The sequence below is a fragment of the Arthrobacter sp. LAPM80 genome, from assembly GCF_046736435.1.
Classification (GTDB): Bacteria; Actinomycetota; Actinomycetes; order Actinomycetales; family Micrococcaceae; genus Specibacter.
On record NZ_JBCHVD010000009.1, the window covers coordinates 111,052 to 168,722 of the forward strand.

At 62.8% G+C, this 57,671-nt stretch carries 50 protein-coding genes and 1 riboswitch (2 of these 51 only partly in view); of the genes, 24 read left to right on the top strand and 26 right to left on the bottom strand.

All coding sequences use genetic code 11. The features are described from left to right. The 3 genes from AAGW05_RS11230 to AAGW05_RS11240 all read left to right on the top strand — a co-directional run. Positions 1-1,409: the 3' portion of a glycoside hydrolase family 15 protein gene (locus AAGW05_RS11230; RefSeq protein WP_411804607.1), read on the top strand. The gene continues 343 nt to the left of window position 1, outside the view; the window shows 1,409 of its 1,752 coding nt (coding positions 344-1,752); its start codon lies off the left edge, out of view; the stop codon is at positions 1,407-1,409. Between the two features lie 78 nt (positions 1,410-1,487). Next, positions 1,488-2,510, top strand: coding sequence for an SDR family oxidoreductase (locus AAGW05_RS11235; protein WP_411804608.1), 1,023 nt, complete (start codon positions 1,488-1,490; stop codon positions 2,508-2,510). After that, the gene (locus tag AAGW05_RS11240) at positions 2,507-2,896 is read left to right on the top strand and encodes a hypothetical protein (RefSeq protein ID WP_411804609.1); all 390 of its coding nucleotides are present in this window, start codon (positions 2,507-2,509) and stop codon (positions 2,894-2,896) included. Before AAGW05_RS11235 ends, AAGW05_RS11240 begins: the two co-directional genes overlap by 4 nt. A gap of 13 nt (positions 2,897-2,909) precedes the next feature. Here AAGW05_RS11240 and AAGW05_RS11245 read toward each other — a convergent pair whose 3' ends face one another. Beyond that, positions 2,910-3,425 carry a MarR family winged helix-turn-helix transcriptional regulator gene (locus AAGW05_RS11245; RefSeq protein WP_411804610.1) on the bottom strand — a complete coding sequence of 172 codons (516 nt, stop codon included), beginning with the start codon at positions 3,423-3,425 and terminating at the stop codon, positions 2,910-2,912. A 75-nt stretch (positions 3,426-3,500) separates the two neighbouring features. On the opposite strand from AAGW05_RS11245, the gene AAGW05_RS11250 reads away from it, so the two are divergent. From AAGW05_RS11250 to AAGW05_RS11265, 4 genes are all read left to right on the top strand, one after another. Further along, on the top strand, positions 3,501-3,959 hold the full coding sequence (locus AAGW05_RS11250) for a hypothetical protein (RefSeq protein ID WP_411804611.1): 459 nt from the start codon (positions 3,501-3,503) through the stop codon (positions 3,957-3,959). Beyond that, positions 3,956-4,612 carry a gluconate 2-dehydrogenase subunit 3 family protein gene (locus AAGW05_RS11255; protein ID WP_411804612.1) on the top strand — a complete coding sequence of 219 codons (657 nt, stop codon included), beginning with the start codon at positions 3,956-3,958 and terminating at the stop codon, positions 4,610-4,612. The genes AAGW05_RS11250 and AAGW05_RS11255 overlap by 4 nt, the downstream gene beginning before the upstream one ends. 68 nt (positions 4,613-4,680) lie before the next feature. Then, a complete protein-coding gene (locus AAGW05_RS11260; RefSeq protein WP_411804613.1) occupies positions 4,681-6,249 on the top strand; it encodes a GMC family oxidoreductase in 1,569 nt (522 codons plus the stop codon). Between the two features lie 54 nt (positions 6,250-6,303). Beyond that, complete coding sequence (locus tag AAGW05_RS11265; RefSeq protein WP_411804614.1) at positions 6,304-6,693, top strand: hypothetical protein; 390 nt, start codon at positions 6,304-6,306, stop codon at positions 6,691-6,693. Here AAGW05_RS11265 and AAGW05_RS11270 read toward each other — a convergent pair. Then, entirely contained in the window at positions 6,690-7,331 is a 642-nt protein-coding gene (locus AAGW05_RS11270; RefSeq protein WP_411804676.1) for a nucleotidyl transferase AbiEii/AbiGii toxin family protein, read from the bottom strand. The genes AAGW05_RS11265 and AAGW05_RS11270 overlap by 4 nt on opposite strands. Before the next feature lie 1,044 nt (positions 7,332-8,375). Beyond that, complete coding sequence (gene ychF, locus AAGW05_RS11275) at positions 8,376-9,461, bottom strand: redox-regulated ATPase YchF (RefSeq protein WP_411804615.1); 1,086 nt, start codon at positions 9,459-9,461, stop codon at positions 8,376-8,378. 84 nt (positions 9,462-9,545) lie between these two features. Between ychF and AAGW05_RS11280 the strand changes: the two genes are divergently transcribed. Continuing rightward, complete coding sequence (locus tag AAGW05_RS11280; RefSeq protein WP_411804616.1) at positions 9,546-10,742, top strand: DNA recombination protein RmuC; 1,197 nt, start codon at positions 9,546-9,548, stop codon at positions 10,740-10,742. A gap of 67 nt (positions 10,743-10,809) precedes the next feature. On the opposite strand, the gene AAGW05_RS11285 is transcribed toward AAGW05_RS11280, so the two are convergent. Beyond that, on the bottom strand, positions 10,810-11,889 hold the full coding sequence (locus AAGW05_RS11285; protein WP_411804618.1) for a 4-hydroxy-3-methylbut-2-enyl diphosphate reductase: 1,080 nt from the start codon (positions 11,887-11,889) through the stop codon (positions 10,810-10,812). Between the two features lie 10 nt (positions 11,890-11,899). Beyond that, positions 11,900-12,733, bottom strand: coding sequence for a hypothetical protein (locus tag AAGW05_RS11290; RefSeq protein WP_411804619.1), 834 nt, complete (start codon positions 12,731-12,733; stop codon positions 11,900-11,902). A 219-nt stretch (positions 12,734-12,952) separates the two neighbouring features. Here AAGW05_RS11290 and xseA point away from each other — a divergent pair, with 219 nt between their 5' ends. Genes xseA through AAGW05_RS11305 form a run of 3 tightly spaced genes read left to right on the top strand, consistent with a single transcriptional unit; the run spans position 12,953 to position 15,323 of the window. Next, the gene (gene xseA / locus AAGW05_RS11295) at positions 12,953-14,239 is read left to right on the top strand and encodes an exodeoxyribonuclease VII large subunit (RefSeq protein WP_411804620.1); all 1,287 of its coding nucleotides are present in this window, start codon (positions 12,953-12,955) and stop codon (positions 14,237-14,239) included. Continuing rightward, positions 14,236-14,481, top strand: coding sequence for an exodeoxyribonuclease VII small subunit (locus AAGW05_RS11300; RefSeq protein ID WP_411804621.1), 246 nt, complete (start codon positions 14,236-14,238; stop codon positions 14,479-14,481). The genes xseA and AAGW05_RS11300 overlap by 4 nt, the downstream gene beginning before the upstream one ends. 8 nt (positions 14,482-14,489) lie before the next feature. Then, a complete protein-coding gene (locus tag AAGW05_RS11305; protein WP_411804622.1) occupies positions 14,490-15,323 on the top strand; it encodes an alpha/beta hydrolase family esterase in 834 nt (277 codons plus the stop codon). 4 nt (positions 15,324-15,327) lie between these two features. Here AAGW05_RS11305 and AAGW05_RS11310 read toward each other — a convergent pair whose 3' ends face one another. From AAGW05_RS11310 to AAGW05_RS11325, 4 genes are all read right to left on the bottom strand, one after another. Beyond that, positions 15,328-16,182 (bottom strand): PPK2 family polyphosphate kinase, encoded by an 855-nt coding sequence (locus tag AAGW05_RS11310; protein ID WP_411804623.1) that lies wholly within the window; start codon positions 16,180-16,182, stop codon positions 15,328-15,330. Between the two features lie 14 nt (positions 16,183-16,196). Further along, positions 16,197-17,414 carry a pyridoxal phosphate-dependent aminotransferase gene (locus AAGW05_RS11315; protein ID WP_411804624.1) on the bottom strand — a complete coding sequence of 406 codons (1,218 nt, stop codon included), beginning with the start codon at positions 17,412-17,414 and terminating at the stop codon, positions 16,197-16,199. Between the two features lie 66 nt (positions 17,415-17,480). Continuing rightward, positions 17,481-18,443, bottom strand: coding sequence for a glycine betaine ABC transporter substrate-binding protein (locus AAGW05_RS11320; protein ID WP_411804626.1), 963 nt, complete (start codon positions 18,441-18,443; stop codon positions 17,481-17,483). 29 nt (positions 18,444-18,472) lie between these two features. Next, the gene (locus AAGW05_RS11325) at positions 18,473-20,338 is read right to left on the bottom strand and encodes a glycoside hydrolase family 35 protein (RefSeq protein WP_411804627.1); all 1,866 of its coding nucleotides are present in this window, start codon (positions 20,336-20,338) and stop codon (positions 18,473-18,475) included. A 208-nt stretch (positions 20,339-20,546) separates the two neighbouring features. Between AAGW05_RS11325 and AAGW05_RS11330 the strand changes: the two genes are divergently transcribed. Next, the gene (locus AAGW05_RS11330) at positions 20,547-21,569 is read left to right on the top strand and encodes a LacI family DNA-binding transcriptional regulator (RefSeq protein ID WP_411804628.1); all 1,023 of its coding nucleotides are present in this window, start codon (positions 20,547-20,549) and stop codon (positions 21,567-21,569) included. Positions 21,570-21,756: 187 nt separating this feature from the next. On the opposite strand, the gene AAGW05_RS11335 is transcribed toward AAGW05_RS11330, so the two are convergent. Continuing rightward, positions 21,757-22,686, bottom strand: a complete 930-nt coding sequence (locus AAGW05_RS11335) for an N-acetylglucosamine kinase (RefSeq protein ID WP_411804629.1) — start codon at positions 22,684-22,686, stop codon at positions 21,757-21,759. Positions 22,687-22,703: 17 nt separating this feature from the next. Between AAGW05_RS11335 and AAGW05_RS11340 the strand changes: the two genes are divergently transcribed. The 3 genes from AAGW05_RS11340 (at position 22,704) to corA (ending at position 25,490) form a co-directional block, all read left to right on the top strand. Beyond that, on the top strand, positions 22,704-23,783 hold the full coding sequence (locus tag AAGW05_RS11340) for a nitronate monooxygenase (protein WP_411804630.1): 1,080 nt from the start codon (positions 22,704-22,706) through the stop codon (positions 23,781-23,783). Positions 23,784-23,936: 153 nt separating this feature from the next. Further along, the gene (locus AAGW05_RS11345; protein WP_411804631.1) at positions 23,937-24,452 is read left to right on the top strand and encodes an Lrp/AsnC family transcriptional regulator; all 516 of its coding nucleotides are present in this window, start codon (positions 23,937-23,939) and stop codon (positions 24,450-24,452) included. A 42-nt stretch (positions 24,453-24,494) separates the two neighbouring features. After that, positions 24,495-25,490, top strand: a complete 996-nt coding sequence (corA, locus tag AAGW05_RS11350) for a magnesium/cobalt transporter CorA (RefSeq protein ID WP_411804632.1) — start codon at positions 24,495-24,497, stop codon at positions 25,488-25,490. Between the two features lie 42 nt (positions 25,491-25,532). Here the strand turns inward: corA and bioD are convergent, their stop codons facing one another. The 5 genes from bioD to bioB are packed head-to-tail and all read right to left on the bottom strand — an operon-like array spanning position 25,533 to position 30,927. After that, positions 25,533-26,219: a dethiobiotin synthase gene (gene bioD / locus AAGW05_RS11355; protein WP_411804633.1), complete on the bottom strand. Its 687-nt coding sequence runs from the start codon at positions 26,217-26,219 to the stop codon at positions 25,533-25,535. After that, positions 26,216-27,298 carry a cytochrome P450 gene (locus AAGW05_RS11360; RefSeq protein ID WP_411804634.1) on the bottom strand — a complete coding sequence of 361 codons (1,083 nt, stop codon included), beginning with the start codon at positions 27,296-27,298 and terminating at the stop codon, positions 26,216-26,218. Before AAGW05_RS11360 ends, bioD begins: the two co-directional genes overlap by 4 nt. Beyond that, positions 27,295-28,482: an aminotransferase class I/II-fold pyridoxal phosphate-dependent enzyme gene (locus AAGW05_RS11365; RefSeq protein ID WP_411804635.1), complete on the bottom strand. Its 1,188-nt coding sequence runs from the start codon at positions 28,480-28,482 to the stop codon at positions 27,295-27,297. Before AAGW05_RS11365 ends, AAGW05_RS11360 begins: the two co-directional genes overlap by 4 nt. Beyond that, on the bottom strand, positions 28,482-29,843 hold the full coding sequence (locus AAGW05_RS11370; RefSeq protein WP_411804636.1) for an adenosylmethionine--8-amino-7-oxononanoate transaminase: 1,362 nt from the start codon (positions 29,841-29,843) through the stop codon (positions 28,482-28,484). Before AAGW05_RS11370 ends, AAGW05_RS11365 begins: the two co-directional genes overlap by 1 nt. Then, positions 29,836-30,927, bottom strand: a complete 1,092-nt coding sequence (bioB, locus tag AAGW05_RS11375) for a biotin synthase BioB (protein WP_411804637.1) — start codon at positions 30,925-30,927, stop codon at positions 29,836-29,838. Before bioB ends, AAGW05_RS11370 begins: the two co-directional genes overlap by 8 nt. Before the next feature lie 135 nt (positions 30,928-31,062). Here bioB and AAGW05_RS11380 point away from each other — a divergent pair, with 135 nt between their 5' ends. Then, positions 31,063-31,599, top strand: a complete 537-nt coding sequence (locus tag AAGW05_RS11380) for a TetR/AcrR family transcriptional regulator C-terminal domain-containing protein (RefSeq protein ID WP_411804638.1) — start codon at positions 31,063-31,065, stop codon at positions 31,597-31,599. Here AAGW05_RS11380 and AAGW05_RS11385 read toward each other — a convergent pair. The 3 genes from AAGW05_RS11385 to AAGW05_RS11395 form a co-directional block, all read right to left on the bottom strand. Next, on the bottom strand, positions 31,596-32,939 hold the full coding sequence (locus AAGW05_RS11385) for an LLM class flavin-dependent oxidoreductase (protein WP_411804639.1): 1,344 nt from the start codon (positions 32,937-32,939) through the stop codon (positions 31,596-31,598). The two genes, AAGW05_RS11380 and AAGW05_RS11385, sit on opposite strands and share 4 nt — an antisense overlap. Then, positions 32,939-33,703 carry a 3-oxoacyl-ACP reductase gene (locus AAGW05_RS11390; RefSeq protein ID WP_411804640.1) on the bottom strand — a complete coding sequence of 255 codons (765 nt, stop codon included), beginning with the start codon at positions 33,701-33,703 and terminating at the stop codon, positions 32,939-32,941. Before AAGW05_RS11390 ends, AAGW05_RS11385 begins: the two co-directional genes overlap by 1 nt. A gap of 56 nt (positions 33,704-33,759) precedes the next feature. Then, positions 33,760-33,853: riboswitch (TPP riboswitch) on the bottom strand. 52 nt (positions 33,854-33,905) lie between these two features. Next, a complete protein-coding gene (locus tag AAGW05_RS11395; protein ID WP_411804641.1) occupies positions 33,906-35,207 on the bottom strand; it encodes an ATP-binding protein in 1,302 nt (433 codons plus the stop codon). Positions 35,208-35,364: 157 nt separating this feature from the next. On the opposite strand from AAGW05_RS11395, the gene AAGW05_RS11400 reads away from it, so the two are divergent. The 3 genes from AAGW05_RS11400 to AAGW05_RS11410 all read left to right on the top strand — a co-directional run bounded on the left by AAGW05_RS11400 (position 35,365) and on the right by AAGW05_RS11410 (position 41,493). Beyond that, positions 35,365-35,994 carry a malonic semialdehyde reductase gene (locus AAGW05_RS11400; RefSeq protein ID WP_411804642.1) on the top strand — a complete coding sequence of 210 codons (630 nt, stop codon included), beginning with the start codon at positions 35,365-35,367 and terminating at the stop codon, positions 35,992-35,994. A 321-nt stretch (positions 35,995-36,315) separates the two neighbouring features. Continuing rightward, on the top strand, positions 36,316-40,815 hold the full coding sequence (locus AAGW05_RS11405; RefSeq protein WP_411804643.1) for a family 20 glycosylhydrolase: 4,500 nt from the start codon (positions 36,316-36,318) through the stop codon (positions 40,813-40,815). 282 nt (positions 40,816-41,097) lie between these two features. Then, positions 41,098-41,493: a hypothetical protein gene (locus tag AAGW05_RS11410; RefSeq protein WP_411804644.1), complete on the top strand. Its 396-nt coding sequence runs from the start codon at positions 41,098-41,100 to the stop codon at positions 41,491-41,493. 112 nt (positions 41,494-41,605) lie between these two features. Here AAGW05_RS11410 and AAGW05_RS11415 read toward each other — a convergent pair whose 3' ends face one another. The 5 genes from AAGW05_RS11415 to dgoD form a co-directional block, all read right to left on the bottom strand. Further along, positions 41,606-42,691, bottom strand: coding sequence for an ROK family protein (locus AAGW05_RS11415; RefSeq protein ID WP_411804645.1), 1,086 nt, complete (start codon positions 42,689-42,691; stop codon positions 41,606-41,608). Between the two features lie 142 nt (positions 42,692-42,833). Next, positions 42,834-43,418 carry a bifunctional 4-hydroxy-2-oxoglutarate aldolase/2-dehydro-3-deoxy-phosphogluconate aldolase gene (locus AAGW05_RS11420; protein ID WP_411804646.1) on the bottom strand — a complete coding sequence of 195 codons (585 nt, stop codon included), beginning with the start codon at positions 43,416-43,418 and terminating at the stop codon, positions 42,834-42,836. Between the two features lie 16 nt (positions 43,419-43,434). Next, on the bottom strand, positions 43,435-44,346 hold the full coding sequence (locus AAGW05_RS11425; protein WP_411804647.1) for a sugar kinase: 912 nt from the start codon (positions 44,344-44,346) through the stop codon (positions 43,435-43,437). After that, positions 44,343-45,263, bottom strand: a complete 921-nt coding sequence (locus AAGW05_RS11430) for an SMP-30/gluconolactonase/LRE family protein (protein ID WP_411804648.1) — start codon at positions 45,261-45,263, stop codon at positions 44,343-44,345. The genes AAGW05_RS11425 and AAGW05_RS11430 overlap by 4 nt, the downstream gene beginning before the upstream one ends. Before the next feature lie 5 nt (positions 45,264-45,268). Further along, positions 45,269-46,414, bottom strand: coding sequence for a galactonate dehydratase (gene dgoD / locus AAGW05_RS11435; RefSeq protein ID WP_411804649.1), 1,146 nt, complete (start codon positions 46,412-46,414; stop codon positions 45,269-45,271). A 295-nt stretch (positions 46,415-46,709) separates the two neighbouring features. Between dgoD and AAGW05_RS11440 the strand changes: the two genes are divergently transcribed. The 5 genes from AAGW05_RS11440 to AAGW05_RS11460 all read left to right on the top strand — a co-directional run bounded on the left by AAGW05_RS11440 (position 46,710) and on the right by AAGW05_RS11460 (position 52,931). Next, the gene (locus tag AAGW05_RS11440) at positions 46,710-48,023 is read left to right on the top strand and encodes an ABC transporter substrate-binding protein (protein WP_411804650.1); all 1,314 of its coding nucleotides are present in this window, start codon (positions 46,710-46,712) and stop codon (positions 48,021-48,023) included. Positions 48,024-48,029: 6 nt separating this feature from the next. Continuing rightward, positions 48,030-48,980, top strand: coding sequence for a carbohydrate ABC transporter permease (locus AAGW05_RS11445; protein WP_411804651.1), 951 nt, complete (start codon positions 48,030-48,032; stop codon positions 48,978-48,980). Positions 48,981-48,997: 17 nt separating this feature from the next. Continuing rightward, positions 48,998-49,942, top strand: a complete 945-nt coding sequence (locus AAGW05_RS11450) for a carbohydrate ABC transporter permease (RefSeq protein ID WP_411804652.1) — start codon at positions 48,998-49,000, stop codon at positions 49,940-49,942. 19 nt (positions 49,943-49,961) lie between these two features. Beyond that, positions 49,962-50,729: an NAD-dependent epimerase/dehydratase family protein gene (locus AAGW05_RS11455; RefSeq protein ID WP_411804653.1), complete on the top strand. Its 768-nt coding sequence runs from the start codon at positions 49,962-49,964 to the stop codon at positions 50,727-50,729. A 78-nt stretch (positions 50,730-50,807) separates the two neighbouring features. Continuing rightward, complete coding sequence (locus AAGW05_RS11460) at positions 50,808-52,931, top strand: DUF4832 domain-containing protein (protein ID WP_411804654.1); 2,124 nt, start codon at positions 50,808-50,810, stop codon at positions 52,929-52,931. A 1,171-nt stretch (positions 52,932-54,102) separates the two neighbouring features. Here AAGW05_RS11460 and AAGW05_RS11465 read toward each other — a convergent pair. From AAGW05_RS11465 to AAGW05_RS11475, 3 genes are all read right to left on the bottom strand, one after another. Further along, positions 54,103-56,028, bottom strand: a complete 1,926-nt coding sequence (locus tag AAGW05_RS11465) for a heavy metal translocating P-type ATPase (RefSeq protein WP_411804655.1) — start codon at positions 56,026-56,028, stop codon at positions 54,103-54,105. Positions 56,029-56,165: 137 nt separating this feature from the next. Further along, positions 56,166-56,525, bottom strand: a complete 360-nt coding sequence (gene cmtR / locus AAGW05_RS11470) for a Cd(II)/Pb(II)-sensing metalloregulatory transcriptional regulator CmtR (protein WP_411804656.1) — start codon at positions 56,523-56,525, stop codon at positions 56,166-56,168. Positions 56,526-56,789: 264 nt separating this feature from the next. Then, positions 56,790-57,671, bottom strand: partial view of an endo-alpha-N-acetylgalactosaminidase family protein gene (locus AAGW05_RS11475; protein WP_411804657.1) — the 3' portion only. Its footprint extends 3,549 nt past the window's final position; 882 of the gene's 4,431 nt are visible here — the last part of the coding sequence; its start codon lies off the right edge, out of view; its stop codon occupies positions 56,790-56,792.

The window sequence follows — 57,671 nt, forward strand, 5'->3', positions numbered from 1 at the left end:
CTGTGCGGGGCCCGGCAAGTGTGCGGGTGACGCTGGACGCCCGAGCGAACTTCGGCAAGCACAAGATGGCCAAGCTTTCCTGTGACGACGGTCTGTGGACCGCGAGGTCCGGAGACCTCAGAATCCGCCTCGGCGGCGCGGCGTGGGCAAAGGCGGGAGCGGGCGGACTCGAAGCGGTGCTCGAACTTGCCCAAGGCGAACACCACGATCTGGTTTTGGAAATCTCCAACCGCGAACTGCCCGCTGAGCCGGTGCAGGCCGTTCCTGCGTGGAGCGCGACAGAAAATGCGTGGCACTCGGCAGTTCCCCGCTTCGACAACACAGTATCCGCGGATGACTGCCGGCAGTCCTACGCCGTTCTTCGCGGAATGACCGGGGAGGGAGGAGCCATGGTCGCCGCTTCGACCATGGGCATGCCCGAACGGGCCGGGCAGAAAAGAAATTACGATTACCGCTACGCGTGGATCCGGGATCAGTGCTTTGTCGGCCAGTCGGTGGCGGCCTGCAAGACGTTTCCGCTGCTGGACGACGCGGTCAGTTTTGTGGCGGCCAGGCTGCTCACGGACGGGCCCGAAATGAAGCCCGCCTACACCACCGAGGGCGGCCGCGTCCCGGACGAACGGGATGTTGGGCTGCCCGGTTACCCCGGCGGGTCCGGCAAGGCCGGCAACTGGGTCAATGACCAGTTCCAGCTGGACGCGTTCGGGGAGTCGCTGTTGCTGTTCGCAGCCGCTGCGGAGAATGATCGGCTGAGCCTGGAGCACTGGAGGGCCGCTGAGATCTGCGCGGATGCCATCATGGCGCGGTGGCAGGAACCTGACGCGGGCATGTGGGAACTGGAGAACAGGAGGTGGGCCCACTCGCGCCTCATCTGCGCCGCCGGTTTGCGGGCCATCGGCCGCAATGCCCCTGCAGCCCAGGGCGCCAAGTGGACCTCGCAGGCAGACGCCCTGATTTCCGACGTGGCCAGCGACTGCCTGCATCCCAGCGGGCGGTGGCAGCGGGCACCGGACGACGAGCGCGTCGACGCGTCCCTGCTGCTCCCGGTAATCCGCGGAGCCCTTCCGCCCGAGGACCCCCGGTCCGTCGCAACCCTCAGGGCGGTCCGCGATGACCTGGCCCGGGACGGGTACCTGTACCGCTTCCGCCAGGACGGACGGCCCTTGGACGAGTCCGAGGGCGCCTTCCTGCTGTGCGGCTTCGATATGGCCATGGCCCTGCACCAAAGCGGGGAGACCACCGAAGCGGCGCGCTGGTTCGAAAGAAACCGTGCGGCCTGCGGCTCACCCGGACTCTTTACGGAGGAGTACGACATTAATCAACGCCAACTCCGGGGCAATTTCCCCCAGGCCTTCGTGCACGCAGCCCTGCTGGAAACTTCCCGACGGCTCGCAGATCCGCCGCCATAGGGCGGCCTGAACTCCCGGCAGTGCGCACCATCCAACCAACTTCCGGGCCAACTGCACGGACCAGGACGAGGAGCACGCATGAACACCTTCAAAGACAAGATAATCGTCGTCACGGGAGCCAGCGGCGGTATCGGGCGGGCGACCGCCATTGCCTTCGGCCGGCAGGGGGCCGCGGTCGCCCTGCTGGCCCGCGGCGAAGCAGGACTGGCAGGAGCGGCGAAGGAAGTTGAAGCTTCCGGCGGCCGGGCCCTGACCATCGCTGTGGACACATCCGACCACGACGCCCTCGACGCGGCAGCCAGCCGCATTGAGCAGGAGCTGGGACCCATTGACGTCTGGGTCAACGTTGCCTTCACGTCCGTGTTCGCCCCCTTCGCCGAGATTAAACCGGAGGAGTACAAACGCGTCACCGACGTCAGCTACCTGGGATACGTCTACGGAACAATGATCGCGCTGGACCGCATGAAGAAACACAACCGTGGCACCATCGTCCAGGTCGGCTCGGCCCTGGCCTACCGGGGCATCCCGCTCCAGTCCGCCTACTGCGGTGCCAAGCACGCCATCCAGGGCTTCAACGAATCACTCCGCTGCGAATTGCTCCACGACGGGAGTCCGATCAAAACGACAATGGTGCAAATGCCCGCGGTCAACACGCCACAGTTCAGCTGGGTGCTTTCTCGGCTGCCGAACAAGGCCCAGCCGGTTCCGCCGATTTACCAGCCGGAAGTCGCGGCACGCGGCGTGCTCTTTGCCGCCGCCCATCCGCAACGCCGGGAGTACTGGGTAGGGGCCAGTACCGCTGCCACCCTGGTGGCGAACGCCGTGGCCCCGGGGCTGCTGGACAGGTATCTGGCCCGGACAGGGTTCGCATCCCAGCAAAGGCCCCAGCCGCGCGACCCGGAACAGCCCGTCAACCTCTGGGAACCAGCCGACGAGGACCGGGATTTCGGCACCCACGGCGCGTTTGATGCCCGTTCGGCTGCGCGGAGCCCTCAACTGTGGGCCTCCCACCACCACGGCGCCGTCCTTGCGGCTGCCGGTGCCACCGCGCTGGGTCTGTTGGCTTTCGGCGGTTCGCTGCTCGGAAGGACGGGGCGGTGAGGGTGATGGAGGCCACCCGGGCAGCGTACGGACTCTGCCAGCTGGCCTTTCCAAACATGATCTTCCGTGTGGCGCTTGGACACCAGCCGGACCGGCGCGTGCGCGCAGTGGTCCGCATTCTTGGCGCCAGGCACCTCCTGCAGGCGCTGGTCATTGGTGCGGCACCTGCCTCCTGGGCTCTGCACCTAGGCTCCGGTGTGGTGGACTCGTTGCACTCGGCCAGCATGGTGGGCTTGGCGGTCGCGGATCGTCGGCATCGCAGGGCCGCCGCTCTGGACGCTGTGGTTGCCGGCCTGTTCGCGGGTGCGGAATTTGGCTTGGGCAGCCGGATCAGGCCGCGCCAGCCCGCAGCGCTCCCTCCGGCGGGCCACAGCCAGGGGCGGTGAAACTATGCCTGCTTCAGCGATGGAGGGCCAAGGCGAAGCGACCGTCTTCGGTTTCAGTTTCCCCGGAGGCTTTCGCGAACGCGTTCATGGCCTCGGCCAGGGACTTCCGGGTCTGTGCCGGCAGGTGTTCCAGGACCGCTGCTATCGCTTCACGGCGGTGTGACATGACCTGCTCCACCAGTTTCGTGCCTTTGGCGGTGAGGACCAGCCTGGACAGGCGGCGGTCCTGCGGATCCTCTCCGCGTCCCATCAGCCCGGCCTGGACGAGCCTGTCGCACGTTCGTGTGGCGTTGGAGGGATGGACCCCCAGTTCGACAGCCACAGCACCGAGGTTTTGCGGGCCGCGGTTCGCGATGAGCACCAGCACCCGCAGTTGCGGCGTTGTCACTACGTCTTCTACCTCTGCCACTGACTGTGCAGCGACCCGGAGGAGAACGTTGGCCGCCCGGACCACCGAATCCACCTCGCTGCCACCCAAGGACACCGTCCGCGCACCGGCGGCTTGCTCTGCATTTTCTGAATGTGCCACACCACGAGTATCCATCCATCTGTTGCGCAAATGAAATATTTGCGTCGCGGCAGCACCAGGACGACAAGGAGCGCCATGAAGGCACCAGTTACACCCGCGGAAACCGTTCACGGGATAGACCGGATGATCCGCAACGTGGAAACCGGCCGCTTCGAGCGGTCCCTTTCCGGGCTGACGGCGATCGGCGCCCTCGTGACCGCCGCAGAAATCTACTTTGAGCATGACAAGGCAAGCTTCGGCAACAAACTGATGTGGCTCCCTGTTGCCCTCGGCCCGGTCGGCGCAGCCGCCGGCATCGCCGGAGTGTTCAGTAAGCGGATGGCCAAAACGGCGCTCCCCCTGGCTTCCGCTGCGATTGTGGCAAACGGTCTGCAGGGAACGTATTTGCACGCCAGAGGCATTGCGCAGAAGCCCGGCGGATTTTCCAACCTGAAGTACAACATGGAAATGGGGCCACCGCTGCTGGCACCGCTTTTGGTGACCCTCGTGGGCGGCATGGGTCTGCTCGCCGCGGTGCTGAGGAGGGAAAAGTGACGGCCCTGCCGCTGGACCCGAAAGACGGAGGTGGCCGCTTTCCTGGCTTCGATGCCCAGTCGCAGTCCGGCCACTGGGACCAGGTGACGCAAGGTGTCGTGCTGGCACGCCTCGGCCGGCCGGCAGATCTGCGGTTTTTCAGCCCTGCGGAGGAGGCCGCAGCGAGGGCGTTGTTCGATCAACTGCTGAACCAGCGCCATGAGCCCCGGGTCCCGGTGGTCAATCTGGTCGACTCACGTTTGGCCGAGGACCAGACCGACGGCTGGCACTACGAGGGCATGGAACCGGACCCGGAGGCCTGGCGCAGTACTCTCGCGGACCTGGACGCTGAGGCCCGGGCACGGAGCGCCGTCCCGTTCGTCGAGCTGTCCTGGGGTGATCAGGAAGCCCTCCTGACGGACATTCACGACGCCGAACAGTGGCGGGGGCGGCAGTCATCGCAGGTATGGAGCCTCTGGACCCGGTATGCGTGTACTGCCTTCTACTCCCACCCAATGAGCTGGAATGAGATTGGATTTGCCGGGCCTGCCTATCCCCGCGGATACAAGAACCTTGGGCTGGAGGCCCGTGAGCCTTTTGAGGTGGCCGACGCCCGCCCCGAACAGGACCCGGCCAGCCCCAGGACGAAATCCGGGAAAGGGCGGCGGCACTGATGGCCTCAGTAAAAGATCGGAACGCCTCGGCATGGCTTCTGCCCCCCGTGCCAGGAACAAATCATGCCATGCGTACCGACATGGCCCGCTTCCGGGACGAAGACGAGGTCGACATAGTTATCATCGGGTGTGGCGCGGGCGGCTCTACCCTCCTGCAGCGCTTGGCCCGCGCCGGCTGGAAAGCCGTCGCCCTGGACGCGGGCCCATTCTGGGACCCGGAGCGCGACTGGGTCAGCGACGAGGCGGCCTCGCACCACCTGTACTGGACCGAACCCCGGGTAATCTCCGGGGACGATCCGGTACCCCTGGGCTCCAACAACTCGGGCCGTGGCGTGGGCGGCTCCATGGTGCACTACGCGGGCTACACGCCCCGGTTCCATCCCAGCGACTTCCATACCTACAGTGCCGACGGGGTGGGCGCCGACTGGCCCCTCGAATACGCAGACCTCAGGTCCTACTACGAGGACATCGAAGGGGAACTTCCGGTGGCCGGGGAACACTGGCCGTGGGGCGATCCACACTCCTATCCGCACAGTCCGCACCCCGTCTCCGGGAACGGTGAGCTCTTCCTGCGCGGTGCGCTAGCCAGCGGGATCACGGCGAAGGTCGGCCCAGTCGCGATTTCCAACGGCCGCTTCGGCAACCGGCCGCACTGCATCTACCGTGGCTTCTGCCTGCAGGGGTGCAAAGTAAACGCAAAGGCCTCCCCGCTGATCACCCACATCCCGGACGCCCTGCACCACGGCGCAGAAGTACGAGCCGACTCGATGGTGACCCGGATCGAAGTTGACGATACGACAGGCAAGGCTACGGGCGTGCACTATGTCCGCCACGGCCGCACGCGCTTCCAGCGCGCCCGTGTGGTCGCCGTCGCCGGCTATTCCATCGAGACCCCGCGGTTGCTGCTCAACTCCACCTCCAAGCGTTTCCCGGATGGGCTGTGCAATGACTTCGACCAAGTGGGGCGGTACCTGATGGTGCAGGGAGCGCCGCAGACGGGCGGCAGGTTCGACTCCGAAGTGCGGATGTGGAAGGGGCCGCCGCCGGAAGTGAGCTCAGAAGACTTCTACGAAACAGACCCGTCCAAACCGTACAAGCGCGGCTTCTCGATACAGACAGTGTCACCGCTACCTATCACCTGGGCCGAGCACGTTGCGGCGCAGGGTCATTGGGGGGCGAAGCTGCGCGAGTACATGAGCGATTACGTGCACTGGGCCTGTCTGGGGGCACTATGTGAATTCCTGCCGCAGGCGGACAACCGGGTGACCTTGGCGCAGGAAAAGGACCGGAACTCGATGCCGGTCGCGCACTTCCGCTACTCTCAGTGCGAAAACGACCGCCAACTCATGGGCGCCGCGCAGAAAGTCATGGAAAAGATCCTGAAAGGCGCAGGCGCCGACGAAGTTATCACCATCAAGCGCTTTGCCCACCTGGTGGGGGGAGCCCGGATGGCCGCCGATGAACAGCACGGCGTCGTCGACGCCGATTGCCGCAGCTTCGCCGTCCCCAACCTCTACATCACTGACGGCAGCGTGCTGCCCACCCAGGGAAGCGCCAACCCGGCCCTGACCATCATGGCCGTCGCGGCGCGCGCCGCAAAACGGCTGATCGCAAGTGGTGCCAACAATGCCGCCTGAAGCAGACGGCACGTTCGCCTGGGATTCGGGCTGGCGGGCTACGCCATCTCTGCGGTGGACTGCGCCTTGTGGGACCTGAAGGCACGCCTCCTTGACCTACCCCTGTACCCCCTCCTGGGCGCAGTGCGCGACGAGGCAGATATATGGAAGCATGGAAGCGGCCGTTCCACCGCCTACTCCCATCGCCAGCTGGAGGACCAGCTCGCCGGCTGGATCCACTGCCAGTACATCCCACGCGTGAAAATGAAGATCGGGCAAGACCGAGGGGCAAACGTGCGAATCGAACAGACGTTCTTCGACGGGTCTCTGGAACCCACCGGCGGGGCTATCGCACCGGATGCCCGGTCCCCGGCAACGGACTCGCGTTCCGCCAAGCCGACGTCGAAAAGTACCGGGTGGGTTAGACCAGCTGCTGCGATGGGTTGCACGAAATCGTTGTCCTAGGCGACGGCCTCTTCGACGGTAGGCAAGAGGTCGAGGCCTTCTACTGCTTCTGCGTATAGAATGTCCCAATTCTCACCCACGACAACAGCCGGCGGCCAGGCCTGTCGCTGCCGGTAGCCAAAGAGCCGAACGCATGTCGCGGCGACTTGTTCGAGGTCTTCACCCTTGTCCAGGAGTTGAAGGTCTACGAGGTCGTGAGCGCGTTCACTGCCCTCACCGGAACTGGCGTTCAGCTTCTGAGCGACCAGATGGTCTGCACGCAATACCGGCACCGGCTTCGGCGCTTCGAGACCGACGTCGGTGAAGAGGTCCGTCAAGTCGACAGAGCGTTGAAACTCGGGCTCGTCAGCGTCGCCAATCTCGAGATGACCAAGCTCGAACTTTACTGTGCACCACGGCCTGCATCGATAGTCTAGGTTCGCGTCAAAGGGCTGCATGATGTACGCCGTCGGAACAGCCGGCGATCGGGGTGCGGTCCTCTCCACCAATCGGCCGGTAAATCCAGCCCACCCTTCCTCCAAGGCCGTCTCGAAGTCGTTGCGGAATCGGGCCAGTGACTGGTTCCATGCGGCGTCCAGGTCCTGAGTAAACCGCGTCCCCTGCCCGTAACGCAGCGCCATAACGCTGCCACCCTTGATTACTGCTCCCGGGAACGCACATTTGTCGGTGTGTTCGTGTACGTCATGTCCGGATTCCCTTTTTCACTCTCAGCCATTCGGTGGTAGTCAACAACCCTTCCGCCCGCGCCTGTTTGGTGGCATCCATGAGCCGCCCAGTCTCGATACGCCCACGACATTCAAGAAAAGCATCGGCAACGGGTTGCGCAGCAAGTCCCTCGTAGAAGGTCGTACGCACGCCATCTCTCCCCTGTGTCAGTTCAACGAATGGGGGCAGCTTCGGCCGCGCGCGTCGAGGAACGGCCACTTTGATTCGGCGAGGGTTGGCATCGGCGAGCCCAAAGAGGGCCAGCACTGACTCGCCATGGAGGTAAGCGCCTTCACCAACGCGCAGCAGGGCCTCAGGGAACTGGTCATACCGGTAGGCGGGATGTCGGGCACGCGGTACAGTCCGTAAGCGACGTTCTCCAAGCCGCCCCAGCGGCCATTTTGGGGAGCTCCACGGCGGGAACGCCTGCCTCGACGGCTTCCCTTGTGGCGACATACCCGTAATGATCGAGCGCTATTTCACGCACGGTGTCCCGGTACTTCGCGCGTGCAACCATGTCACAGCTATACCGAAAACGGTAGTGTTGTGACGAGTCAGCTGTTTGACGTGCAGTGGCTCAGCCAATTCCAGCTGTTGCGGGCTCTGCCACCTCACCAATGCGCCTTGTTGAACTTCGCCCCGTCCACGTCAACGCTTCTGGGACCGTCTCAATTCATCTCTACTCCCCGGCCAGCGCATAACAGCGTCGTCAAGTACAAGTGCCACAGACAGAAGTTCTTTGACGGCGATGAAAACATTTGGGACGAAGTCGTGGAATCGTTGAGTGCTGATGATCCGATCATGCGTGATTGGCTTAAGCAATCCCTATGAGCTCAGCATCAGCAGGATGCACCATTTCGAGGTCACATGAGGTCAGGTCAACCAAGGATTTGTCACCCATCGTGGACCACCCTAGAGGACGAAGACGCCCGGGATGTTTGAAGCATCCCGGGCGTCTGACAAGCAGTACAGCGGTTCTAGACGTTAAACCGGAACTCCACCACGTCGCCGTCGTGCATGACGTATTCCTTGCCTTCAATGCGCACCTTGCCCTTGGCCTTGGCCTCGTGCATGGAACCGGCCTCGATCAGGTCATCGAAGTGAACAACTTCGGCCTTGATGAACCCGCGCTGGAAGTCAGTGTGGATGACGCCGGCTGCCTGAGGTGCGGTGTCGCCCTGGTGAATGGTCCAGGCGCGGGTTTCCTTCGGACCAGCCGTCAGATAGGTCTGCAGGCCGAGGGTGTGGAAGCCAACGCGGGCCAGCTTGTCCAGACCGGACTCTTCCTGGCCGCTCATCTCCAGCATTTCGCGGGCTTCTTCTTCGTCAAGTTCAACGAGGTCGGACTCGAGCTTGGCGTCCAGGAAGATGGCGTCGGCGGGGGCCACGAGTCCGCGCAGCTCTTCCTGACGCTCCGGGTTGCCCAGCACTGCGTCGTCAACGTTGAAAACGTAGATGAAGGGCTTGGCCGTAAGCAGGCTCAGTTCCTTCAGGTGTTCCATCTCAAGCTTGTCGCTCTTGATGGAGGAGAAAATGGTGTCTCCGCGTTCCAGTACCTTCTGGGCCTCCAGAATGGCGCTCAGCTCGGCGGCGGGACGCTGCTTGAGCTTGACGGCCTTTTCGATGCGCGGGATGGCCTTCTCGATGGTCTGCATGTCAGCGAGGATCAGCTCCGTGTTGATGGTCTCCATGTCGGAGCGGGGATCAACCTTGCCATCGACGTGGATGACATCGGGGTCATCAAAGACGCGGATGACCTGGGCGATGGCCTCAGCTTCACGAATGTTGGCGAGGAACTTGTTACCCAAGCCTTCACCTTCCGAGGCACCCTTGACGATGCCTGCGATGTCCACGAAAGACACCACCGCGGGGAGCAGGCGCTGGGATCCGAAGATCTCGGCGAGCTGTGCCAAGCGCGGATCGGGCAGGCTGACAATGCCAACGTTGGGCTCAATCGTTGCGAACGGGTAGTTCGCTGCGAGCACGTTGTTGCGTGTCAGTGCGTTGAAAAGGGTTGATTTGCCGACGTTGGGCAGTCCGACGATGCCAATAGTAAGAGCCACGGGCACAAGCTTACCGGCAGGGCCCCAATTTTGCCGCTTGCGCAATGCACCAAGAATGTCAGTGCCTTGTGCGAAGGTGGGTTCATGAATGGAATTGGATGGCTTGTAGCGGTTTTGATGTTGTTGGTGGGTCTCGTTGTGGGTGCCGCAGCGGTGGCGTGGGTGCTGCTGGCCAGGCTGCGCGACGCTACGGAAGAAGCCGACGCCGCCCATGAGCGTGCCGCGTCGCTCAATGCCAACTTCGCCGCGGCCGACGCCGAACGCCGGCTACTTGCCTCCCAAAACCACGCCCTCTCGGCACAGCAGGGCTCCGATTCACATGTTCTGCAGGCACTGGGGCCTGTCGCCGAGAAGCTCAATGCAGTGCAGCGGCAGGTCGCCTTACTGGAGCGCGACCGCGTGGAACAGTACGGCCAGCTCGCCGAACAGCTCCGCGAGGCCAAGGATGCGGACGCCAAACTGCTGGCGACCACCTCCTCGTTGGCTTCGGCACTGCGCTCCAACAGCGCCCGCGGCAAGTGGGGCGAGGTCCAACTGCGACGCGTAGTGGAAGCCGCCGGCTTGCTCGCCCACGTCGATTTTGAGGAGCAGGTCCATACCAACACCGACGACGGCGCGCACCGTCCCGACATGATTGTGCGGCTTCCCGGCGGCAAGGAATTGGTCCTTGACGCCAAGGTTCCGCTGACGTCCTTCCTTGATGCGCACGACGCCGGCACACCAGAGAGCGCCGAATCGCAGCAACACTTGGCTCGTCATGCCAAGGCAGTCAAGGCCCACATCGATGCCCTAGCCGGCAAGCAGTATTGGACGTCGGCGAAGAACTCCCCCGAACTTGTCATTTGTTTTGTCCCAGTGGAGTCCATCCTGTCCGCGGCCCTGATGTCCGATCCGGGGCTTTTGGACTATGCGATGTCCAAGAACGTTGTGCTGGCCTCCCCCATTTCCCTGTTGGCCATCCTGAAATCCGTGGCGTTCACCTGGCGACAGGACGTACTGACAGAAAGCGCCAAGGAACTCTTTGAACTTTCTGCCCAGCTGTACACCCGCCTGGGCACCATGGGTGAGGCGGTGTCGGCAGTCGGCGTCTCCTTGAAGACAAGCGTTGACCGCTACAACAAGCTGGTCGGAACGCTGGAGGCGCGGGTCCTGCCCACGGCCCGCAAGCTCAATGCACTGGACCCGAAGTCCTTCGAATCCCCCGCCCAGGTGGAGAGCACCCCTCGAATCCTGACGGCACCCGAGTTCAACGAAATGACGCAATTGGATGCGGCCAGCTAACGGGCAGCCGGGGATGCAAATGGCCCGGACATAACCGTCCGGGCCAACGCACTAGGGCAAGGAGGAATCACATCAGGTTTGAACTTTTGACGCCCTTGTAGTCGGGATCGCCGGCAGCCTTGAGCGTTGCACGCAGTTCCTTGGGCAGGGAGAACAGGATGTCTTCCTGGGCCGTGACCACTTCTTCCACGGATGCGTAGCCGTACTCAGACAGCAGGCGGAGCACGTCCTGGACCAGGACCTCGGGCACCGAGGCACCGCTGGTGACGCCCACACTGGCCACGCCTTCAAACCATGTCTCGTCGATTTCGTTGGCAAAGTCCACACGGTAGGAGGCCTTTGCGCCATATTCCAGGGCAACCTCAACCAGACGGACGGAGTTGGAGGAGTTGGCCGAACCAACAACGATCACCAGGTCAGCCCGCGGGGCAATCTCCTTGATGGCCGATTGGCGGTTGGTGGTGGCGTAACAAATATCGTCGCTGGGAGGGTTCTGCAACTTGGGGAAACGCCCGCGCAGGATTTCGACAATCTCCATGGTCTCGTCGACAGACAGCGTGGTCTGGGAAAGCCAGATGAGATTGTCGGGGTCGGCAACCTGGACGGTACGGGCCTCGTCGGGGTTGTTGATGATCGTGGTGCTCTCGGGCGCTTCACCGTAGGTGCCTTCCACCTCCTCGTGGCCTTCGTGGCCGATCAGGAGAATGTGGTTCTTTTCCTTGGCGAAGCGGACGGCTTCCTTGTGGACCTTGGTCACCAAGGGGCACGTGGCGTCGATGGTGCGCAGGCCGCGATCGGCGGCAGAGTTCACGACGGCGGGTGAGACACCGTGGGCGGAAAAGACCACCAGTTCACCTTCGGGGACTTCCTCGTTTTCCTCGACGAAAATGGCACCCCTGGCCTCAAGCGATGAGACGACGTGGACGTTGTGCACGATCTGCTTGCGCACATAGACGGGTGCGCCGTAGTGATCAAGGGCCTTTTCCACGGCGATGACGGCGCGGTCAACGCCGGCGCAATAGCCTCGGGGCGCGGCGAGAAGGACCCGCTTTTCCCCGGTAACAGGGGCCGCTGCGGCCACCTCTTGGGGAGACCTGCGACGACGCGGAACGGCGGGCATGGATAAGGAAACGGCAGTGGTGCTCATACCCACCATCCTACGTGGTGCGCCTGCGTCCAACCACGAGAGCTCCAACACCGGCCACGGCCACCACGCCGGCAATCACAAATGTTGCGGTGATGCCGCCCTGCCAGCTCTGGCGCGCCAAGGTTCCCAGCGTCACACCAATTTGCTGGGCCGCCTGGTTGCCCTCGACCAGGCAGCCCAGGAACTTCTCCAAGTAGCTTGAGCCAAGCAGCCACACCAGCGCCACCACAGCCAGTCCGGCACCGGTAAGGATGGCTGTCAGCGAACGCCGTCGTGCCGCAACAACGCCCAGCGCCGCAAGGACGACGGCAATGCCGGCCAGCCAGATTCCCCACCCTCCCAGCGTGGTGGCCAGCGGCAGCACCTGGGCAACCTTCGGCTGTTCAACCGACACCACGACGTCGGCCGGGGTGGGCAGGCTCACGCCAAGATCGTTGCCGATCTTGGTGGCAACGAGGGCGGCCAACGGGGCAATATCAACCTTGAGGTCACCTTTGATGTCGGCGTTGCCGGCAGCTGAAAAAGTCAGGTCGTGACTGTGCTTCAGGGTCTCGGTCCACGCCTGCTCATAGCCGGGCTCCGTGTATATGCTCCGCACCGCGCCCTTGATGATGGTTGAGGCCAGCGCCTGAAGCTGGGGCGGCACGTCCAGGGACGCCGCCCCCTGCGTGGCAACGAGGGTCGACAAGCCCTCTTGGAACGACGCGTCGCTGCCCAGGGGTCCGGCCAGTTTCGTGAAGCCTGCCGAATCGACAATATTCTGCTGCATCCACAGGGCTGGTCCGGCAACAGTTGCAAGCAACAGGGCAAGAATGACAAGAAGAGCAGAAGCGGCGGTGCGCATAAACCATCCCAAACCACAGAAAGACGCTGACAATGGCTCCCCACACTAATGCATGCCTGTGGATTGCTGTGCGCCGGTGTCAGTGGGTGAAGCTAGAGTTATTTCAACAAGCGGCCCGCAGCCCGACCGGCACCTTGGACTGCCACGGCGGTTGAAAACCGGCAGCAGCTAGGCTAGCAGTGCAATTGAACGAGCAGAACAAAGGACGGCGAAACGCCCATGGCGGAAACCCCGGAGCGGACGGTCATTGCACCAACGGCCGCCGAGACCTCCCCTGAGAACCCCTGGCCGCTGCAATTGCTGAGCCAGAAACTCAAGGCACACATTGAAAAGGCCCCGCCAGCCTGGGTTGAGGCGCAGGTGATCGAGCTGAACAAGCGGGCCAATGTCAGCTACCTGACCTTGCGCGACATCGACGCCGAGGTATCCCTGAGCGTCACGGTGTGGGGTTCGGTGCTGAGTCGGCTGGAGGCGCCGATCGAGCGCGGCTCGCGGGTTGTGGCACAACTGAAACCCGATTTTTGGCTCAAGACCGGGCGCCTTTCCATGCAGGGACAGGACATCCGGCCGGTTGGCCTGGGTGACCTGCTGGCCCGCATTGAACAGTTGCGCCAGGCGCTGGCCGCCGAAGGGCTCTTTGATCCGAGGCGCAAAAAACCCCTGCCCCTGCTGCCGCACAGGATCGGGCTGATCACCGGCCGCAATTCAGATGCCATGAAGGACGTGCTGCAAAATGCCGCCCTGCGCTGGCCGGCCGTTGAATTTGAGGTCCGCGAGGTGGCCGTGCAGGGCGTCAATGCAGTGACGGCAGTCATCGGCGCCCTGGCTGAACTGGACGCCGATCCCCGTGTGGACGTCATCGTCATTGCCCGCGGCGGCGGCTCATTGGAGGACCTTTTGCCCTTCAGCCACGAGTCGCTGGTCCGTGCGGTGGCCGCCGCCCAGACCCCCGTCGTCAGCGCCATCGGCCACGAGGCAGACCGCCCGCTCCTTGACGAGGTGGCCGACCTCCGCGCCTCGACCCCCACCGACGCCGCCAAACGCATAGTCCCCGACGTCGGGGAGGAATTGCGCCGCGTGAATCAGGCCCGCGCCCAGCTCAATCGCCGGATCGAGGACCTCCTTGACCGCGAGACCGAGCGGCTTGCCTACCTGCGCACGCGCCCCGTGCTCGCCAATCCCCAGCTGATGCTGACCACCAAGTACGAGGACGTCACCGCCTTGGGCGGCCGGGCCCTGACAGCTGTGCGAACCCAGGTCGGCAGGCACTACGACCAGTTGGCCCACCTGCGCGCCCAGGTTCGGGCCCTGTCCCCCCAAAAGACCCTCGACAGGGGGTACGCGGTGGTCCAGCTGAATGACCGGGCCATCGTCAGGCATCCTGACCAGGCCCCCGCCGGAACCAGTCTGCGTATTCGCGTGGCCGGAGGCGACTTCACGGCCGCCGCGACGTCGCCCGCGCCCAAAACCAACTTCAACCAGACAGCCGCAAAGGATCCATCATGAGCCCCGCCAATGCCACCACTGCCCCGTCAAACATCGCAGACCTCAGCTACGAACAGGCCCGCGAACAACTCATGAACGTGGTCAACCAGCTCGAAGCCGGCAGTTCAAGCCTTGAAGACTCCCTCGCGTTGTGGGAGCGCGGCGAGGCCCTGGCCAAGCGCTGCGAGGAATGGCTGGAGGGTGCAAAGGCGCGCCTTGACGCCGCCCGCGCAACCAGCGCTCCGGCCGGCACGGAACAGTAGCAGGCACCATGCGGCAGGAAATCCTGGTTGGCGGGCGAGACCGCTCCTTCCATGTTGTTTCGGCCGGTACCGCCGCCGTTACCCCCGGTGCCGTCGTGCTCGTCCTGCATGGTTCAAGCCAAACGGGCCGGACCATCAGGAGGTTCAGCGGGAACAGTTTCGACCAGCTAGCAACCGGCGGCAGGGTCGCCGTCGTCTACCCGGATGGGCTGAAGAAGGCGTGGAACCACAACAAGCCCTCGGTCGAGAGCACCGACGATGTGGCCTTCATCGAGGCGCTGGCGGACCATTTTCACGCACTGCACGGCCCCATCCCGGTGATTGTCGTAGGCTTCTCCAACGGTGGACAGCTGGCTATCCGGCTGATCCATGAAATTCCGGACAAGCTGCACGGCGCCGCTATTGTGGGCGCAACGCTCCCCCGCCCTGGTGGGCTGGCTTTTGCCGACAAGCTCCAACCGTTCCCCGTGATGCTGGTCCATGGCACTCACGACATGGTGGTGACTTATGGCGGCGAAGGCTGGTTCGGCAGCCTTTTTGGCCGGCCGCGCGGCCCCTCAGCCCCCGAAACCGCACAGTACTTTGCTGCTCGAAACAACATCACTGCGGCGCCTGCCCACACCATTCTGCCGCACCGCAGGGAAAGCGGCCGGACGTCCGTCACCCTCACGCGCTATGAGCAGAAGGGCCGCCTGCCTGTGGTTCTCTACACCGTGGCAGGGGGCGGGCATGTGGTGCCCAACCGCCAACGCAAAGCCTTCTTCTTCTTCGCCGGCAGGACAACCCAGGACATGGACACGGTTGAGGCCCTGGCGGAATTCTTCCCCGCCCTGTCCCCGTGACCGGTCATGCCCCCTGCAGCCGTGACCTTTCATGGGCAAGATCGTAATCACCGGCTGGCCACTGCAGATTCAAGCCACCCAATGCGTTGATGAGAATTTCCTGCACCGCCATGCGGGCGTACCACTTCTTGTCGGCGGGAACCACATACCAAGGCGCCCCTTCGCTGCTGGTTTTCTCAAAGGCGTGCTGGTAGGCGTCCATGTACTCAGGCCAGAACTTGCGTTCATCCAGGTCGGTGGGGCTGTACTTCCAGTACTTGGTGGGGTCGTGCAGGCGTGCCGTCAGCCGTTTCAACTGCTCCGCCGGACTGATGTTCAACATGACCTTCACGATCGTGGTGCCCGAGTCAATGAGCTCAGCCTCAAATGCGTTAATCGCGTCGTAGCGCCGTTCCAATTCGGCCCCGTCGGCCCAGCCGTGCACCCGGTGGATCAGGACGTCCTCATAGTGGGAGCGGTCAAACACGCCAAACATGCCCGGCCCTGGCGCGCCGGGGCGCACCCGCCACAGGAAGTCATGTGCCTTTTCCTCGTCGGTGGGGGCCTTGAACGTTGTCAGCTTCACACCTTGCGGGTCCACAGCACCCACCACATTGCCCACCACACCGCCCTTGCCGGCCGTGTCCATGGCCTGCAGGATCAGCAGCAGCGATTTCTTTCCACCAAAACGGCTTTCCGCAAACAGCTGCTCCTGGAGTTGGGCAAGCACCGGCGCCCGCGCCGCCAACGTATCGACGCCGTCGAGCTTCTTGCCTGAAAATCCGGGAGCGGCTTTGCTCGGCTGCTCAGCAAGGGAGAACCCAGGCCCAACCCTCAGCAGCTGGGCCGGGTGATCGGAAAAACCAAATGGCAGTGACATGGTGGAGCCTTTCCCTAGGGTTTATACGTGCTCAGGAACTCTGCTATCCGGCCAATGGCTTCTTCCAGGTCAAGAAGGTTGGGCAAGGTGACCAGGCGGAAGTGGTCGGGGCGGACCCAATTGAAGGCCGTTCCGTGCGAGATCAGGATCTTTTGCTGTTCCAACAGGTCAAGGGCAAACTTTTCGTCGCTCTTGATCGGGTAGGCCTCGGGGTCGAGCTTGGGGAACAGGTACAACGCCCCCTTGGCCTGGTTGGTGCTGACACCCGGGATGTCATTGAGCAAGCGGTAGGCGAGGTCGCGCTGGTCACGCAGGCGGCCGCCGGGCAGGATCAGGTCCTCGATGCTCTGGTGTCCGCCCAGCGCGGTTTGGATGGCATGCTGCCCGGGAGCATTGGCGCACAGGCGCATGCTGGCCAGCAGGTTGATGCCCTCCAGGTAATCAGCCGCGGCAGCCTTGGGTCCGGAGATGGCAAGCCAGCCCGAACGGTAGCCGCAGATCCGGTATGCCTTGGACAGGCCGCTGAACGTCATGCACAGGACATCCTCGCCCGTGAGGGTTGCGGTGTTGATGTGCACGGCGTCGTCGTAGAGGATCTTTTCGTAGATCTCATCGGAGAACACCACAAGGTTGTGCTTGCGCGCCAGATCGACCATGCCCTGGACAATGTGTGCGGGGTAGACGGCACCCGTGGGGTTGTTCGGGTTGATGATCACGATGCCCTTGGTCCTGGGCGTGATCTTCGCCGCCAGGTCCTCAAGGTCGGGCCACCATTCGTTGTCCTCGTCGCACAAGTAGTGCACGGGACGGCCGCCGGCCAGGCTCACAGATGCCGTCCACAGCGGGTAGTCCGGTGTGGGGATCAGGACTTCATCGCCGTTATTGAGCAGCGCCATCAGGGAAAGGGTGATCAATTCGCTGACTCCGTTGCCCAGGTAGACGTCGTCAACATGGATGTTCTGGATGCCGCGTGTCTGGTAGTACTGCACCACGGCAGTGCGGGCCGAGAAGATGCCGCGCGAGTCGGTGTAGCCCTGGGCGTGGGGCAGGTGGCGGATCATGTCCACCAGAATCGCGTCGGGGGCTTCAAAGCCAAACGGGGCCGGGTTGCCGATGTTGAGCTTCAGGATCCGGTGCCCCTCGGACTCCATCTGCTGCGCTCTTTGCAACAGCGGGCCGCGGATGTCATAGAGGACGTTGTGAAGCTTGGTGGACTGGGTGAATTCTGCCATTTACCAAATATTGCACAACGTGCCGGAAGTTTGAGGCTGAAACGTGCACGACGCCGGGGCCAATGGTTAAGAACTGGCCTTGACGAGCCCCATCTGGACCAGCCAGGCCGTGGCGACATCGGACAGGCTTCCGAAATGGAGGTCCCGGGAGAGCCGGTTGAGGTTGGCAAGTTCGTCGGTGTTCAGGGCCGCGCTGACCTTGTTTATGACGTCCTGAACGGCCGCGGGCACTTTGTCAGTTGCCACCAGGGGGACGATGTTCTGGCTCGGGAAAAGCTGCTTGGGGTCGTTCAGCACAACCAGGGCGTTGTCCTCGATGCCGGGCGAGGAGCTGTGGACGTCGGCGACTTGGATGTCGTCCTGCAGCAACGCCCACAAGGTGCTCGTCGGGCTGTAGTCAAGGGTTGGTTCAAGCGCGACATATTTCTTGGGCACGCAGTTGTAGTCGCTGCCCAATCCGGCCAGTCCGCTCGTGCCGGTCTGGAATCCCGCCGGTCCGCCCATGGCCAGCTTGTTGCAAACCTTGCCCAGGTCGGCGAGGCTCTTGAGCTGGTATTTCTCCGCCGTCACGGCCGTCACCACGATGGCGGCGCGGTCTTCAGCCTTGGTAGGGTCCAACAACTGCAGGCCGGCGGGCAGTGCGGCTTTCAGTGCAGCAAGGGTGTCGGAGGCATTGCTCGCAGTGTCCTTGCCCGTCACCTCGGACAGGGCAAGGCCGGAATAGACGGGAACAATGTCAGCGTCGCCGGATTCGACGTCGGACAAAAGTTTGCCCGGTGCGGACGGCGTTGCGGTGACTAAGGCCTTGGCGCCTGCCGCATTGAGCGCTGCAGCGTAAACGTTTGCCAGCAGGGCTCCATACCGGGGGTCGACACCGTCGGGCACCTGTGGCGTTCCCACTTCGAACACGGTTGCCCCCGGCGCGTGTGAAGCGCTGGGAATGGTGGCGATGGGTGTGGGGGTGCAGGCGGTGGCAGTGCCCATCAACAGCACTGCCACTGCCAGTGCGGCAACGACTCTTCGACGCACTCCGGCCCTTCCCAAAAATGTCCTTGCGGTTAATCCAAATCCTCTACATAGGTTACCCCGACGGCGCCCAGGTCGGGTTCCTCGCGGAGCTGGGCATACGTTCCGCCGTGCTCCAGTTCCAGCACCGTGATCGTGTTGGCACCGGCCTTCAGTAGCGGACCGGGCAGGTAGAGCGTGACCTGCGGGCCGATCTCCCAAAAGCGTCCCAGGAGAAAGTCGTTGACCCACACCACGCCCTTGCCAAAGCCGGGAACAGCCAGGTAGGTGTCAGCGGGCTCGTCCACCTGCAGTTCGCCATGGAAGAATCCGGCACCCAGGGGATCCCGGTCGGCTGGGTTTTTCGATGCTCCAAGGGTGAGCAGTTCAGTCAGCGGGCGCTCAAGGTCGATGGCGCGCTGCTCCCAATGGAATACGTAGCGCTGGTTGATCAGGACGCCGTCGAGGATGCCCTTGCCCTGGCCAAAGTACGGCCCGTAGTTGATGCGACCCTGGTTTTCAACGAGGATTTCTAGCTCGGCCACGCCGCCGTCGGTTGTCACTGTCAGGCCGACATCGCCGTCGGCGTCGGTCAGGACCCCCGAATAGATGCCGTTGACCCAGATGGAGGCTCTGTCATGCAGGCCTCGGATCTTGATGGTTCCCTCGCCCTCGGGCAGGACAGCCTTGGCGCTGTAGTGGACAAGTCCGCGGTCAAGGCCCAGCTTTTCAAACGGCAGGGGCTTGACGCTGGGCACGGGCTCGACACCCCTGACGAAGTCCAGCAGGGCCGTGCCGTGCGTCAGGGAAAAAGTGGCGGCGGCAAGCACCCGCGCCGGGCGTTGCATATGTTCGGGAACGGGTGTCAGTTCCCGCCCCGATGCCTCGAAGAAGGCAGCGCGCATTGAGTGGAACTTCTCCGTCAGGCGGCCGTCCTCGGCGATGGGTGCATCTGAGTCATAACTTGTGATGGTGGGCTGGATCTTGCCGTCGTGGTTGGCGCCGGAGCCGAGCCCAAAGTTGGTGCCGCCATGGGCCATGTAGAGGCAGATTGAGCCGCCGACGTCCAGGATCTTTTTTGCCTCAGCCGCGGCATCGGCGCCGCTACGGACGTGGTGCTCTTCGCCCCAGTGGTCAAACCAGCCATTCCAAAATTCGACGTTGAAGAACGCTTCACCGGGACGCCTGCGCTCCCACACGGCATCCGCTTCGGGGCCGCGGGAGCCAAGTGTTGCCGTTGCCCAGGTGTCAGGCAGGGCGCCGCCGTCAAGGAAATAGTCCGTACCGCCGTCGGCCGTGAAAAGGATCTCGGTCATGCCGCGGTCAAGCAGTGCCTTGCGGTTCCAGCGCAGGTACTCCTTGTCGTCGCCGTAGCTGCCGTATTCATTCTCGATCTGGACGGCGATGACGGGGCCGCCATGGCAGGCCTGAAGCGGTTCGATGACGGGCAGCAGGAGGTCCAACCATTCCTCGACAACACCTGTGAACAGGGGATCCGAGGAGCGCAGGACCATGTCCGGGTTGGAGATAGCCCACGACGGGAAGCCGCCGTTGTCCCACTCCGCGCAGATGTACGGGCCGGGGCGGACAATGACGTCCAGTCCGGCGGCGCCCGCCATGGTGATGAAACGGCCAAGGTCTTTCCACCCCGTGAAGTCGGGGGCAACATCCTTGTACGGCTGGTGGAAGTTCCACGCTACGTAGGTGTCAAGGGTGTTCACTCCCATCTCCACCAGGCGCTCGATCCTGTCCTGCCACTGGTCCGGATGGATCCTGAAGTAGTGGATCGCGCCGGCGATGATGCGGTGTTCCTCGCCGTTCCTGAACAACTTGCGGTCGGCATATGTCAACGCCGGGGCAGATGACACTGGGAACGCGTCGGGGGCAGCCTTATCCGGCAAGGTCACGAACGTTGACAACTTTTAACTCCTGGCATTAATTTTCACGCGGAAAATACTCTGTTATGGATAACAACATTAGCCGGAACCTACCGGCTTTTGGAAGGTGACGCACCCGGCTGAAGCGAATTCACAGTATGTTACAAGTAAACAATTAGACTTGGCCCAACAAAGTCATCCATAGTCGGAATGACGAAATTTCAATCTTACCCCAGCCTTAAGGACATCGATGAGTGCCCAACAATTCACCCGAGGCCCGGCCATGCGCGACGTTGCGGCAGCCGCCGGTGTCTCCGCACAGACAGTCTCCAGGGTGCTCAATGAGCATCCAAATGTGCAGGACAGCACGCGCAAGCGCGTCTTGGCGGTGATCGAGGACCTGGGCTACCGCCGCAACAACACCGCCCGCGCCCTGGTGACGGGGCGGTCAAAAACCATTGGTGTCCTGACCCTGGCCACCAACAACTACTCCAGGTCCTCACTGGCTCTCGGCGTGGAGCTGGGCGCCCGCGAGGCCGGCTATACGGTGAACTCCGTAACGTCCGACCTGAGCGTGAAGGGCCTGACAGACGCCGTCAGCCGACTGGTATTCCAGGGCGTGGACGGCATCATCATTGCCGCCCCACTGCAGGAAGCCGCCGAAAAGATTGACAAGATCACCTCACGCATCCCCACGATCAACACCGACGGCTCATCCGACATGGGCGACCGCAAGGTGGGCGTGGACCAGGACATCGCCGCTGTCCTTGCCACCAAGCACTTGCTTGAACTCGGGCACAAGACCGTCTGGCACGTATCCGGACCCAACGAATGGTCGGACGCCGCAAGCCGCTTGACCAGCTGGCGGCGGACCCTTCAGGAAGCCGGCCGCGACGTGCCGCCTGTGCTTCACGGCGACTGGAGCCCCGAGTCCGGCTACCAAAACGGGCTGATCCTTGGCCGCATGCCCGAAGTCACAGCGATCTTTGTGGCCAGCGATGAAATGGCGTTCGGCGTGCTCAGGGCATTGAACGAGCTTGGCCGACGCGTCCCCGAGGATGTCTCAGTCGTGGGCATTGACGACATTGACCTGGCAGCATTTTCAAACCCGCCGCTGACAACCGTCCGCCAGTCATTTGAGGAGACGGGACGGCGCGCCGTCCAGCAGCTTGTTGCCTACATTGCAGATCCCAGCATCTCCACGGAGCCCGACCTGGTCTCGCCCACGCTCATAGTGCGCGCAAGCACCGCGCCGCCGCCCGACGGCAAGTGACGCGTGCACCTGCGCCGAGATATCGGACACCCCGCGCCGAGTCAGCGGGTTAGCGCCGAGACGGGCCATTCTTCGGGGCAGTTTCGATGCGGACCCGCTGACTCGGCGTGAGTGCGGCGTCAGAACTCGGCGTGAGTGCGGCGTCAGAACTCGGCGTGAGTGCGGCGTCAGAACCGCCGCGCATCCACTACGCCAGTGACTGCGCGCCTATGGCCTGGGCAACGAGCAGCGGGATGCCGAAAATGGGGTCCTGCGTCAGGGTCTGCACATCCTGGAGGCCAAGAGCTGCCAGCTGGGCCTTGAAGGCCTCCTGCAGGGCGGGAACATTGCTGCCCATGCCACTGCCCAGCACGATGGGTCCGGAAATCTTCAGCTGCGCGGCCACCTTGGCGGCCATTGCTGCCAGGTCCTTCGCGGCCTGGTCCACCATGGCCAGCGCAGGGACGTGTCCACTCACTGCAGCAGCAAATATCACGGGCGATGCAGCGGCCCAATAGCGGCGGGTGGTTCCCTGGTGGAAATGTGCAATCAGTCCCCCGGGTGACGTCAGTCCGCAGTAGTCCAACAGCGCCGCAGTCAGTTCATCCACGGGTTCGCCCGAGTCCATCCGGCGCAGGCTGTGGCGGACAGCCTCGCGTCCCAGCCAGTAGCCACTGCCCTCGTCGCCGAGCAGGTAGCCCCAGCCACCGGCGCGGGCTTCCTCTCCTGCGGCGTTCACGCCCCAGGCAGCTGAGCCGGTTCCCGCGATCACGGCAACGCCCTCGGTCGCCCCCGCAGCGGCGAGCAGCAACCGGGTGTCGTGCACCACGCTCACGTGCGCACCCGGCACAAAGGGTGAGATCAACGCGCGCAAGGCGGCGGCGTCGTCGGCCGTATCCACTCCGCCGGCACCGGCAAACACACGGGTGGCTCCGGCGGAATCCAGCCGGGAGAAGAGTTCAGCCATGTTTTCACGGGCAGCGTCCTGGCTCACGTTCTGCACGTTGGTGCTGCCGACGCTGGAGTCGGAGGTGATGGCGCCTCCGGTCCACACGATGCCGCGGGTCTTGGATCCGCCAATGTCCAGCCCCACGAAGCGCGCAGCGGGATTGGGGACAGTCAAAGGGTTGATGTTCACGCATCTAGACTAATGCCATGTTCGTCACACCTTTGATCGCCGCACCCATGGCTGGTGGAACCACGACGGCGGAACTCGCCCTGGCCACCCAGGGCGCCGGCGCTTTCGCGTTCGCGGCCGGCGGCTACAAGAGCGCGGAACAGCTCGCCGCACACATTGCACCACTGCGTGCCACCGGCGTCGACTTTGGCGTGAACCTGTTTGTTCCCCGCACCGCACCGCTCGACGCCGGACACGTCGCCGCCGTTGAGCGCTACCGCAGGGAGCTGCGCGCAACAGCCGCCCGCTACGGCGCGGAGATCCCCGACGAATTGCCGGGCGGGGACGATCCCCGGGCCAAGGACTTCTGGGCGGAAAAGGTCGCCCTGTTGCTGGCCGATCCAATCCCCGTTGTCAGCTTCACCTTTGGGCTCGCGCCCGCAGCCCTGGTGGACCGGCTGCACCGGGTTGGCACCCGCGTGGTGGCCTCCGTGACAAGTGTTCCCGAAGCCCTGGCGGCCGTGGAGTCCGGGGTTGATGCGCTTGTGGTCCAGCATGCGAATGCCGGCGGCCACAGTGCGGCGTTCCTGAAGGCGCCGGGATCAGGCGCGGGATCAGGCGTGGGATCCGCCACCGGACCAGGCGCCGCGGCGGCAATCCAGCGGACGCTGCCGGGGCTGGTTGCCGATGTCCGCGCGGCCGTAACACTTCCGCTTATTGGTGCAGGCGGCATTGCCGGGCCGGAGGACGTCAAGGCCGTTTTGGCTGCCGGGGCCCAGGCAGCGGCGATCGGAACTGCCCTGATCCGCACTGATGAAAGCGGCGCCCGGGCGGTGCACAAGGACGCGCTGGCAGACCCCGTCTACAAGCACACAGCCATGACGCGGGCGTTCACGGGCAAGCCCGCCCGGGCACTTGTCAATGACTTTGTCCGGGACCACGGCGCAACGGCCCCTGAGGCGTACCCGGAGGTCCATTTTCTGACGGCACCCCTGCGGGCGGCCGCGGCAGCTGCCAATGATCCCCGGGCCTTGAACCTCTGGGCCGGTTCGGGCTGGAAGGCGGCAATGGACGGCCCTGCCGCCGCCGTGATTGACGGCTTCCTCGGCGGCCTCTGAGCCGCTGGTCAGGGTACACGGGCCCAGTCAGCCATTCGAGAGGCGCAAACGGGCCATCCTGCTCAGTTATTCGGCAATTTGCTAGACTGTCGAACTAACGACCGACACATCCGGCGGGGAATGACACGCCAATCATGATTCTTGGAGGATCCCATGGCATCGGTAGCGAAGAACGTTCGGCGAGACCAGTCTCAGGGCAACCTGTCACCCGAGCCGCTGGACGCCGTCGACCGGCAAATCATTGACACCCTGGTGGCCGACGCCCGCATCACCAACAGGGACCTGGCCGACGCCGTTGGCATTGCGCCCTCAACCGCCCTGATGCGCACGCGGGCGCTCATGGAACGCGGTGCCATCGAGGGTTTTGAGGCGAAGCTGAACCTTGCCTCGATCGGACGCGCGGTGCAGGCGCTCATTGCTGTCAGGCTGCGCGCCCATGACAGGGACCAGATCGACACCTTTACAGCCCGCGTTCCGCTACTGCCCGAGGTCCTTTCCACATTTCACACCTCCGGGTCGGTTGACTACCTGCTCCACATTGCCGTCCGGGACACCGACGCCCTGCGCGACTGGGTCCTGGACAACCTCACCACCGACCCCGTGGTCGGACACACCGAAACCACCCTCGTGTTCCAGCACATTCCGGGGCACACGGGGCCGCTGGACTAGGCTGCGCACGAATTACCCGCCCGCCTCGCCCATAATGGGCAGGTGACCATCATTGATAATGCCGTGTACGTCGACGGCAAGCGATTCGCCAATCCCGACAGCCTCGAGCAGACCTACGAGGTCATGGATTCCTGCAAGGGGATGGCCTGGATCGGCATGTTCCGCCCCGACGCTGCGGAAATGAAGTCCCTGGCCGCCGAGTTCTCCCTGCACGAGCTCGCCGTCGAGGACACCATCATGGCCCACCAGCGCCCCAAGCTGGAGAGGTACGACGACGTCCTCTTCACGGTGCTTCGGCCCGCCAGATACATCGATGAAAACGAGTCGGTCGAGTTCGGCGAGCTGCACGTCTTCACCGGCAAGGACTTTGTGGTGACCATCAGGCACGCCGAGACTCCGGGGCTTTCCTCCACCCGCAGCCGGCTGGAGGCAGACCCCGAGCTGTTGGCCATGGGCCCGGAAGCCGTGCTCTACGCCATCATGGATCAGGTGGTTGACGACTACCAGCCCGTGGTCAACGGCCTGGAAAATGACATTGACGAGATCGAGGACCAGCTCTTTGCCGGCGACCCCGCGGTGTCCCGACGCATTTATGAGCTGTCCCGTGAAGTTATCCAGTTCCAGCGCGCCATCCACCCGCTGCGCGAGATACTCGGAAGGCTCAAGGCAGGTTTTGAAAAATACCATGTAAATGTTGAACTTCAGCGGTATCTGCGGGATGTCGAGGACCATATTGAATCGGTCACGGTAAGGGCGGACTCCTTCCGCCAGTTGCTACAAAATGCGCTGACAGTGGATGGCACGCTGACGGCCAACAGGCAGAATGCGGCCAGCGCAGCCCAGAACGAGCAGATGAAGAAGATCTCCTCGTGGGCCGCCATCCTGTTCGCCCCGTCGTTTGTGGGGTCCATCTACGGTATGAACTTTGAGGTTATGCCCGAACTCCACTGGGCGTTTGGCTACCCCTATGCCGTGGCCCTGATGATCCTGGTGGGCCTGGTCATGTACATCATCTTCAAGAAGAAGTCCTGGCTGTAGCGCCCCCACTCCCGGGGGTCCGGGCAAAGACTGCGATATCCACTAGGGGTTCGGCAGCCACTTAGGCGCCATTCGCCGGAAGTCGGCGGGATCCAGCAGTGCTGCACCGGCCGGCAGGGCTCCCAACAAGGGCGTCGTGAGTCCCTGGAAGTGTTCCCTGTTGCTGTTTTCAATGAACGACGGCGACGTCGGCCAAGAGCCGATCACCAGTCCCGCCGCAGCCAGGGACCGCCGTTCCAGTGCCTCGAGCGTGAGCAGGGTATGGTTCAAGGTGCCCAGGGCACTGCGGCACACAAGCACGACGGCGGTTCGGTGCGGTGCGGGGATGGCAGCGGCCAGGTCCGCGATCGTGTTTCCGAGGGTGTCCATCTCCACCAGAAGCCCACCGGCCCCCTCGACGAGTACGTTGTCGTGCCCCTGCGCCAACTCCAGGATGGCCCGCACATGCCCTTGTAGTGTTGGCAGCTGTGCGTTTTCGCGCGCGGCGGCCGGCACCGGCGCCATGGGATCTTGCAATCTGACACCGGCACGGACAACGTCAATCCCGCTGAGCCGGGCCACCTCCTCCATGTCCCCGGGCTCCCCCGGCAGCACGCCTGTTTGGGTCGGCTTGTACGCGGCGACGGACTCGCCTCGGGCAGCCAGCATGGCGGCGAGGGAAGCTGTTACCACTGTTTTTCCCACATCCGTGTCGGTTCCGGTGATGAAGGTGATGGTGGCATGTTTCATTGGGGTCCTCCTGTGACGGTGATGGTCAGTGGCGCCTGGAAGGAGAGCAGCCTCAGCCACTGCGGCTGGGGTCCTGCCAGGCGCACGCCGGGCAGGACCCGGGCGGCCTCCTCCACGACAAGCGCCGTTTCAAGTTCGGCCAGCTTTGCGCCTAGGCACCTGTGCAGGCCGTGGCCAAAGGCCAGCGAGTAGGCGGTGTGCCCTGCGTCTTCCGGGTGGCTGCCACTGAGTTCAAGCAGGATCTCTGCTCCGGCGGGCAGCTCGGTGCCCGCCAGGACGGTGTCGCGCAGGGCAGCCCGACGCCAGGTATGGACGGATGATTCGGTCGCCAGCACGGACCTGACATGTGCGGCCGCCACGCCCGGGGAAGCAAGCGCCGCCCATCCACCGGGGAGCTGTTGCGGGTTTTCAATGCCCCGATACAGGGCGGTGTTGATCAGCTGGGAGGTGGTCTCCTGCCCGGCAATAACAAGAAAATAGCCCAGCGAGCACACCTCCGCCCGGGTCAACCCGGCAGCGTCGAGCACGCCGAAGAGCGAATCCGTCCCGCGGGCCGCCTCAGCCTCACCCACGAGCCACCCGTAGAATTCGGCGGCAGATTCGGCCAGCACCAACTGCCGGTCAGGGTCCGGCCAGCCCCAGAACAGTTCAAGCGAGTCCTGGCTCCAGCGCTTGAGCAGCCCCAGATCGGGTACTGGCTGGCCCGTCAGCTCGGCCATGACGATCGGGGGTATGTGCCGGGCAACGGCGTCGGCCAGGTCAACTGACACGGCGCCTGCCGACAGGGCTGCGGCAGCCCCTGCCAGCTTCTCGCGGGCCAGTTCCCGGACCCTGGGCGCGACGGCGGCCACCTTGGCGGGGGTGAAGAATCGGGCCACCATGGTCCGCACGGCACGGTGCTGCTCCCCCGTGGCCGAGGCCAGCACGGGTGGCAGTGCAAAGCGGACGCGACTGAGCCGGCGCAGTGTGGCAGGGGCCAACGGCACCACGGATGTCAACGCATTGGTGGGCGCGAAGTCGTCGGTGCGCCGCATGACCTCCCGGACGGTGGCGGGGTCGCAAATGACTGTGAAGCTCATGCCGCACCCCCGATCAAAGCGCCGGGAATCGCAGCGGCGTCCGCACCCGCGGCAGACGTGGCTGCAGCAACGGCATCGGCCACGAGCCCGGCGGCCCATTCCAATTCGGCCCCGCCAAGGTCGGCGCGCGCCGTGAGCCGGAGTCGGGACACGCCGTCGGGCACGCTGGGTGGGCGGAAGCAGCCGACGGAAACACCGGCATCAGCCAGCTCCGCCGCCAGCGTCGCAGCGAGCTCCGCGCTCCCCACGGGGATCGACTGCACGGCGCCGGCGGCAGCCGGGATGCCACAGCGCCTGGCAAGACTGGCTGCGTTGGCATGCAGGCGTTCCGCCAGGGCGGGCTCGGCCAGTACGATCCGTGCGGCCTCGGCCGCCGCCGCCGCGCTGCCGGGTGCTAGTGCCGTGTCGAAAATGAATGTCCGGGCCGTGTTGGCCAGATGCTCGCGCAGCAGGGCAGATCCAAGCACGGCCCCGCCCTGGGCTCCGAGCGCCTTGGACAGGGTGGCCGTCACGGCTACATGCGCGGCGCCGGCCAAGCCGGCTGCATGGACAGCTCCCCGGCCGGCCCCCGCCACGCCGATCCCGTGCGCCTCATCCACCATCAACAACGCGTCGAATTCTGAGCACAGCGCGGCAGCTGCAGCCAGGTCGGCTGCATCGCCGAGCACCGAGTAAATGGATTCAAGCACGACGACGGCGCGCGGCTCGGTGCGTCCGGCCAGGGCCGCCCTGATCCCTGCCAGGTCTTTGTGCCCTACCGAAACCGAGGGTGAGCGGGAAAGCCTGATGCCGTCGAGCAGCGAGGCGTGCACATGGGCGTCGTAAATCATCAGCGTGCCCGGGCCGCCAAGTGCCGCAACGGCGCCAAGGTTTGCCGTGTACCCGCTGGAAAACGTCAGCGCCGCCTCCTGCCCTGTGAGCAGACACAGATTGGATTCGAGGTCCCTGTGTGCGCCGGTGGTTCCGCACACGACCCGGGAGGCTCGTGCCCCGGTGCCATGTTTGCTTGCAGCCTCGGCAGCGGCCTCTGCCAGCCGGGGATCGCCGGCCAGTCCCAGATAGTCATTTGAGGCCAGGTCAATGGTGCCCGGCCGGAGTCCGGAGTCACGGCGGAGAAGGCCGCGGCGTGCACGGACGTCCGCACGCGTTCGCAGCCAGGCGTCCATGGCGGTTGCGGCGGCCATCAGCCGTGCACCAGCGCCACGGCCGCCGTGATGCCCGCGCCAATGGCGGCCAGGTCCGACGCACTGCTGATGTACGGGGGCATGGTGTAAACGAGGTTGCGGAAAGGGCGCACCCACACCCCGTGGTCCAACGCCGCGCGGGTCACGGCGGGAATGTCCACCGCGCAGTTGAGTTCGACCACGCCTACTGCACCCAGGATGCGCACGTCCCTGACGGATTCCAGTGCTGCGGCCGGGGCCAGCGACGATGCCAGGGCTGCGCTGGCCCGGGCGGACTGCTCCTGCCAGCCGTTTTCCGTGAGCAGGTCCAACGACGCGCAGGCTGTGGCACAGGCCAACGGGTTGGCCATGAAGGTGGGCCCGTGGAGCAGGGCGCGCAGGGGTGATTGCGTCACGGCATTGGCCACCCGGGGCGTGCACAGCATGGCAGCAAGGGTCAGGTAGCCGCCGGTCAGTGCCTTGCCGACGCACATGATGTCCGGGATCACGCCAGCCCATTCGCAGGCGAACATTTTTCCCGTGCGGCCAAAGCCCGTGGCGATCTCATCCGCGATCAGCAACAGGCCGTGCTCGTCGGCCACGCGGCGCGCCGCAGCCAGGCATTCGGGGGCGTAGACGTGCATGCCGCCAGCCCCCTGGAGCACCGGTTCGAGGATGATGGCCGCGAGCTCGTCCGTGTGGCGGGCCACGGTGTCTTCCAGGATGCAGATCCAAGCGGCCACCTCCGAACGGTCCGCCGCCAGGGTTCCGTCCGGCTGCAAACGGGCGGCGGGCGGCCGGGGCAGGAAGACTTGTTCGGCGATCAGCGAGGGGAACGTGGCGTGCATGCCATCAATGGGATCGCAGACGCTCATGGCCGCAAAGGTGTCCCCATGGTAGCCACCGCGCAGCGCCAGGAACCGGGTGCGCCTTGGCCTGCCCAGGCCCAGCTGGCACTGCACGGCCAGCTTCAGGGCGACCTCGACGGCGACGGAACCGGAGTCTGCAAGGAACACGTGATCAAGTCCTGCAGGTGTCAGCTCCACGAGGCGCTCGGCCAGTCGCACGGCGGGTTCGTGCGTGAGCCCGCCGAACATGACGTGGCTGAAGCGTCCGGTCTGCTCCAACAATGCCCGGTCAAGTGCCGGGTTGCGGTATCCGTGGATGGCCGACCACCAGGAACTCATGGCGTCGACGGCATCAAAGCGGGTGCCGTCTGCAGCCTCCAGTTCAAGTCGTGTCCCGCCGGCGCCCCTGACAGCGTAGGGCGCCTCGCCGTCGAGCGGGGCGTAGGGGTGCCACAGCAGGCCTTTGTCCCTTCCGATCAGCGTCCTTCGATCCGGTTCGGTGCGGCTGGCAGGCGACAGAGTCAACTTAGGCATTGGCTGCAGTCGTCGTGCCTGCGCCGCGTCGGCGGATGGTGACAGGCGCACCCGGGGAGGTCCCGGCGTCGTGCGTCCCAATGTCAGAATCCTTGCCCAGCACCACAAAGCCGTTGTCGGCGATCATGTCAAGATCGGCCTGGCCGGCCTGGCCCTCGCTGGTGAGGTAGTCGCCGAGGAAGAGCGAGTTGGCCACATGCAGGGCGAGCGGCTGGAGGGTGCGCAGGTGCATCTCACGCCCACCGGCCATGCGCAGCTCGGTGTCGGGGCAGGCGAAACGGACCATCGCCAGGATGCGCAGGCATTGGGCGGGGGTGAGCAGCCAGGTGCCTTCCAGCGGGGTGCCGTCGAAGGGCATGAGGAAGTTCACCGGGATGGAGTCGCTGCCGAGCGCGCGCAGGGCGAAGACGGCGTCGATGAGGTCGTCGTTGCTTTCACCCATGCCAACAATCAGCCCGGAGCAGGGGGAAAGACCTGCGACCTTGGCCAGTTCCACCGTCTGGACGCGCTCGGTGAAGGTGTGCGTGGAACAGATGTCGGCGTAGTTTGACTCGCTGGTATTCAGATTGTGATTGTAGGCGTCAACCCCGCAGCCCTTGAGGCGCTCGGCCTGGCCGTCCTTGAGGATGCCCAGGCAGGCGCAAACCTCGACGTCGGGGTGCTGACCCTTTAGCTCGCTGACCATGCCTGCCACACGGTCAACGTCGCGGTCGGTGGGCCCCTTGCCGCTGGCCACCATGCAGATACGCGAAGCCCCTGCCCTGATGCCGGTGGCGGCCTGGGCCACGGCCTCCTCAGGCTTGAGCCAGGTGTATTTCAGGATCTGCGCGGCCGAGCCGAGCCGTTGGGAGCAGTACGTGCAATCCTCCGGACACAGCCCCGACTTCAGGTTCACGAGGTAGTTCACCTTGACGGTGTTGGCGAAGTGGGCACGGCGCAGGCGCCCGGCGGCGGCGACCACCTCAAGCAGTTGCGCGTCGGTGGATTCCAGGACGCTCAGGGCCTCCACACGGCTCAGTTCCCCGCCGGCCAATTGCCGGTCCGCCAGATCCGAAAAACTATTGAACACTGTTTTATTGAACATCGTTCAAGTGTCGGGGTTGATCCCCCTACTGTCAATTCGGGCACCCTGACATGGGGCAAGATGGAGGGGTGCCGTTGCGGCACGCAGGGACTCCGGGCAGGCCACATGGGCCGCCGACCGAGGAAGGGACAGGCCATGGCGCTCACGCGCGAGCTGATTGTGGGAACCGCCATGGGAATCCTGCGCGAGTACGGCCTTGGCGATCTCACCATGCGCCGGCTGGCGCGCGATCTGGGCGTGCAGCCGGGAGCACTGTACTGGCATGTGAAGAACAAGCAGGAACTGCTCACCATCCTGGCGGGGATGATCCTGGAACCAGTGGAGAAGACTGCCGAGGTTGGCATTCGATCCTTGGCACTGCAGGTCAGATCGGCACTGCTGGCCGTGCGCGATGGTGCCGAAGTGGTGGCCCTGGCCCATGCACTGACACCCGAAACCCCCTCACCCCTCCTGCGCTTCGCCCCGCTTCTTGCGGCCCGGGGACTGGCGCCCAGGGATGCCGTATGGGCGGCCGGCGCGCTGGTGCACTACGTCCTTGGCGCCGTCACCCAGGAACAGACCCGCGCCGGATTCATCGGCGCGGGCCTGCTAGCTGACAACACCGCTGACACGGACGCAGCATTTTCCTTCGGCCTGGAGCTGTTCCTGGCCGGGCTGCCCGCAGAAGGCTAGGCCGGGACTCCTTCCGTCTGGCTGCTGGCCTCCCCCAGGTGGCCGCGCAGGGTCGTGGCCGTGTATTCCGTCCGGAACAGGCCGCGTTCCTGCAGGACCGGCACCACCATCTCCACAAAGTCGTCCAGGGATTCCGGCAGCAGCGGCGGCATGAGGTTGAAGCCGTCGGCGCCGCCTTGCTCAAACCATTGCTGGATCCCGTCGGCCACCTGCCCCGGCGTGCCGACCATGGTGGCATGCCCGCCGCCGGCCGCGAGCCGGCCCAGCAGCTGGCGCACCGTGGGACGCTCGGCCTCGATGATCCGCAGGATCGTGGCGTAGCGCCCGGCAGGGCCCTTGAAGTCCGACGCCGGCGCCAGGGCCGGTACGGGTGCGTCAAGTTCCCAGCCGCCCGTGTCCCGCCGGACAAAACCGCCGAGCCGGGCAAGCGCCGTCTCCACCGGCAGGTGCGCGTCGGCGGCCGCCTGCTTGGCCAGCGCCTCCTCCCGGGTGGCTCCCACGTAGGTCACCAGGCCAGGCATGATGACCAGGGAGGCCGGGTCACGCCCGGCGGCGGCGGCCCTGCACTTGATGTCCGAGTAGTACGCCTGTGCGCTGGGCAGGTCGTAGGCGACGGCGTAGACACCCTCCGCGTACGTGGCCGCCAGCTCCCGCCCGGGTTCGGAGGCGCCGGCCTGGAACAGCACGGGGCGTCCCTGCGGCGGGCGCGGCACGTTCAGCGGGCCGTCCACGCTGAAGTGTTGACCGGCGTGCAGCAGCGGGCGAATCCTTGAGGTGTCCGCATAACGGCCGGCGCGGTCGGCCACAATGGCGTCAGCGTCCCATCCATCCCACAACCCGTACAGCACCTCGATGAACTCGGCGGCGCGTGCATAGCGCTCCCCGTGCGGCGGCAGGGAGTCCATTCCGTGGTTGCGGGCCTCGGCGTCGAACATGGACGTCACGACGTTCACGCCGGCACGGCCGCCGCTGATGTGGTCCAGAGAGGCGAGCATCCGGGCAGCGTGGAAGGGCTCGTAAAACGTCGAGGAGACGGTGGCAACCAAGCCGATCCGCTCGGTGGCCCGTGCGATGGCGGCCAACGCCGTCAAGGGTTCCAGGTGCCACAACGGTCCGGCGGAGGGATCCCCCACGGATTGCCCGTCGGCGAAGAAGATGGCGTCAAAGAGCCCCCGTTCGGCGGTTTGGGCCAGCCGCTCGTAAAGGCCGATGTCGGCCAGCCCCTCCAGCGGGGAGTCCGGCAGCCGCCACGCCGCCCCATGGTGGCCGCAGCCGTGCAGGAACGCGTTCAGGTGCAATCGGCGCCCCGGCTTCTGGGGCCCGGATGCGGAGGCGGCCATCAGTTCATCACCAGCCCGCCGTCGACCATGAGGTTCTGACCCGTCACGGAACGGGCCCACGGGGAGGCAAAGAACAGCACTGCGTCGGCGAGCTCGGCCGGCGTCGTGACCCGGCGCAACGGGGTTGCCCCAGCAATGTAGTCAAACACCGCGTCGGGGGTGGCGGCACTCGCGTCGGTGGTGCGCAGCAGCCCGCCGGAGACCATGTTCACGCCGATGTTCTCGGGGCCCAGGTCCGCCGCAAGGGTGCGGGTCAGGGACAGCAGTGCCGCCTTGGCGGCGGTGTAGTCGTGGTACGGGACGACGGGGTTGCTGAAGAGGTTGGTGCCGATGTTTACGATCCGACCACAGCCGGCGGCCCGCATGCCGGGCAGGGCAGCCTGGGCCGTGTTCAGCGCTCCCCTGACGGAACCTGAAAACTGGGCGTCAAAGTTGGCCCAGGAGATCTCACCGGCCGAGGGTCGGGCGTCTCCGTTGAAGGAAAAGTCCGCCAGCGCGTTGTTCACCACCGTGGTGACAGGCCTGCCGAAGTGGCGTTCCGCCTCCTTGAACATCGCGGCAACCTCCTCCTGGCTGGTGACGTCGGCCCGCACTGCGTACGCCTTCCCCGCACCGGCCGAAGCGGCCAGTGCCCGTGCGCCCTCCTCGCTGTTGCGGTAGTTGACCACCACGCGGGAACCGGCATCCAGGAACGCCCTGGCGATGGCGGTCCCGAGGCCGCGGCCGGCGCCGGTGACAAGGACGGTTTGTTCTGACAATTCCATGATGTTCCACCTTGAATAAGGCGAAAAGATGGCACGGGCGCGCGAGATTGGCTGCGCGGAAACCGGCATGACATCCCTTCGCTAGTACTAACTAGATCAGGTTCAACGGGTGTTCTTCTCAGCCCCGAAGGGGCACCCCGTGTCACTGCCAGCGAGTCTAGCCCAGTCCCGCCGCGTCCCCGCGCATTGTTACGGCGCTCCCCTATGTCCGGGCCAGGGCGTCAATGTCTTCCAGGAAGTCCTGGGCGACGGCGTCGCTGACGGTCGCCTTCGTCTCGGCGATGGTTTCCAAATAGTCCGCCGTGACCGGGCCGCGGCGGACGGCGCCGTCGGCACCCGGGCCGGGGCCGGCGTCGAACACGGCCTTTTCCAGCGCCCGCTGGGAGGCGCTGCGGGCGGCAAACTCGATGTCCGCGGGCGAGAAACCCGTGCTGGCCGCGACGAGCCGGGGCACGTCCACGTCCGCCAGCACGGACTCGGGGATGAAGCGGTTCCACATCGCTGTGCGGGCCTCGTCGTCAGGCAGGCCGATGGGGATGACGTAGTCGAAGCGGCCGTGGCGCAAGAACGCCGAATCGAGCGACCGGATGAAGTTCGTGGCGCACACCAGCAGCCTGCCGGGCTGGTCACGGAACGCCGGAATGATCTTCAGCAGCTCGTTCGTGACACCCTGCATGGGCGACGGCGGCTCCCCCGAACGCCGCGAAGCGATCTCCTCGACCTCGTCAATAAAGACGACAACGTGCTCCAACTCCGCAATTTCAAGGAAGGTCTGGCGCAGCGCACCGGCGAGCCCGCCGGATTCCCCCGCAAGGCGGGACGGGAACACCTCCACGAACGGCCACTCAAGTCGCGAGGCAATGGCCTTGGCAAAGGTTGTCTTGCCTGTCCCGGGAGGACCGAAAAGCACAACGGCGCGTGGCGGCACCACGCCGAATTCCTCGGCAAGTGCCGACTCGGCCAACGGCATGACGAGCCTGCGCTCGAGCAGTTCCTTTTCGGCTGCCATTCCGGCCACCCGGTCCCACAAGTCGCGCGGGAGGACCCTGCCACCCAATTCCTCCAAGGCGCCACGTTCCGCGCGCTGGACCGGGATGCGCCGTTCAAAGTACCGCAGGTTCTTTTTCACCACAAAGCCGCGGTTAGTGAAGGCCTCAACCCGCGTTTCCGTCTCCGGCATGAGCGCCGAGAGCTTGTTCAGCCCGTGCGTGGCCATACGGTTTTCCACGGCGGCCAGCAGCAGGGTACCAATGCCCTTGCCGCGGAGGACGGGCAGCGTTGCCAAAAAGACTATCCATCCTTGATCATGGGCGGCCCGTCCGACAGCCGCACCGACAACTTGGTCCCCCTGGATGGCCACCACGGCATGGTCCTTCTCGCAGGACGCCAGGACTTCGGAGAGGTCATAGACGGGATCAACACCGTTTTCGCGCAGCGACTGCCACAACTCGAGGATGCCCTCGACGTCCTGTGAATGAAAATCCCGGATGGTCCATGCCGTCATGTAACTGCCGCTCCTTTGCGTTGACGCTGACCTGCATCATGTCACTGTGTCCCACGTCACGGCAAAACGGGAAACAATTCCGGGTGCCGCAACGCTGTAACTCTATGAAAACAATCTTTGCAGCATCCGTGCACTCAGCATTAGGAGAACCAGAACCTTGAGTATTGACATTGCCACCGAAATCGAACTTAACGACGAACTCATCCTGGATCCCAAGGCTGCCGCGGCGCTGTTCCTTGAGGCTCGCACCGCCAACGCCTGGTCGGATGAGGAAATCTCGGATGAGACACTGCAGGCCGTCTACGCTTTGACGAAGATGGGCCCCACAGCCATGAACATCCAGCCCCTGCGCATCACCTGGGTCCGCTCCGGTGAAGCCCGCCAGCGGCTGGTTGAACACATGAATGAGGGCAACAAGGCAAAGACCCTGACGGCCCCCATGGTTGCCATCCTGAGCTTCACGAACGAGTGGCACGACCTACTCACCACCACTGCGCCCCACATGGCCGGAATGGTCCCCACCTTTGAGGCGAGCGTTGAGACACGCAACGCCATGGGGCACAGCAACGCGCACCTGCAGATCGGCTACTTCATCCTGGCCGCCCGTGCCGCAGGTCTGGCCGTTGGCCCCATGACGGGAATGGACGCCGCCGGCATCGACGCCGAATTCAACGCCGACACATCCCGCACGACCATCATGGTGGTCAACCTTGGCAAGCCCGCAGAAGACGCCTCCCGCGCCCGGCTCCCCCGCTTGAGCTTCGAGACGGCCACCGAAACCTTGTAACAATCAACCCCGTCCCTCCGGCCCCGCCGGAAAGGGGACACCGGCGCGCTGCCCGCGGTTTTTCACCACAGGTAGCGCGCCTTTTTGTGCCCCAGGGCCAAATGGAGCGGTGTTGGTGATCGGAGCGAGGAAGTTCTTCTGACGCTTTTTCAGGCATCGGATCAGCGAAAGCAAAAACCCTGAACCCGTCATGTCAGCTCGGCACTGCCCTGCGGCACGTAACGTGCCGAACATATCTGCCCTTTCGCGATTGCTATCGATAACATACAGTTTGTGTGATTTGTATCTCTCCGTTCAGCAAAGGACAAAAACTTGCGTTCCATGTGGAAAAAAACACTAGCGATGGCGGTGGTGACACCGGCGATGCTCCTGACCATGGCAGCCCCTCCGGTGATGGCCGCCCCCGGTGACCCTGCGTCGACCAATCTCGCCCTGGCTTCAGCTGGGGCCACCGCCACCTCCTCGGGTGACGAGTCCACCACGAGCAACGGTGCGGACCTTGCCATCGATGGCAGCGGCACCACACGTTGGTCTTCAGAACACTCCGACAACGCACAGCTGACGGTGATGCTGGCCAAGCCCGCCGCGATTGACAAGATTGTCATCAAGTGGGAAAAAGCATGTGCAGCCCAGTACAAGCTGCAGGTCTCAACCGACGGCGTGACTTTCGTGGACGCCACGGATACCATCTCACGGGCCGACTGCGCGCCGGAGACACCCGACACCCAGACCATCAAGTCTGCCCTTGCTGGCACAAAGTACCAGTACGTGCGCATGCAAGGCATCGCCCGCACCCCCATCTCGGGAACAAAGTGGGGCATCTCCCTCTTCGAAATGGAAGTTTGGGGCGTCCCTGCTGCTCCCGCCAAAAACATTGCCCTGGCGACGGCCGGGGCATCGGTCACCGCCTCCGGCCAGGAAGTAGCCAACCAGTGGGGCCCCGGTCTGGTCATTGACGGCGACACGGACAGCACCAAGCCCAACGCCCAGCAGTCCCGCTGGTCCTCAAACACAGCAGATAACGCCAACATCACCATCAAGCTGGCTGCCCCGACCGTTGTTGACCACGTGGCCATCGTGTGGGAAAAGGCCTGTGCCGCAAAGTACAAGCTGCAGGTCTCCACTGACGGCACAACCTTCGTGGATGCCACGGGTGTGATCACCCCTACATGCAACACGCGAGACGTGCAGAAATTCAATGCCGACGTTGCTGGTACCGCCTACCAGTATGTTCGCATGCAAGGCATTGAACGTACCCCGATCGGCGGCCAGAAATACGGTATCTCCATGTGGGAGTTCGAAGTCTGGGACGGCGCCGAAGCCACCACGCCAACACCAGTGGCAGAGCCCATCAACCTGATCCCGCTGCCGGTCAACATGGAAACACCAGACAAGGCCCCATTCAAGCTGGGCACGGGCTCACGCATCGTTGCAAACAATGCAACCAGCAAGAAGAGCGCAAACTTCCTTGCCCAGATTTTCCGCACCTCCACCGGGCTGGCGCTGCCGGTGGTGGACGGCAGCACCGGCGACGCCGATGACATCGTGTTGCTTCAAACCCCCGGCAACATCCCCAATCTGGGCGATCAGCTTCAAGCCGAGGCGTACACGCTCAGCGTCGATGCGCTCACCGGCACCAAGATCACCGCAGCCACGGACGATGGCATCTTCAACGGCGTCCAGACGCTGCGTCAACTTTTCCCGGCCTTTATTGAGTCAAAGACGTTGGTCAACGCCACGTGGAACGCTCCGGCCGTGGAAATCTCCGACGCTCCCCGTTTCGACAAGCGCGGCATGATGCTTGATGTCGCCCGTGAATTCAAGAATCCCACCGAAGTCAAGGCCATCATTGATTCGCTGGCCTCCTTCAAGATCTCCACGCTGCATATGCACCTTGCCGACGATCAGGGCTGGCGCATCCAGATCACCAATGACGGCAAAAAAGCCGGCGACGACATTGACTACAACCAGCTGACAGAAATCTCCGGCAAGGGCGGCATGACCCAGTTCGGCCGCACCTACAATGACCTTCTAGGCAACACGGGCTTCTACACCCAGGCTGAATACAAGGACTTGGTGGCCTACGCCGCCGATCGTCACATCGAGATCATTCCTGAGATTGACGTTCCCGGCCATACTTCGGCTATTTTGCACGCCATCCCGCAACTCAACACGGCAAACACCAAACCGAGTGTTGACGAGTGGGGTGTAGTTCCCGAAGACGGAACCGGCAACGTCGGATCATCCACCTTGGATGTGGATGCCCCGCAGACCTGGACGTTCCTTGAGCACGTCTTCGGCCAGATTGCCGGCATGACAACCACCAGCGATTACATCCACATCGGCGGCGACGAGTCACACGTGACTCCGCACGATGACTACGTCCGGTTCATCACCAAGGCAGTGTCACTCATCCACGATTTGGGCAAGAAGCCCATTGGCTGGAACGAGGTCGCCATTGGCGGCCTGCAAGCCGGGGACGGCATTCAGTACTGGACCGGTGGCACCGCCGACACGTTGACGGCCATCAAGACCAAGGGCGCCAAGCTCATGGTTTCCAATGGTTCCACGGCGTACCTGGACATGAAGTACAACTCCAAAACCCCGATCGGCCTGACCTGGGCCGGCATCGGCGACTTCCCTAAATACTATGACTGGAATCCGGCGGCTGTCGTCAAGGACGGCGCGGCCAACCTCGCTGATGCGTCCATCCTTGGTGTCGAAGCCCCACAGTGGTCCGAGACCATCCGTGGCGGCAAGCAAACTGAATTCATGGTCTTCCCGCGCGTGATTTCCTTTGCCGAAATTGGCTGGACCCCTCAAGCCAAGCGCAATGTCGCTGACTTCAAGGTTCGCATGGCATCCATGGGCGCACGCCTGTTGGCACGCGACACCAACTTCTATGACGGCAGCGAAGCCAAGTGGCGCTCCGCCATGGCAGGCTTGCCCGTGGCAGTCTCTCCAGCCAAGAGCCTCAAGCTCGACGTTGGCCAGTTGGCAGCCCCCGGCACTAAGGTTTCCGCTGACGGCGCCACCATTGCCGTTGATGCTGTTGACGATGCCGACGGCGTGAGCGCCTCAAGCATCGTGGGCAATTTGGGTGTAACCGTCAACTGGGGCGATGGGACAGCCGCTAGCCCGGCAACTTTTGTTCCCAACACGGCCCGCAACCACATGTCAGCTGGCAGTCTTTACCAGCTGCAGGGCACCCACAGCTATGCGACGGCTGGAACCTACACCGGCACCCTGACTGCTTCCAACGGCACGACGGCACAGTTCATCGTTGTTGTTGCCGCAGGCACAGCAGACCCCAAGCTGCCCTACGTGTGGGATTCAACCCAGACTCCGACGTTGACAACGACCACAAGCACCGTCCGGGCCGGATACCGGGCCTTGACCACCTTGACGGGGTTCAAGCCGGGTGACTATGTCACCCTCAACCTCGGTGGCAACAAGGTGGGTACCGTCCTCCCCAACGCCGAAGGCAAGGTAACCCTGCAGATGCCGGTTTACCCCAGCACCTACGCGGGCAAGAACACGCTCACTGCCACACAGGGCGAGCGCACAGCCACCACCTCCTTGGATGTGGAATCAAATGTGGTGCCGCTTGCTAACAAGATCACGCAGAGCGATATTAAGATCGCCTCAGTCTCCTCGGAAGAATTGACGGGGGAAACCGCTCCCAATGGTCCAGCCGCAGCCCTGCTCGATGGCAAGAAGGAAACTTTCTGGCACACCAAATGGTCAAGCCCGGCAGGAAATTTCCCGCATTCGGTGGTCTTTGACCTTGGCAAGAGCTATGACGTAACAGGCTTCGAGTACACCCAGCGCCAGTCAAACACCAACGGTAAGTTCAAGGACTACGAGCTTTACGTTTCCGACAGCACCACCGACTTTGGCACCAAAGTGGCCAGCGGTTCATTCTTGGACGTGGCGCGCCCGCAGGTCATCAAGATTCCAGGGAACAAGGCGGGCCGGTATGTGAAGCTGGTGGGCCTGAACTCCATTGCCGGCAACAACTTCGGCGGCGGCGCGGAAGTGAACATCGGTGGCCTGATTCCCGGCACCCCGGAACCCACGGCAACTCCGACGGCGACACCCACGGTTGCACCGACAACGGAACCCACCGTCGCGCCGACCGTCGCGCCGACTGTTGCACCGACTGTTGCACCGACTGTTGCACCGACAACGGAACCCACCGTCGCGCCGACCGTCGCGCCGACTGTCGCGCCGACAACGGACCCCACTGTCGCGCCGACTGTTGCACCGACTGTCGCGCCGACAACGGACCCCACTGTCGCACCGACTGTCGCGCCGACAACGGACCCCACTGTCGCACCGACTGTCGCGCCGACAACGAACCCCACCACTCCGGCATCCAATGAACCCACAGCGTCGTTGAATATGACATCTGTGGCCGCTGGTGGAGAGGTCACCATCACGGGGAGCAACTTCAAGCCGGGCACCACCGCCACATTTACCCTGCATTCGGACCCCGTTGTCCTGGGTACGGCGGTCGTGGCAGCCAACGGAACGGTGTCACTGACGGCCAAGCTGCCGACGAATGTTCCCGCAGGTGTGCACACAGTGGTCATCACCGGCACCGGCACCAACGGGGAAGCCGCCGAGGTCAGTGTCGCTCTGACAGTGGCAGCAGCCGGTAGCACCACGGTTGCCAGCCCGACGGCCAGTTCAACCGCTGACGATCTGGCCCACACGGGCGCAGGAACCACCCCGTTCCTGCTGGGCGGCTTGCTGCTGGTTCTGGCAGGCGCAATCACCGTGGTCAGCCGGCGCAGGAGGAACGCCTCACACGCCTAGTAGGCACGAGAAAGAATAATGCCCCAAGAGTGCGGGTCCCGCCAGCAAATGCTGGCGGGACCCGCTCTCTTTTCTATCGCTTGTGGGGGTCCGGTTGCCATCACCTCGGGGACGGGTCAATTTTGAAGCCAGGCGTTAGCTTGCGACAATCTAAAGATGCTTACTTTGGGAAATCAATTCACCCGCGCCCTAAAACCGGTGCTAGCAGGGGCTTCAGTTGCCCTTCTGGGACTGACGCTTGCTGCCTGCTCCCCAGCATCCACAGATGCTTCATCCAGCCAGGTGTCAGAGATCCCAGTCGCCCAGACGGCCGTTGAAACGAGCAATGCAGCGTCCGAAGCAGCCACGACAGCCCCCTCAGGGGATGCCGTCGCACGTCGCGTAACGGTGCACGTCAGCGGGGCCCGGGGCAGCGCCCTGGTCAAGTCAGTGATTGTGACCGGCGATGGCAAGGAGAGTGGTGGGGAAATGGTCCAACAGACGCTTCCCTACACACAGGAACTGTCCATTGCCGCCGGACAGGCATTCACCAAGGTATTCGTTCTGGCTAAATATCCCTCGGGCGCCACGGACGCCATTTCCTGCTCTGTGAGCGTGGATGGCAAGGAAGTCGCAGCCAACAGTTCAAGAAACCACCAACCTGTCGAGTGCCTGTTCATCGAGAAGGACTCCAAGTAGGTCTGAAATCCCGTGCCGAGTAGCGTCCTTCCTTACACCGGCGTCTCGGGGAGCGGCTTGCCTTGCAGCTTCGGATCCGTGTTTTACGGGCGTGCGCCAGCTCCGTTCGCCCTCAGAGCGTGCCCAATTCGTCGATGATTGGCGTTTTCGCCATTTCCCTGATGGCCAGGGCAGCCCCGCCGCGCGCACCCGTCGTAGCACCCGGGGGCAATGCAGCCTGAACAACGGAAATATGGGAGCTTGTCAATGGCAGCGTGTGGCTTTTCAGGGCCATTGCGAGGGGACCCATGAAAGGCTCGCCTGTCTGTGCCAGTTCCCCGCCTATGACCACCAGCTCCGGATCAAGCAAGTTGGCAATACCCGCAAGGAACCGCCCTGCCAGCGCGCCAACTTCGGCAAGGATGGTTAAACAGACGGGATTGCCCTTTGAGGTCTCTCGCAGTACGTCGGACCAATCCGCCGTCGCCCCCAATGCAGGGCGCAACAATGAGAGCACGTGGGCGGTACCGGTGCGCTGCACCAAACATCCGCGGTTACCGCAAGGACACGGGGCACCGTTGATGTCCGTTGACATGTGCCCAATTTCTCCTGCAGCTCCAATGCTTCCACGGTACAGTTGCCCTTCCGTGAACAGAGCCATGCCCACACCGCTGGAAAAGCTGAGATACAGCATATTGTCGCTGCGCTGTCCGGCGCCCCATCGCTTCTCCGCAAAGCCTTCCAACCGCGAGTTATTCTCGACAAAGATCTGGAAAGGCAGGTGGCGGGCCAAAATACTCCGCACGTCAAGCATGGACCAGGGCTGTCCCGGGAGTGAGCCGCCCACCATGTGTGTTCGCCGGTCAATCTGCCCGGGGATACCCACACCGATACCAACGATCTTGGCATCGTCGATACCTCTTTCCTCCAGCATTGTGCGCAGTGCCCCAGCCGCCGCTGCCACCCGGGAATCGGCGGTGTCGGCGGCATCTACACAGAATGCTGTCTCGGCTACCGTGTTGCCGGCCAAGTCGGAGGCGCTGATGGCCACCTGGTCAAGGGTGAAATCAATGCCCAGGCTGAAACCGGCCAGAGGGTTGATGCCCACGAGTTCATGACCGTGCCTGACCGCTTGAAGTTCCGGTTTGAGGTTCCGCACAACATTGCGTTCCAACAGCTCATTGGTGATGTTGGTAATGGTGGTCCGCGACGTCTTCATCCGGCGCGCCAGCTCAGCCCGGTGAAAAGGCCCCTCATTCAATAACAGCTCAAGTACTTGACGCGTGTTGGTAGCCCGTAGTCCCTTTAAAGAACCGCCGTTAGTTGCCATTGTCAGCTTCCACCCATATGTTTTGCCTCATCTACGACCTTTCGCGCAGAAGCTCGGCCAGGAGCCCGAGCTGGCGTGGATCTTCCAATGCGGAGCCTACTGCAATAACCCGCGCACCCGCGTCAAGGAACTCCCCCGCGTTGTGGGCGTCCATACCGCCGGTTGAGACGAACTTCAGCCCGGGGAACGGTCCACCCATGGCTTTTAGCCAGGATGTTCCCAAAACGCTGGCCGGAAAGGCCTTGACCCAGTTAAGGCCTTGCCCCGTAGCCACCTGAATATCGCTAGCTGTCGCAACCCCTGGCAGATGAGCCAATCCGGCTTCAGCGCACGCCTGAATCACCTCAAGATTGGTCCCAGGGCTCACTGTGAAAGCGGCCCCGCAATTCTTGGCCTGCGCCACATGCCCCAGGTTCACAACCGTCCCAGCACCAGCCACCAAACCGCGTTCTCGGGCGGCCTGCGCCAACGCTTCCAAGGTCTTGAGGTCCTGGGGAGTCTGGATGGGCACCTCCACACTCCTCACGCCGATGTCCCACGCTAGCTCGGCTACTTCCAGGGTGCGCTGCACGCCCAAGCCCCGCAAAATCGCCATGATCGGGGCGGTAGAAAACATGGTGTCAAAGAACTCGTTAGTCAATGTCTGCCGCTTCTTTCTTAAGTGCTTGAAAATCGCTGGTGCTGGACAGGGCTCTGACTGCAAATTGGTGCCCTCGTGCCAGTCGAATGGAGGCTTGCTCCCCGTCGAGCATGGCTGAAAGCCACCCTGCTGCAAACGCGTCCCCCGCTCCCACCACCTCCACGACCTCCACAACTGAGGCCGGAACAAAGGTGGAGGCGATGCCACCAAATTCTGTGGCACCAACGGCGCCGTCCTTGACGATCAGCGTGTCCGAACCACCCAGCAAGTCCCGCACATCACGGGCAGTCTCAAGGCCCGGCCACAGCATCTGCGCCTCATCCAATCCAACGAAGGTGTAAGTGGCTTGCCGTGCATAATTGAGCAAAACCTCCGCAGCACTCTCAACACTCCACAGCCCCGGGCGGTAGTTGACGTCGAACGACACCATCACGCCTTCCCGCTTGGCCCTGTCAAAGAGGCTCTGCACAAGCTGTCCGCACGACTCGGAAAGAGCAGGGGTGATCCCTGACAGGTGCAGCAGCCGCACCTTGTCCCACGGCAGCAACTCCACCATTTCAGCCCCCATGAGGGCTGCCGCGGAATTCTTGCGATAGTAGTGCACGGTGGTTGAATCCACGCCGGGGTTTTTGAACATCACCCCCGTCGGAGCGCCAGGAGTAACGCCTACGTATGAGGTGTCAACGCCGTTCCGTGCCAGCGTTTGTGTCACCCTCCTACCCAACGGATCGTCGCCAACCCGGCTCACCCAGGCAACAGCGTGCCCCCAATCGGCGAGCCACTGGGCCAGGTTCGATTCTGCCCCGGCCGTCGCGACTGAAAAAGTACTCGCCGTTTCCAGCGGTTCGGCCGTCATCGGGGCAACAACTGCCATCGTCTCGCCCAGGGCGATTACATCGATCACGGCGCTCCCTCCGTGCTCTGAGCCACCGAGATTCTCAAGGGCCCGCGGTAAGGGCGTGCAGAGGGCCCGCCCACCCCGACAGTGACGCAGAACAGCTTCCCGGCGTCGGGCTGCTCCTGCTCCCACCCCTTCTCCAGCCATCCGCTGCAGGAGGTAATAATGAGCAAGTTCCCTGCGAGCGCTACGGCAGTTGGCCGCTGCACGGGGACATTGACGACGGCGAGAAGCTCACCGCCGGGTGAATATCGGTGCACGGCCCAGCCGTCCCAGAGCGCAACCCAGATGCAGCCTTCGTCATCCACGACCAGCCCGTCGGGATCCCCCGCGCCGGGGGGAAAAACAACCAGGTCCGTGGTGCCGACGATCCCGGTCTGGGCATCGATGTCGAAGCGGCGAAGCACCCGAGTGCTCGTGTCCACGTAGTAGGCGCTGTGGCCGTCCGCGGAGAAATCCAGCCCGTTGGATATCCCGATTCCTTCCAGAACAACTTGGCCGGTTCCCGAGGTATCAAAACGCCACAGGCGCCCCTGCCCGAGGACACCGTTGCGCCCCATCGAACCGACCCACAGGTTCCCTTCGGTGTCTGCTGCTCCGTCGTTGAAGGCCGTCGGACGGCCGGCTTCCGGAGCTGCCAACGCGGACACGACGCCGTCGTGGGCAAGGTGGACCAGTTCACTCTCGCGCGCCATCACCCAGCCGGATCCGGGTTCCAGCAGCGGCGTTGCCGGTCCTGCCATCCCTGCCACGTCGATGCTGCGCAGCAGCTCAAAGCTTGTTCCCTTAATGGCTCCGATATGGACGTTGCCGCCGGTGATGTCCGTCCACAGTAGTTCACCGCTGCGGGCGTCAATTCTGGGTGTTTCCCCCAACTCGGCACGCGGCCCACCCATACAGACTGCCAACAAATCGATAGGCATGGTCCCTACCATTCCAGGAAGGAGTTGTCGTTTTGGCGCCAGATGGAGTTGCGCCAGCGGTGCGGGGTCAAGGCCGCGTGGCGAACCTTTTCCTCATCAATTCCGATGCCCAACCCTGGGGCTACTGGCCGCTGAATGTAGCCCGTTCCCATATTGAAGACCTCAGGTTCGCTCATGTAGTCAAAGAGGTCCGGACCTTCTTGATACCCCGCCCCTCGGCTCTGCTCCTGGAGCAGGAAGTTGGGGCTGGCGATGTCCACCTGCAAGCTGGCGGCAAGTGCTATGGGTCCGAGGGGGCAATGCGGGGCAAGCTGCACACCATAGGCTTCCGCCATTGCGGCGATTCTGCGCACTTCGGAGATGCCGCCAGCGTGGCTCAAATCCGGTTGAACAACACTGACGCCCTTGCCAAGGACCGTCTTGAAATCCCATCGAGAATAGAGACGTTCCCCCAAGGCCAGCGGGATCGATGTTGCCTGGGCAATCAGGCCTAGCTCATCGGAGAGCTCGGGCAAGAGTACCTCTTCGGCAAAGATGGGCAGATATTCTTCCATCAAGGGCAGCACCCGCCGAGACATGGCGGGGGTGAACCTGCCATGGAAGTCCAAGGCGATGTCCAGCTCGTCCCCGCCTGCTTCACGGACTGCGGCCAGCGATCTCACCATGGCACGAATGGTTCCCGCAGTGTCGAGGGGGGCCAGCTTGCCCGCGGGACAGAACTTCACCGCGGTAAAGCCCTCCGCCATCGCTTGATGTGTCGAATCGGCTAGCTCGGCTGGACTCTCCCCGTGAATCCAGGTGTACATGCGCACCTTCTCCCGAACGGGACCGCCAAGTAACTCATAGATGGGAACATCCAAGGCCTTGCCCTTGATGTCCCACAGCGCCTGGTCAATCCCAGCCACAGCACTGGAAAAGACAGGTCCACCCCGGTAGAAGCCACCCTTAGTCAAGACCTGCCAGTGGTCCTCGATCTTGGAGGCATCCTCACCAATGAGGTAGTCGGACATCTCCGCCACGGCAGCCGCCACGGTTTCGGCTCGCCCCTCAACGATGGGCTCCCCCCAGCCAACCAAGCCGCTTTCGGTCTCCACCCTCAGGAACAGCCAACGCGGCGGAACTTGGAATGTTTCTATTTTCGTTATCTTCACGCTTAGTCCCTCAGTCAGAGATCTTCAGTCCTATGTGCTCTCATTCAGTTCGTGCAGCTCCAAGCCACCGAGCCAGAAAGGCCGCACTCCCATGAAAATCACTCAAAACTGTCAACAAAATTGACACTGTTATTAAGATAGTAAGCATTTTAGTGACTTCATGACTACGGACAGTCACATATGCGTGGATTTGTAAATTGAGTTGACACCAATTGCCACTTTGTGACTACACTCACAAGTAAGCCGAACTGCACTGCAGGAGGCGGGATCACCCAACTACTTTCAAGGATTCTTCATGACTCACATCAAACCCTGGCTCAAAGTGGCCACAGGCGCTCTTTTGGCCACTTCTGTCGCTTTCACCGCCAGCGGATGCGCCACCACTGACGCAGTCAGCAGCGGTGGCGGTGAAAAGTCGATGACCTACTGGTCGATGTGGACCGAGACTGAGCCCCAGGCCCAGGTCTTGAAAACATCCCTCGATGCATTCCAGAAGGACACAGGGGTCAAGGTTAATGTGCAGTGGCAGGGACGTAAGGTCCTGGACAAGGTCACTGCAGGCCTGCTCTCCAATGACGTCCCGGACCTGGTTGACCAGGCCTACGACGCCCTGGGCCCGGCACTTGCCAAGACCAACCAGCTCCAAGACCTGGCACCGGTACTGAAGGAGTCAATCCCCGGCGAAGCCGGCAAGACCGTCGGCGATGTCATTCCGGCCAAGTATTTCGATGTCCTGCCCACCTACGGCGGCGACGTGAAGACGTACATGGTTCCCTACACGATCTCCAACGTCTCCGTGTTCTACAACAAGGCCAACAAGGTTGCCCCGGAAGCTCCCAAGACTTGGGATGAGCTGCTGGCCAACTGCAAGAAGGCTGTAGCCGCCGATTTGGCTTGCATCGCTTCCGATGGTGACGCAACCTGGGCAAATAGCTACTGGTTCGACTACTTGCTCAACCGCAACGGGGGCGAAGGATCCTTCCAGAAGCTGGTCGAAGACAAGACCGGAGCGTCCTGGGAAGATCCGGCAGTGCTGAAGACCGCCCAGCAAATCCAGGATCTCGTCAAGAGCGGCTACATCATCAAGGGCTACGACGCCTCCAAGTACCCGGAGCAGCAGAACGCCTGGGCCGCAAATAAGGCTCTGTACTACCTGATGGGCAGCTGGGCACCGGCAGAAACGGCAAAGTACGCTGCCGAAGGCTTTGCATACGGGGCATTCAACTTCCCGACCACCACGGCATCATCCACCACGGCTAACGACTCCATCGCCTTTGGCTTTGCCGTGCCGAAGAAGGCTAAGCACACTGACGAAGCAAAGCAGTTCATCGCCTACTTCGCCAACAAGGACCGCATGGGCCAAATCTCCACGGTGGCCAATAACCTCTCGGCCCGCCCCGACGTCGAAGCTCCCGCCACGCTGAAGGACGTTGCCGCCATTTTGGCTGACAATACCACCAGGCTCCCGGCCGACGGCGTCTCCGGCGACGTCGTTGACAAGGGTTTCAACGCAACCTTTGACAAGCTTTTCCTGGGCAAGGTCTCTGCTGAGGAATACGTCAAGGAAGCTAAGACCGCCATGGTGGCTTACTGGAATGCCAAAGGATAATAACTGATGGCAGCCCCTGTACTTCCGCTGGCACACGGGCGCAATTCTGGCCGCCCGCGTGCCGGCATGTCGGCAATAGAACGTAGCAGACGCCGGCTCTTCTGGCCGATGCTGGCCCCTGCGCTGATCTTGATGGCCTTGTTTTACATTATTCCCATCATTTTTGGTGGATGGTTGAGCCTGAACGAGTGGGACGGCATCAACGACCTCAAGTGGGTCGGCCTGGACAATTACGTCCGATTGTCCAAGGACCCTGTATTCATCGGTTCCATCATCAACACCCTGAAGATTCTCTTCGTTGTTGGAATTGTCACTTTCGTCTTCGCCTTCGCTTTGACCATGATCCTGCGGGACATGACGGGCAAGAAGTTTGTCCGTAGCGTACTGTTCTTCCCCACGTTGATCAATGCCATGGTTTTCGGTATTTTCGCCGGCTTTCTCTTCAGTCCATCCGGGCCTGTGAACAAATTGTTGTCGCTGGTTGGCGTCCAAGACCCGCCCAAGTGGCTGGCGCAGGACAATCTGTTCAACATGATCATGATCGTGATGATCTGGAGCGCTACCGGCTACTTCACCACCATCATCATGTCCGCCGTGGATCAAATCCCTGCTTACTACTACGAAGCTGCCGGCCTGGACGGGGCCGGTCCCTGGGCCAAGTTCCGGCACGTGACCCTGCCGCTGGCGTGGGATGTCATCTCTGTCTGCGCCGTGTTGTGGACCATGAGTTCGGTGAAAGTCTTTGAGCTGATCCTTGTCTTTGGCGGATCCACGGCGAAAGCACCGCCCACGAACACCTGGTCCACGGCACTATACGTCTACCAGGCAGCCTTTGGTAGCGGTGGCGACCGAGAGTTTGGCATCTCTGCCGCATCGGCAATTGTCAGTCTCCTTTTGGTCACCGTTCTCACAATCGGTTTGCGGCGGATGCTGCGCCGTGACGCCGTTGAAATCTAGGAAACAGGGTTGAACCAATGAACCAAGTCATAACTCAGCCTCCGCTTCAGACTGAAACGACACAGGCATCCCGTCCTCCGCGCGTTCCCACACGGCGCAAGTCCTCCCGGAAGGACCGCATCAGCCTGGGTGGCTATGTAGGCCGCGCTGCCGTCTGGCTGCTAGTGGCCTTCAACCTCTTCCTTCTGGTGTGGATGGTCATCACGTCCCTACGCGATACGCGAGACATTGTCCGCGATCCGCTGGGTCTGCCGGCCGTCCCGTTCTGGGAAAACTTCTCCACCGCGTGGAGCACAGGAGCATTCGGCCCAGCGCTGATCAACTCGGTGGTTGCCACGCTTGTTTCTTCCATATTGGTGGTTGCCATTTCGGCACCCGCCGCCTATGTGCTGGCCAAGTCCACCAGGAAGCTCTCTTCGACGTTCACGCTCCTGTTTGTGCTGGGGCTGGGTGTTCCGGGCCAGGTGCTGCTGGTGCCCGTGTACATCATGATGGCCAGATTTCAGGACATTTCACACCTGAAGATGATAAACAGCATCCAGGGACTCATCATTGTGATGGTCGGCTTGGGTATCCCCTTCACCGTGTTTCTGCTGGCCGGGTTCTTCCGTTCCCTGCCGGTGGAAATTGAGGAAGCCGCCGCCATCGACGGCTCCTCCGGCATCCGCACCTTCATCCAGATTGTGCTTCCGTTGGCTCGCTCCGGCTTGGTCACCGCCTTCATGCTGGCAGTTATCAGTGGCTGGAACGAAACCTTGTTCTCACTGGTGTTGCTAACGACGTCGGAAAATCGGACCCTGCCGATCGCGCTGCTGGCCTTCCTCGATCAGGCACAATTCAACGGTGCTGACTGGGGCGGGCTGTTTGCTGGCATCGTCATGGTGGTCACCCCGGTTCTGGCCTTGTTTATCTGGCTGGGCCGACGAATTGTTGAAGGCATGACAGTCGGTATCAGTAAGTGATTGAAGGGAAAGTCCGGCTTTGAAACCTCTTCTTCTCCTCTCCGGAGGAAATGGCACAGTTGGCCGATTGTTGCTGGGGCACCTGCGCCGCGACTATCGGCTCAGGGTAACCACAAGGACTGCCCTTGATCCGCGGCCGTCCATTTTCGGAGCGGAAGATGAGCTCATGGTCGGGGATCTCGCAGATTCGGATTTCTGCCGGTCTGCGGTGGACGGTTGCCACGCAATCGTCCACCTTGCCGCCAATGCCTCCCCTGCCGCTTCGGTGGGGGAGGCGTTGGGTAACGTCACGATGATGGAGAATCTGTTCTTTGCAGCACGCGATAATTCCATCCAACACATCGTGGTGGCCAGTTCCGTGCATGCCACCGGATTGGACTACCGTGACGGAGTCCAACACATCGATCCTGCTATGGCACCACGGCCCTGCTGCCCTTACGGTGCCAGCAAAATCGCCATCGAGGCGCTGTCTAGACTGCACCAGGATTCACAAGCCAATGCTGTCTCCTGCCTCAGGCTTGGTCTCACCGGGTGGCCATTGAATGAACGGCAGTTTGCCGAGACCTGGTTATCCACCGGGGATTTGCGCGCTTTGATCGATGCCGCACTGACCCGGTCCCCTGGTTTTGGCATCTACCACGCGGTCTCCGTTGACTCCGCAGCACGTTGGAATACCGAAAATGCCCTTGAAGATCTTGGCTGGTCCCCCCGGGACCGCTGGGAAGTGGACCCTTCCCTACTACCCTTGGCCACCTCCAGCACCTGCCAACTGTTCCACATCCCCTGACACCCCCTGCCTTCGCTTGAACAGATTCCATTCATGTTCGACCGAGATAGTCCTAGTAAGACGACAGATAGGAATATAGTGAAGCGTCCCTTTTTGAAGGCGGCCGGAGCATTGACGGCCGTCCTGATATCGTGCTCGTTCATGCAGGCTGCGGTGGCTGTGCCACCCGTCCTTGCCGATTCCACCCCTCCACCAGCAGCCGCCACCATGGCCACTGTTACCCCCGAACGCGATATCACAAGCGTCTTGCGCAACCCGGGCATGGGCTGGATGGCGTACGCGGAGGAATTTGATCATGCCCTGGCCGACGCCGATACGTTTTGGAACGAGGTGGGTCCCAATTCCGCTGCTTCATCCGTGGTCTACCTTCGCATTCCGTGGTCCCGCATGGAACCCACGGAAGGGCACTACGCCTGGAACGAGGACGCGAACTTCAAATCCTTCATCAAGCAGGCCAAGGACCATGGCCAGCGGCTCGCCTTTCGGGTTTTTGTTGACAGCCAGGACAGCCACCAGCAGGCAACACCCCAATTCGTCTTCAACGCAGGTGCAACCGGTTACGGGGCCGGTTCGAATCCGTCCTTCAAAACCCCCTATGTGAACAATAAGGTCTTCCAGGCCAAATTCGAGAACTTCATGGCCGCCTTCGGTGCGCGCTTCGATGATCCCGAAGAGGTGGACTTCGTAGATACGAATACCATCGGGCACTGGGGAGAAATGCACAATTTCCAGGGAGTGCCCGGGAACGAGTGGGCTCCTACTCTTCGCTGGTTGGGCGACCTGTACCGCAAGTCGTTCTCCCATGTCCTGCTGGCACTGAACTTTGCCCCGGGCTTCAGCTACGCTGACTTGGACGAGCAGATCGCCAAAGGCTCCATCATGCGCCGTGACAGCCTCGGTAGCACCTTGTGGTTCCCCCAGGATCAAAAGAATGCCATCTCCTCACGCTTCCCGAACACGATTCTCGTGGGTGAAAACTGTTACCAGAACTTCACAGTCCGGGCGACTTCCTGCGATGACAGCTTCAAGGTCCCCGGAGACAAGCCCTATCGCCCCATGCTGGAGCGCGTCCTCGCCGATGCCAAGAATCTGCACGCCAACTACCTCGACCTGCGCCACGAACCGGATGTAAAAACTTGGGTGGTGGACAACCCTGACTTGGTCGAGGACTTCGCCGTCAATGGCGGCTACCGTTTGGCCCCCAACAGCGTCAGTGTCCCTACAGTTCTCGCTGATGGCGCACGCCAGGCCACCATCGCCTCCACGTGGAGCAACACCGGTGTTGGCCGAATGCCCAACGACAATCCCCAGTGGAACAACAAATATCAGGTTTCCTACGCCTTGCTGAACAAAGCCACCGGGGCTCCGGTGTACCAAGTGCAGTCTTCGGCGAATCCCGGCACGTGGGTCAAGGGCACCAACTACCCGACCAGCACCGCATTTACACCCACGAACGTTCCTGCCGGCAGCTATGACTTCGCAGTCGCCATCGTCGACAAGACCCGCGGAAACACTCCGGCCATCAAGCTGGCATTGACCGGTGCAACAACTTCCAGCGGCTGGAACAAACTCGGCACCACTGTGTTGGAGGCAGCTGAAACGGCAACACCGTCGGCTTCGGCTTCGGCAACACCGAGCCCAAGCACTGCACCCAACGAGAGTGCCACACCCAGCGAATCTGTACATGCCACGGAAAGCACATCACCCTCGGCAGGCCCCACTGTGTCGCAGGAACCCTCCAAGGCACCCGCAACACCCGATATCACCCTCAGTGCTGCCACCATGACACAGGGCGGCCAGCTCACCATTACCGGTGAGAACTTCAAACCCGGTAGCAGCGCCACGTTCACGTTGCACTCGGAGCCGGTACTTTTGGGCGCAGCCACCGCCGATGCCAAGGGTCGTGTGAGCCTGACCGTGGCTTTGCCGAAGGATACCCCCGCTGGACAGCACCAGATTTTCATAGTGGGTGTAGGACTTGATGGACAGGCGCACCAGGTAAGCGCACCCCTGGCCGTCACTTCCGCTGCCGGGGATGTTCCGGCAATAGATCCGACCACAGCTAGCAGCACCGCTACCGCCGAGAATGAGCTGGCCGCCACGGGAGCCAACACCACGGTGATAGGCGGGCTCGCGATCCTGCTGCTCTTGGCCGGCGCAACCGTATTTGGCATCAACCGCCGCAGGTCTGCCAGTCACTAGCAGCACAGAACATCTGAGACAAAACACCAAGCGCTGACTTGGGTTCGGGCGGGCATTGGAAATATTTCCGATGCCCGCCCGATGCATTTGAACTGCCAGCGTGCACCGCTTTGGCCCGTGAGCTAGGCCGGTGATGTCAGTTAGAACTATTCAACCTGTGCCATAGAAATGTTCACTTCCGCAAAAACCACTGCGCATACCCGTCTAGCATCCTGCGGTCCACCACCACACTGTGCACATGGCTTGGCCTGGCTGAGCCTCGGGTCTACCGCAAACGAGGGTTTGGAACAGACCACGCTAAGGTCCACTGGCACATGGGTTGCCATGGCTCTTTCTTGGTAGTTGGAAACCTGAAAATCCTTGCGACGGCAACGATTTTGATTCGCTAGCGCCAACCACCACACAGGTCCTACGCACCCCCAACCTGTATGGCAACCCGGCGCGCATGTGGAGAGCCAGCTAGCCCTACACACTCAGAATCAACCGCCAAGAACACACTTGCAAGGGACACGACCGGCTATTGGCCGACCTCATCCTTTTTCTCTGCATGGAAACTGATTGACGCAATGAACCTTGCGGGTTAATCGCTAGTTAGTCCCGTCAAACGGATCTTTGAAGACAAAGTCAACCGGGCCAGTGACGGACGCTGAGCGCATCGACGCTTTCTGCGAAAGCTTTGTTTCGGCAACACTCGCATTTCGCTCCATGGCAGGATATTCCGAGCTCACTGAGGGGAACGCAAAGTCTGTGGCTGACACGAAAGGATCCTTCGGCGGGTGAGGCATTGCTCTAGCCTATCGTTTTCCGCCAACACATCCTTAGTCGCTGCGCCCGCGCAGCGTTAACGGCCGCCGAGGGAGCGTGCAGCTGAAGCCGCCCGCCCCCATAGGGAAGGGTTGGGCACCCACGGTGTGGATGCCCAACCCGTTACTTACTTCGACATGTCGCGGTATGCGGTTTCGTGGCTGGTGACTACGGCCGGGAGATGTCCTTATCCCAGCAGTTCCTTGAGCAAGGTGGCCAGTGGGCAGTCGGGTACTGCTTCCAGTGCCTCATCCAGAGAGGAATCTGCACGGCTGGACCGCCCCATGTTCCAGCTGATGAAACGATCGGCGAAGCTTCTGTCCAAACCTCTCTCCGGTGTCACGATGATCAGGGCCTCAAGGTGCGCTTAGCCTTCGGGCGGCACTGAAGAAAATGCCGTTTGGCTGAGCTCGTGTTGGGCGGGCAGCGGGGGCAGGATGGCTCGCCCTTGAGCAGCCCTGAGGCCGTTGAGGATCACGGCGACTTCGGCCAGTTCGTGGACCAGGACGACGCCAGCCAACCCTAGAACACCAAGAAGTGCCAGGGGTAACAACACGATGATGATGGCCAAAGCCAAGACGATGTTGGCTGTCATAATGGCCCGTCCGCGCCGGGCGTGGGCCAGCGCCTGTGGGATCAGTCGCAGATCCGTCCCTGTGAAGGCTATGTCAGCGGTTTCGATGGCTGCGGCGGATCCTGTGGCACCCATGGCAATGCCAACATCGGCGGCGGCCAGGGCGGGGGCATCGTTGACACCGTCGCCGATCATTGCTGTACGGCAGCGTTTCCTCCAGGCCTCGATGACGGCTGCCTTTTCGGCCGGAAGCTGTTCGGCAAGGTAGTCCCTGATTCCCGCTTGGTCGGCCAGGGCGCGCGCGGTCCGGTCATTGTCTCCGGTGAGCATCATGGTGCTCACGCCTCGGTCTCGGAGTTCTGCGATGGCCGCTGCGGCCTCGGGTTTGAGTTCGTCACGAATACCGATCAACCCTGCCGGGGCTCCATCGATTTCTACGACGACCACTGTTATGCCCTCGAACTCAAGCCGGGCGCACACTGCCGCCAAAGACCCCGGGGCCACCCAGCGGGGGCTGCCGATTCTGGCGGCACCCCCGTCAACTGTTCCGCAGACCCCCTGTCCGGGCACTTCGGAGACGTCGTCGGCCGGCAGGGGTACCGGTGCCGCGGCGAGAATGGCTTTGGCCAACGGATGGGTGCTATGTAGTTCAAGCGCTGCGGCAAGGGCAAGAACCCTGTCGCGGTCCGTGCCCGATACTGTCTCCACCGCCACAACTTGCGGATTGTTGCGTGTCAGGGTGCCGGTTTTATCGAATGCCACCATCTTCACGGCTCCGAGCTGTTCAAAGGCCTCACCGGATTTGATCACCACGCCAAAGCGGCTGGCCGCACCGATGGCCGAGATCACTGTGACGGGCACAGCAATGGCCAATGCACACGGGGATGCTGCGACAAGAACCACCAGCGCGCGCTCAATCCACGTGCCCGGATCCCCGAACAGGACGCCAAGCAGGGCCACCAACGCGGACATGACCAAGACGACGGGAACCAGGGGCCGGGCTACGCGGTCTGCCATCCGGGCCCGCTCCCCTTTCCGGGCCTGCGCATTTTCCACGAGCCGCACGATCATCGTCAGCGAGTTCTCGCAACCGTCCGCGCTCGCTTCAAGTTGCAGGCTGCCGGTACCATTAATGGCCCCAGCGGGCACCGCGTCGCCAGGTCCAACCTGAACCGGAATTGATTCGCCCGTGATCGCGGAGGTGTCAAGGCTGGATCTTCCCGAGGTGACCACGGCATCGGTTGCCACCCGGTCTCCCGGACGAACAACCAGTAGATCCAGCACCCGGATCTCACGGGCTGGAATGACAACCAGACCCGAACTGCGGGAAATGGTTGCCGTCTCCGGAACCAGGGAAAGCAGGGAGCGCAGCCCGTGGCGGGCGCTGTCCAGGGCGCGGTCCTCCAAAGCTTCCGCGATGGAGAACAGGAACGCCAGTGCTGCGGCTTCCCCCACATGGCCCAACAGAACCGCGCCGACGGCGGCGATGGTCATCAGTAATCCCACCCCCAGGCGCCCGTGGAGCAAGCGACGCACAGCCCCGGGGATGAACGTGGAACCAGCCGCTCCAAGACTGAGCGCTAAAAGCACCGTATCGACAGGTTTGATGCCAGCCCAGTCCAGCCCGTATCCAATACTGAGCAGGAATCCGGCGGCGACAGGGACCAGAACGTTGCGGTCCATCCACCAGGGAGTGAGTCCCTCTGGCGCTTCCTGCATGCCAGTGCCGCTATCCCCTGTTGGGAGGGTTCCCTCTTCCACGGTGGCGACCGATTGACTGAGACCGTCCGGGGCCGGATTCGGCAGCGTTGCCCTGCCAAGGGAGACAGACTCATCAGGTCCGCAACATTCCCGGCTCATGCCTGAACCCCGGTGCCGCAACACAACGGAACATCGCAGTTCTCATCAAGACATCCCGTGCCGGTGTCCACGGCCAACACCACATTCACCAGTGCAACCAACGCCCGTGCCAGGTGCGGGTCTGCAATCTCATATTTCGTCTGTCGCCCTTGAGGCACTGCGGCGACAAGACCACAACCGCGTAGGCAGCTCAAATGGTTGGAGACATTGGAACGGGTCAACCCCAACTCCGCGGCAAGCTGCACCGGATATCCGGGAGCATTCATCAAGCTCATCAGAATGCGCGAGCGGGTTGGATCCGCCATGGCGCGACCCAAGCGGTTCATGACGTCAATACGAGAATCAATGGTCAGCATGTGCTGACTATACAGCCACTGCTGACCATTTGACATTTCGCACGTGCGCCTCGGGTTCAGAACTAGGTTTAGAACACGACGTTGTAAGGAACTTACCGTGGCGCCCTGGTTCTACCAGCAGTTCAAACCGGCACCATCAGATGGCTAGCGCGGTCTTGAAGAAGGCCTTGAATAAACCAGGATGGCTTTAGCCGGATCGGGAAGGATACCAAAAAAGCCCTGCACCACCCACAATCGGGTGGCACAGGGCCTTTCTCGTCTCAGTTATGCTCTACGGCCACGCCCTCCACGTCGAAGCCTCAGTCCATAAGCTGCCCCGCCAACCAGCAGCAGAAGCGCAGCAAAGGCGGCTAGACCTGCCGTATGACTGCCTGTACTGGCCAAACCATCGGCGGGCCCTGCAGTTGCACTCGTGACTGCAGAGGTTGCAGGGACAGTGGCGCTCGGCTTGCTGCCAGTCGTCGGCGCAGTCGTCGACGGCACGGTCGGATTAGTCGTCGGATCAGTCGGCTTAGTCGTCGTCGGATCAGTCGTGACAGGCGGCGTCGTCGGCACGGTCGTCGCAGGCGGCGTCGTCGGATAAGTCGTGACAGGCAGCGTCGTCGGATCAGTCGTGACAGGCGGCGTCGTCGGATCAGTCGTGACGTCGGGTTCACGTTGGCCCGGCTCAAAGCCAACCGGCGGGGTGACCACTGGTTCGCTGCCGTTGGAGCCGTAGACGCGCATTTCAGCAGCCGCAGCGAAGCCCAGGCCGTTGTGTGCGTTGAGGGCCTCAAACTTCACGTAGCGAACCTTATTTCCTGCAGGGATCGGAAGAATCTGCATGTCCGTACCTGCATTCAGACTGCCTGAGGCAACTGCTGCACCCCAGGTGACGCCGTCGTTGGACACGTAGATCTTGTAGTCCTTGATGCGGCCATTGTCTCCGCCTGTTTGGCGGCCCTGGAAACCAAATGCCGTCAGGTCATACGCTTCGGACAGGTCAAAGACGGCCCAGTGCGGGAACGGGCTGCTGGCGGTGTCGTACTTTGAGTGCCAGATGGTGGACAAATCTCCGTCGAGGACATTGCTGATGGGCCCTTCGGCTCCCGAAGTGGCCTGCTGGGAATCAGTGGTGACCTTCAATTTGCTCACCGGAACCATGCC

Bases quoted from the DNA above. Each gene is read 5' to 3' on its own strand.
- AAGW05_RS11260 (WP_411804613.1), top strand. From the start codon at position 4,681: ATGCGTACCGACATGGCCCGCTTCCGGGACGAAGACGAGGTCGACATA.
- AAGW05_RS11440 (WP_411804650.1), top strand. From the start codon at position 46,710: ATGACTCACATCAAACCCTGGCTCAAAGTGGCCACAGGCGCTCTTTTG.
- cmtR (WP_411804656.1), bottom strand. From the start codon at position 56,525: ATGCTGACCATTGATTCTCGTATTGACGTCATGAACCGCTTGGGTCGC.
- AAGW05_RS11330 (WP_411804628.1), top strand. From the start codon at position 20,547: ATGAGTGCCCAACAATTCACCCGAGGCCCGGCCATGCGCGACGTTGCG.
- AAGW05_RS11445 (WP_411804651.1), top strand. From the start codon at position 48,030: ATGGCAGCCCCTGTACTTCCGCTGGCACACGGGCGCAATTCTGGCCGC.
- AAGW05_RS11345 (WP_411804631.1), top strand. From the start codon at position 23,937: ATGGCATCGGTAGCGAAGAACGTTCGGCGAGACCAGTCTCAGGGCAAC.
- AAGW05_RS11340 (WP_411804630.1), top strand. From the start codon at position 22,704: ATGTTCGTCACACCTTTGATCGCCGCACCCATGGCTGGTGGAACCACG.
- AAGW05_RS11280 (WP_411804616.1), top strand. From the start codon at position 9,546: ATGAATGGAATTGGATGGCTTGTAGCGGTTTTGATGTTGTTGGTGGGT.
- AAGW05_RS11235 (WP_411804608.1), top strand. From the start codon at position 1,488: ATGAACACCTTCAAAGACAAGATAATCGTCGTCACGGGAGCCAGCGGC.
- AAGW05_RS11290 (WP_411804619.1), bottom strand. From the start codon at position 12,733: ATGCGCACCGCCGCTTCTGCTCTTCTTGTCATTCTTGCCCTGTTGCTT.
- bioB (WP_411804637.1), bottom strand. From the start codon at position 30,927: ATGTTCAATAAAACAGTGTTCAATAGTTTTTCGGATCTGGCGGACCGG.
- AAGW05_RS11300 (WP_411804621.1), top strand. From the start codon at position 14,236: ATGAGCCCCGCCAATGCCACCACTGCCCCGTCAAACATCGCAGACCTC.
- AAGW05_RS11415 (WP_411804645.1), bottom strand. From the start codon at position 42,691: ATGAAGACGTCGCGGACCACCATTACCAACATCACCAATGAGCTGTTG.
- AAGW05_RS11430 (WP_411804648.1), bottom strand. From the start codon at position 45,263: ATGCCTATCGATTTGTTGGCAGTCTGTATGGGTGGGCCGCGTGCCGAG.
- AAGW05_RS11305 (WP_411804622.1), top strand. From the start codon at position 14,490: ATGCGGCAGGAAATCCTGGTTGGCGGGCGAGACCGCTCCTTCCATGTT.
- AAGW05_RS11385 (WP_411804639.1), bottom strand. From the start codon at position 32,939: ATGGCCGCCTCCGCATCCGGGCCCCAGAAGCCGGGGCGCCGATTGCAC.
- xseA (WP_411804620.1), top strand. From the start codon at position 12,953: ATGGCGGAAACCCCGGAGCGGACGGTCATTGCACCAACGGCCGCCGAG.
- AAGW05_RS11365 (WP_411804635.1), bottom strand. From the start codon at position 28,482: ATGGCCGCCGCAACCGCCATGGACGCCTGGCTGCGAACGCGTGCGGAC.
- AAGW05_RS11465 (WP_411804655.1), bottom strand. From the start codon at position 56,028: ATGCAGGAAGCGCCAGAGGGACTCACTCCCTGGTGGATGGACCGCAAC.
- AAGW05_RS11395 (WP_411804641.1), bottom strand. From the start codon at position 35,207: ATGACGGCATGGACCATCCGGGATTTTCATTCACAGGACGTCGAGGGC.
- AAGW05_RS11380 (WP_411804638.1), top strand. From the start codon at position 31,063: ATGGCGCTCACGCGCGAGCTGATTGTGGGAACCGCCATGGGAATCCTG.
- AAGW05_RS11450 (WP_411804652.1), top strand. From the start codon at position 48,998: ATGAACCAAGTCATAACTCAGCCTCCGCTTCAGACTGAAACGACACAG.
- AAGW05_RS11250 (WP_411804611.1), top strand. From the start codon at position 3,501: ATGAAGGCACCAGTTACACCCGCGGAAACCGTTCACGGGATAGACCGG.
- AAGW05_RS11405 (WP_411804643.1), top strand. From the start codon at position 36,316: ATGTGGAAAAAAACACTAGCGATGGCGGTGGTGACACCGGCGATGCTC.
- AAGW05_RS11360 (WP_411804634.1), bottom strand. From the start codon at position 27,298: ATGAGCTTCACAGTCATTTGCGACCCCGCCACCGTCCGGGAGGTCATG.
- AAGW05_RS11420 (WP_411804646.1), bottom strand. From the start codon at position 43,418: ATGTTTTCTACCGCCCCGATCATGGCGATTTTGCGGGGCTTGGGCGTG.
- AAGW05_RS11310 (WP_411804623.1), bottom strand. From the start codon at position 16,182: ATGTCACTGCCATTTGGTTTTTCCGATCACCCGGCCCAGCTGCTGAGG.
- AAGW05_RS11315 (WP_411804624.1), bottom strand. From the start codon at position 17,414: ATGGCAGAATTCACCCAGTCCACCAAGCTTCACAACGTCCTCTATGAC.
- AAGW05_RS11390 (WP_411804640.1), bottom strand. From the start codon at position 33,703: ATGGAATTGTCAGAACAAACCGTCCTTGTCACCGGCGCCGGCCGCGGC.
- bioD (WP_411804633.1), bottom strand. From the start codon at position 26,219: ATGAAACATGCCACCATCACCTTCATCACCGGAACCGACACGGATGTG.
- AAGW05_RS11285 (WP_411804618.1), bottom strand. From the start codon at position 11,889: ATGAGCACCACTGCCGTTTCCTTATCCATGCCCGCCGTTCCGCGTCGT.
- AAGW05_RS11370 (WP_411804636.1), bottom strand. From the start codon at position 29,843: ATGCCTAAGTTGACTCTGTCGCCTGCCAGCCGCACCGAACCGGATCGA.